This is a genomic window from Pseudomonas sp. NPDC079086 (assembly GCF_044542155.1).
Taxonomy (GTDB): domain Bacteria; phylum Pseudomonadota; class Gammaproteobacteria; order Pseudomonadales; family Pseudomonadaceae; genus Aquipseudomonas.
Map to the genome: position 1 here is coordinate 120,492 of NZ_JBITTY010000003.1, position 55,864 is coordinate 176,355.

Annotated in this window: 52 protein-coding genes and 4 tRNA genes (2 of these 56 only partly in view); 28 read left to right on the forward strand and 28 right to left on the reverse strand. The window is 60.3% G+C overall.

All coding sequences use genetic code 11. The annotated features are described in order from the left end of the window. Positions 1–467: the 5' portion of a bile acid:sodium symporter family protein gene (locus tag ACIGEK_RS15275; RefSeq protein ID WP_397494145.1), read on the reverse strand. The gene continues 418 nt to the left of window position 1, outside the view; only the first 467 of its 885 coding nucleotides appear in the window; its start codon is at positions 465–467; its stop codon lies beyond the left edge, outside the window. Positions 468–613: 146 nt separating this feature from the next. After that, on the reverse strand, positions 614–1,375 hold the full coding sequence (locus ACIGEK_RS15280; RefSeq protein WP_304868682.1) for an SDR family oxidoreductase: 762 nt from the start codon (positions 1,373–1,375) through the stop codon (positions 614–616). Between the two features lie 225 nt (positions 1,376–1,600). On the opposite strand from ACIGEK_RS15280, the gene ACIGEK_RS15285 reads away from it, so the two are divergent. Continuing rightward, positions 1,601–2,608: an NADP-dependent oxidoreductase gene (locus ACIGEK_RS15285; RefSeq protein ID WP_397494146.1), complete on the forward strand. Its 1,008-nt coding sequence runs from the start codon at positions 1,601–1,603 to the stop codon at positions 2,606–2,608. Positions 2,609–2,750: 142 nt separating this feature from the next. On the opposite strand, the gene ACIGEK_RS15290 is transcribed toward ACIGEK_RS15285, so the two are convergent. From ACIGEK_RS15290 to ACIGEK_RS15310, 5 genes are all read right to left on the reverse strand, one after another. Continuing rightward, positions 2,751–5,816 (reverse strand): efflux RND transporter permease subunit, encoded by a 3,066-nt coding sequence (locus tag ACIGEK_RS15290; RefSeq protein ID WP_397494148.1) that lies wholly within the window; start codon positions 5,814–5,816, stop codon positions 2,751–2,753. After that, positions 5,813–6,844: an efflux RND transporter periplasmic adaptor subunit gene (locus ACIGEK_RS15295; RefSeq protein ID WP_397494149.1), complete on the reverse strand. Its 1,032-nt coding sequence runs from the start codon at positions 6,842–6,844 to the stop codon at positions 5,813–5,815. The genes ACIGEK_RS15290 and ACIGEK_RS15295 overlap by 4 nt, the downstream gene beginning before the upstream one ends. 96 nt (positions 6,845–6,940) lie before the next feature. Further along, positions 6,941–7,720, reverse strand: coding sequence for an ABC transporter permease (locus ACIGEK_RS15300; RefSeq protein ID WP_397494628.1), 780 nt, complete (start codon positions 7,718–7,720; stop codon positions 6,941–6,943). An 11-nt stretch (positions 7,721–7,731) separates the two neighbouring features. Beyond that, complete coding sequence (locus ACIGEK_RS15305) at positions 7,732–8,664, reverse strand: ABC transporter ATP-binding protein (RefSeq protein ID WP_397494150.1); 933 nt, start codon at positions 8,662–8,664, stop codon at positions 7,732–7,734. A 208-nt stretch (positions 8,665–8,872) separates the two neighbouring features. Then, complete coding sequence (locus tag ACIGEK_RS15310; RefSeq protein WP_397494152.1) at positions 8,873–9,532, reverse strand: transglutaminase family protein; 660 nt, start codon at positions 9,530–9,532, stop codon at positions 8,873–8,875. Positions 9,533–9,696: 164 nt separating this feature from the next. Between ACIGEK_RS15310 and ACIGEK_RS15315 the strand changes: the two genes are divergently transcribed. Together ACIGEK_RS15315 and ACIGEK_RS15320 are read left to right on the forward strand one after the other, a co-directional pair. Continuing rightward, the gene (locus ACIGEK_RS15315) at positions 9,697–12,144 is read left to right on the forward strand and encodes an acyl-CoA dehydrogenase (RefSeq protein ID WP_397494153.1); all 2,448 of its coding nucleotides are present in this window, start codon (positions 9,697–9,699) and stop codon (positions 12,142–12,144) included. 66 nt (positions 12,145–12,210) lie between these two features. Next, a complete protein-coding gene (locus ACIGEK_RS15320; protein ID WP_397494154.1) occupies positions 12,211–12,621 on the forward strand; it encodes a PA2817 family protein in 411 nt (136 codons plus the stop codon). A 109-nt stretch (positions 12,622–12,730) separates the two neighbouring features. On the opposite strand, the gene ACIGEK_RS15325 is transcribed toward ACIGEK_RS15320, so the two are convergent. The 4 genes from ACIGEK_RS15325 to ACIGEK_RS15340 all read right to left on the reverse strand — a co-directional run bounded on the left by ACIGEK_RS15325 (position 12,731) and on the right by ACIGEK_RS15340 (position 13,139). Further along, positions 12,731–12,806: transfer RNA gene (locus ACIGEK_RS15325), tRNA-Gly, on the reverse strand. Between the two features lie 21 nt (positions 12,807–12,827). After that, positions 12,828–12,903, reverse strand: a tRNA-Glu gene (locus tag ACIGEK_RS15330). A 43-nt stretch (positions 12,904–12,946) separates the two neighbouring features. Next, a tRNA-Gly gene (locus ACIGEK_RS15335) sits at positions 12,947–13,022 on the reverse strand. Positions 13,023–13,063: 41 nt separating this feature from the next. After that, a tRNA-Glu gene (locus ACIGEK_RS15340) sits at positions 13,064–13,139 on the reverse strand. Between the two features lie 223 nt (positions 13,140–13,362). Between ACIGEK_RS15340 and ACIGEK_RS15345 the strand changes: the two genes are divergently transcribed. Both ACIGEK_RS15345 and ACIGEK_RS15350 read left to right on the forward strand, forming a co-directional pair. Next, a complete protein-coding gene (locus tag ACIGEK_RS15345; RefSeq protein WP_397494156.1) occupies positions 13,363–14,130 on the forward strand; it encodes a hypothetical protein in 768 nt (255 codons plus the stop codon). Between the two features lie 51 nt (positions 14,131–14,181). Next, positions 14,182–14,847 carry a glutathione S-transferase family protein gene (locus tag ACIGEK_RS15350; RefSeq protein ID WP_397494157.1) on the forward strand — a complete coding sequence of 222 codons (666 nt, stop codon included), beginning with the start codon at positions 14,182–14,184 and terminating at the stop codon, positions 14,845–14,847. A gap of 59 nt (positions 14,848–14,906) precedes the next feature. Here the strand turns inward: ACIGEK_RS15350 and ACIGEK_RS15355 are convergent, their stop codons facing one another. Next, positions 14,907–15,389 carry a GAF domain-containing protein gene (locus ACIGEK_RS15355; protein WP_397494158.1) on the reverse strand — a complete coding sequence of 161 codons (483 nt, stop codon included), beginning with the start codon at positions 15,387–15,389 and terminating at the stop codon, positions 14,907–14,909. Further along, entirely contained in the window at positions 15,382–16,275 is an 894-nt protein-coding gene (locus ACIGEK_RS15360) for an ATP-binding protein (protein ID WP_397494160.1), read from the reverse strand. The genes ACIGEK_RS15355 and ACIGEK_RS15360 overlap by 8 nt, the downstream gene beginning before the upstream one ends. A gap of 99 nt (positions 16,276–16,374) precedes the next feature. Here ACIGEK_RS15360 and ACIGEK_RS15365 point away from each other — a divergent pair, with 99 nt between their 5' ends. After that, positions 16,375–18,687 carry a response regulator gene (locus tag ACIGEK_RS15365; protein WP_397494162.1) on the forward strand — a complete coding sequence of 771 codons (2,313 nt, stop codon included), beginning with the start codon at positions 16,375–16,377 and terminating at the stop codon, positions 18,685–18,687. Here ACIGEK_RS15365 and ACIGEK_RS15370 read toward each other — a convergent pair. The 3 genes from ACIGEK_RS15370 to msrB all read right to left on the reverse strand — a co-directional run bounded on the left by ACIGEK_RS15370 (position 18,663) and on the right by msrB (position 20,127). Continuing rightward, positions 18,663–19,136, reverse strand: a complete 474-nt coding sequence (locus tag ACIGEK_RS15370) for a MarR family winged helix-turn-helix transcriptional regulator (protein WP_397494163.1) — start codon at positions 19,134–19,136, stop codon at positions 18,663–18,665. The two genes, ACIGEK_RS15365 and ACIGEK_RS15370, sit on opposite strands and share 25 nt — an antisense overlap. After that, positions 19,133–19,618: a glutathione peroxidase gene (locus ACIGEK_RS15375; RefSeq protein WP_304868709.1), complete on the reverse strand. Its 486-nt coding sequence runs from the start codon at positions 19,616–19,618 to the stop codon at positions 19,133–19,135. The genes ACIGEK_RS15370 and ACIGEK_RS15375 overlap by 4 nt, the downstream gene beginning before the upstream one ends. Positions 19,619–19,731: 113 nt before the next feature. Beyond that, on the reverse strand, positions 19,732–20,127 hold the full coding sequence (gene msrB, locus ACIGEK_RS15380; RefSeq protein ID WP_170048966.1) for a peptide-methionine (R)-S-oxide reductase MsrB: 396 nt from the start codon (positions 20,125–20,127) through the stop codon (positions 19,732–19,734). Between the two features lie 326 nt (positions 20,128–20,453). Here msrB and ACIGEK_RS15385 point away from each other — a divergent pair, with 326 nt between their 5' ends. From ACIGEK_RS15385 to htpX, 4 genes are all read left to right on the forward strand, one after another. Then, the gene (locus tag ACIGEK_RS15385; RefSeq protein ID WP_397494165.1) at positions 20,454–21,665 is read left to right on the forward strand and encodes a pyridoxal phosphate-dependent aminotransferase; all 1,212 of its coding nucleotides are present in this window, start codon (positions 20,454–20,456) and stop codon (positions 21,663–21,665) included. Between the two features lie 11 nt (positions 21,666–21,676). Beyond that, positions 21,677–22,420 carry an SDR family NAD(P)-dependent oxidoreductase gene (locus ACIGEK_RS15390; protein ID WP_397494166.1) on the forward strand — a complete coding sequence of 248 codons (744 nt, stop codon included), beginning with the start codon at positions 21,677–21,679 and terminating at the stop codon, positions 22,418–22,420. Beyond that, the gene (locus ACIGEK_RS15395; protein ID WP_397494167.1) at positions 22,420–22,872 is read left to right on the forward strand and encodes a hypothetical protein; all 453 of its coding nucleotides are present in this window, start codon (positions 22,420–22,422) and stop codon (positions 22,870–22,872) included. The genes ACIGEK_RS15390 and ACIGEK_RS15395 overlap by 1 nt, the downstream gene beginning before the upstream one ends. 144 nt (positions 22,873–23,016) lie before the next feature. Next, positions 23,017–23,889, forward strand: coding sequence for a protease HtpX (gene htpX, locus ACIGEK_RS15400; RefSeq protein ID WP_397494168.1), 873 nt, complete (start codon positions 23,017–23,019; stop codon positions 23,887–23,889). A gap of 53 nt (positions 23,890–23,942) precedes the next feature. On the opposite strand, the gene ACIGEK_RS15405 is transcribed toward htpX, so the two are convergent. After that, a complete protein-coding gene (locus ACIGEK_RS15405; protein ID WP_397494170.1) occupies positions 23,943–24,599 on the reverse strand; it encodes a thiopurine S-methyltransferase in 657 nt (218 codons plus the stop codon). A 171-nt stretch (positions 24,600–24,770) separates the two neighbouring features. Between ACIGEK_RS15405 and ACIGEK_RS15410 the strand changes: the two genes are divergently transcribed. Continuing rightward, positions 24,771–25,541, forward strand: coding sequence for a DODA-type extradiol aromatic ring-opening family dioxygenase (locus ACIGEK_RS15410; protein WP_397494171.1), 771 nt, complete (start codon positions 24,771–24,773; stop codon positions 25,539–25,541). Between the two features lie 71 nt (positions 25,542–25,612). On the opposite strand, the gene ACIGEK_RS15415 is transcribed toward ACIGEK_RS15410, so the two are convergent. Further along, the gene (locus tag ACIGEK_RS15415) at positions 25,613–27,328 is read right to left on the reverse strand and encodes a DEAD/DEAH box helicase (protein ID WP_397494172.1); all 1,716 of its coding nucleotides are present in this window, start codon (positions 27,326–27,328) and stop codon (positions 25,613–25,615) included. A 331-nt stretch (positions 27,329–27,659) separates the two neighbouring features. On the opposite strand from ACIGEK_RS15415, the gene ACIGEK_RS15420 reads away from it, so the two are divergent. Beyond that, a complete protein-coding gene (locus ACIGEK_RS15420; protein WP_397494173.1) occupies positions 27,660–28,451 on the forward strand; it encodes a crotonase/enoyl-CoA hydratase family protein in 792 nt (263 codons plus the stop codon). A gap of 22 nt (positions 28,452–28,473) precedes the next feature. On the opposite strand, the gene ACIGEK_RS15425 is transcribed toward ACIGEK_RS15420, so the two are convergent. Continuing rightward, positions 28,474–29,247: a spermidine synthase gene (locus ACIGEK_RS15425; RefSeq protein WP_397494174.1), complete on the reverse strand. Its 774-nt coding sequence runs from the start codon at positions 29,245–29,247 to the stop codon at positions 28,474–28,476. A gap of 163 nt (positions 29,248–29,410) precedes the next feature. Here ACIGEK_RS15425 and ACIGEK_RS15430 point away from each other — a divergent pair, with 163 nt between their 5' ends. The 6 genes from ACIGEK_RS15430 to ACIGEK_RS15455 all read left to right on the forward strand — a co-directional run bounded on the left by ACIGEK_RS15430 (position 29,411) and on the right by ACIGEK_RS15455 (position 36,448). After that, the gene (locus tag ACIGEK_RS15430; RefSeq protein WP_397494175.1) at positions 29,411–30,751 is read left to right on the forward strand and encodes a flavin-containing monooxygenase; all 1,341 of its coding nucleotides are present in this window, start codon (positions 29,411–29,413) and stop codon (positions 30,749–30,751) included. Further along, on the forward strand, positions 30,751–31,686 hold the full coding sequence (locus ACIGEK_RS15435) for a bile acid:sodium symporter family protein (RefSeq protein WP_397494176.1): 936 nt from the start codon (positions 30,751–30,753) through the stop codon (positions 31,684–31,686). Before ACIGEK_RS15430 ends, ACIGEK_RS15435 begins: the two co-directional genes overlap by 1 nt. Next, a complete protein-coding gene (locus tag ACIGEK_RS15440; RefSeq protein WP_397494178.1) occupies positions 31,686–32,468 on the forward strand; it encodes an SDR family NAD(P)-dependent oxidoreductase in 783 nt (260 codons plus the stop codon). The genes ACIGEK_RS15435 and ACIGEK_RS15440 overlap by 1 nt, the downstream gene beginning before the upstream one ends. Next, positions 32,468–33,208, forward strand: a complete 741-nt coding sequence (locus ACIGEK_RS15445) for a sulfite exporter TauE/SafE family protein (protein WP_397494179.1) — start codon at positions 32,468–32,470, stop codon at positions 33,206–33,208. Before ACIGEK_RS15440 ends, ACIGEK_RS15445 begins: the two co-directional genes overlap by 1 nt. Next, the gene (locus tag ACIGEK_RS15450) at positions 33,205–34,995 is read left to right on the forward strand and encodes an amidohydrolase family protein (protein ID WP_397494180.1); all 1,791 of its coding nucleotides are present in this window, start codon (positions 33,205–33,207) and stop codon (positions 34,993–34,995) included. Before ACIGEK_RS15445 ends, ACIGEK_RS15450 begins: the two co-directional genes overlap by 4 nt. 106 nt (positions 34,996–35,101) lie before the next feature. Further along, complete coding sequence (locus ACIGEK_RS15455; protein WP_397494181.1) at positions 35,102–36,448, forward strand: class II 3-deoxy-7-phosphoheptulonate synthase; 1,347 nt, start codon at positions 35,102–35,104, stop codon at positions 36,446–36,448. An 84-nt stretch (positions 36,449–36,532) separates the two neighbouring features. On the opposite strand, the gene ACIGEK_RS15460 is transcribed toward ACIGEK_RS15455, so the two are convergent. Further along, entirely contained in the window at positions 36,533–37,444 is a 912-nt protein-coding gene (locus ACIGEK_RS15460) for a response regulator (RefSeq protein WP_397494182.1), read from the reverse strand. Between the two features lies 1 nt (position 37,445). Beyond that, positions 37,446–38,750 carry an ATP-binding protein gene (locus tag ACIGEK_RS15465; RefSeq protein WP_397494183.1) on the reverse strand — a complete coding sequence of 435 codons (1,305 nt, stop codon included), beginning with the start codon at positions 38,748–38,750 and terminating at the stop codon, positions 37,446–37,448. A gap of 181 nt (positions 38,751–38,931) precedes the next feature. Between ACIGEK_RS15465 and ACIGEK_RS15470 the strand changes: the two genes are divergently transcribed. Continuing rightward, positions 38,932–39,099: a DUF2897 family protein gene (locus ACIGEK_RS15470; RefSeq protein WP_397494184.1), complete on the forward strand. Its 168-nt coding sequence runs from the start codon at positions 38,932–38,934 to the stop codon at positions 39,097–39,099. A 22-nt stretch (positions 39,100–39,121) separates the two neighbouring features. After that, positions 39,122–39,880, forward strand: coding sequence for a lysostaphin resistance A-like protein (locus tag ACIGEK_RS15475; protein WP_397494185.1), 759 nt, complete (start codon positions 39,122–39,124; stop codon positions 39,878–39,880). Here ACIGEK_RS15475 and ACIGEK_RS15480 read toward each other — a convergent pair. The 3 genes from ACIGEK_RS15480 to ACIGEK_RS15490 form a co-directional block, all read right to left on the reverse strand. Next, a complete protein-coding gene (locus ACIGEK_RS15480) occupies positions 39,831–40,652 on the reverse strand; it encodes a substrate-binding periplasmic protein (protein WP_397494186.1) in 822 nt (273 codons plus the stop codon). The genes ACIGEK_RS15475 and ACIGEK_RS15480 overlap by 50 nt on opposite strands. A gap of 71 nt (positions 40,653–40,723) precedes the next feature. Next, a complete protein-coding gene (locus tag ACIGEK_RS15485; RefSeq protein WP_397494629.1) occupies positions 40,724–41,473 on the reverse strand; it encodes a substrate-binding periplasmic protein in 750 nt (249 codons plus the stop codon). 146 nt (positions 41,474–41,619) lie between these two features. After that, on the reverse strand, positions 41,620–42,243 hold the full coding sequence (locus ACIGEK_RS15490) for a TetR/AcrR family transcriptional regulator (RefSeq protein ID WP_304868746.1): 624 nt from the start codon (positions 42,241–42,243) through the stop codon (positions 41,620–41,622). 243 nt (positions 42,244–42,486) lie between these two features. Between ACIGEK_RS15490 and ACIGEK_RS15495 the strand changes: the two genes are divergently transcribed. The 7 genes from ACIGEK_RS15495 to ACIGEK_RS15525 all read left to right on the forward strand — a co-directional run bounded on the left by ACIGEK_RS15495 (position 42,487) and on the right by ACIGEK_RS15525 (position 51,820). Further along, complete coding sequence (locus ACIGEK_RS15495) at positions 42,487–44,286, forward strand: acyclic terpene utilization AtuA family protein (protein ID WP_397494187.1); 1,800 nt, start codon at positions 42,487–42,489, stop codon at positions 44,284–44,286. 2 nt (positions 44,287–44,288) lie between these two features. Next, on the forward strand, positions 44,289–45,158 hold the full coding sequence (locus ACIGEK_RS15500; RefSeq protein WP_397494188.1) for an SDR family oxidoreductase: 870 nt from the start codon (positions 44,289–44,291) through the stop codon (positions 45,156–45,158). Between the two features lie 4 nt (positions 45,159–45,162). Next, positions 45,163–46,779, forward strand: coding sequence for a geranyl-CoA carboxylase subunit beta (gene atuC, locus ACIGEK_RS15505; RefSeq protein WP_397494189.1), 1,617 nt, complete (start codon positions 45,163–45,165; stop codon positions 46,777–46,779). A gap of 18 nt (positions 46,780–46,797) precedes the next feature. Continuing rightward, a complete protein-coding gene (gene atuD, locus ACIGEK_RS15510; RefSeq protein ID WP_397494190.1) occupies positions 46,798–47,958 on the forward strand; it encodes a citronellyl-CoA dehydrogenase in 1,161 nt (386 codons plus the stop codon). Between the two features lie 120 nt (positions 47,959–48,078). After that, positions 48,079–48,879 carry an enoyl-CoA hydratase/isomerase family protein gene (locus ACIGEK_RS15515; protein WP_397494192.1) on the forward strand — a complete coding sequence of 267 codons (801 nt, stop codon included), beginning with the start codon at positions 48,079–48,081 and terminating at the stop codon, positions 48,877–48,879. A 55-nt stretch (positions 48,880–48,934) separates the two neighbouring features. After that, positions 48,935–50,923: an acetyl/propionyl/methylcrotonyl-CoA carboxylase subunit alpha gene (locus ACIGEK_RS15520; protein WP_397494193.1), complete on the forward strand. Its 1,989-nt coding sequence runs from the start codon at positions 48,935–48,937 to the stop codon at positions 50,921–50,923. Positions 50,924–51,001: 78 nt separating this feature from the next. Beyond that, positions 51,002–51,820 (forward strand): SDR family oxidoreductase, encoded by an 819-nt coding sequence (locus ACIGEK_RS15525; RefSeq protein ID WP_397494194.1) that lies wholly within the window; start codon positions 51,002–51,004, stop codon positions 51,818–51,820. Between the two features lie 50 nt (positions 51,821–51,870). Here the strand turns inward: ACIGEK_RS15525 and ACIGEK_RS15530 are convergent, their stop codons facing one another. Then, complete coding sequence (locus tag ACIGEK_RS15530; RefSeq protein WP_397494195.1) at positions 51,871–52,254, reverse strand: VOC family protein; 384 nt, start codon at positions 52,252–52,254, stop codon at positions 51,871–51,873. Between the two features lie 193 nt (positions 52,255–52,447). On the opposite strand from ACIGEK_RS15530, the gene ACIGEK_RS15535 reads away from it, so the two are divergent. Further along, on the forward strand, positions 52,448–54,274 hold the full coding sequence (locus tag ACIGEK_RS15535) for a long-chain-acyl-CoA synthetase (protein WP_397494196.1): 1,827 nt from the start codon (positions 52,448–52,450) through the stop codon (positions 54,272–54,274). Between the two features lie 34 nt (positions 54,275–54,308). On the opposite strand, the gene ACIGEK_RS15540 is transcribed toward ACIGEK_RS15535, so the two are convergent. The 3 genes from ACIGEK_RS15540 to ACIGEK_RS15550 all read right to left on the reverse strand — a co-directional run. Beyond that, complete coding sequence (locus tag ACIGEK_RS15540) at positions 54,309–54,566, reverse strand: hypothetical protein (protein ID WP_397494197.1); 258 nt, start codon at positions 54,564–54,566, stop codon at positions 54,309–54,311. A gap of 391 nt (positions 54,567–54,957) precedes the next feature. After that, positions 54,958–55,731 (reverse strand): hypothetical protein, encoded by a 774-nt coding sequence (locus ACIGEK_RS15545; RefSeq protein WP_397494198.1) that lies wholly within the window; start codon positions 55,729–55,731, stop codon positions 54,958–54,960. Further along, positions 55,728–55,864, reverse strand: the final stretch of a protein-coding gene (locus ACIGEK_RS15550; protein ID WP_397494199.1) for an RNA polymerase sigma factor. Its footprint extends 445 nt past the window's final position; only the last 137 of its 582 coding nucleotides appear in the window; its start codon lies beyond the right edge, outside the window; it ends in the stop codon at positions 55,728–55,730. Before ACIGEK_RS15550 ends, ACIGEK_RS15545 begins: the two co-directional genes overlap by 4 nt.

The following is a 55,864-nucleotide window of genomic DNA, read 5'->3' on the forward strand; positions in this document are numbered from 1 at the left end:
ATCCAGATACCAATGGCCACCGGGCCGAGCACGATGACAAACACCTGCACGACCTTGGTGAACTGCAACGGTAGGGCCTGATCGCCCTCCATAAAGTAGGCCAGCGACAGGTTGACGATCAGCGGCATGGTCAACACCGCGATCACCGAGTTAACTGCCGTCAGGGTGATATTCAGCGCCACGTCACCATGGGCCAGATGGCTGTAGAGATTGGCTGTGGTGCCGCCGGGCGAGGCGGCCAAGAGCATCAGACCAACCGCCAGCGCCGGAGCCAGACCAAAGGCCTTGGCCAGAAAGAAGCACACCACGGGCAGCAGCAACAATTGGCAGCTCAAGCCGATCAGTACCGGTTTGGGAAACTTCACCACCCGAGCAAAATCCGCCAGGGTCAGCGACAAGCCCAGGCCGAGCATGATGATGCCCAGGGCAATGGGCAGAAACAGAGTCAATAACGGGTCAGCTGTCACGGCTTGCTTACTCCTCAGTCAAAGCGCTCGTCGATCTTGAACAGCGGCGTAGAACACTGCAGTGACTTTAGTGGCCAATCGTGTGAAAGAAATGGCGAGGTATAAAAAAAGCGCCCAGATGGGCGCCTTTTTATTGCTGAATGAAATTAGATCGCCGTAGCGCCGCCATCCACCGCCAGCGCCTGGCCGGTGGTGAAGGCCGCGTTATCGCAGCACAGGTAAAGTACTGCGGTGGCAATTTCCTCGACCTTGCCAATGCGCCCGACCGGGTGCATGGCGGCAGCGAATTCGCCCTTCTTCGGGTCAGCTTCATAGGCACGGCGGAACATATCGGTGTCGATCACCGCTGGGCAAACTGCGTTGACCCGAACTTTCTTCTTCGCATATTCGACCGCTGCCGATTTGGTCAGGCCGATCACCGCATGCTTGGAGGCGGCATAGATGCTCATCTTCGGCGCAGCGCCCAGGCCGGCTACCGACGCGGTGTTGACGATCGCGCCACCACCCTGCGCCAGCAACAGCGGGATCTGGTGCTTCATGCACAGCCACACACCTTTGACGTTAACGCCCATGATGGCGTCGAACTCGCTTTCGCTGCCCTCGGCCAGCTTGCCTTTCTCGATCTCGATGCCGGCGTTGTTGAAGGCATAGTCCAGGCGCCCGTATGCGCCCAGCGTACGTTCCATCAGCACCTTGACCTCGGCGTCACGGGTCACGTCGCAGCGCACAAACAGCGCATCGCCGCCGGCCTCACGGATCAGCGCGACTGTCGCCTCGCCGCCCGCCACATCAACGTCGGACACCACTACCTGCAGGCCTTCGTTGGCGAATGCCAGTGCCGTGGCACGACCAATACCAGCAGCACCACCGGTGACCAGGGCAACCCGGCCGGAAAAGCTAAAGCTCATCTGCGTGTCCTCGCAAGGATTTAGAAACTGTATCGAGTCTAATCAGCTCCCAGCTCGCAAGGCAGCACTATCAAACTGCTGGTGATGGCTTCATCCAAATTAGTGATTAACACCCCTGCACGCCTATCACTCGAATGGATTAACAACCATTCGAGTGATAGGCAAATCTTGCCCATCGCACCGCTAAGGGCTATCAACAGTCTTTCCGCTCAGTGAGTACCTGCCATGACTGCACCACTCAATCGCCAGTTCCTGCTTGCCCAACGCCCGGTCGGCCTGCCCAGCCGTGAGACTTTCAGCTATGTCGAAACCAGTATCGGCGAACCCGGCCCTGGGCAGATCCTGGTGAAAAACGCCTACCTGTCACTGGACCCAGCCATGCGTGGCTGGATGAACGATGCCAAGTCCTATATCCCACCAGTCGGCATTGGTGAGGTGATGCGCGCATTAGGCGTGGGTGAAGTGGTGGCCTCGCAGCACCCGGACTTTGCCGTGGGTGACCATGTAAACGGTGCCCTCGGTGTGCAGGATTATTTCCTGGGTGAGCCCAAGGGCTTCTACAAGGTTGACCCCAAGCGCGCGCCACTGCCGCTGTTCCTGTCCGCCCTGGGCATGACCGGCATGACCGCCTACTTCGCCCTGCTTGATGTTGGCGCGCCGCAAGCCGGTGAAACCGTGGTGATTTCCGGTGCAGCCGGCGCAGTCGGCAGCATTGCCGGGCAGATCGCCAAGCTCAAAGGCTGCCGCGTAGTCGGCATCGCTGGCGGCGCAGACAAGTGCAAATTCCTGGTCGACGAACTCGGTTTTGACGGCGCCATCGATTACAAGAATGAAGATGTAGTCACCGGCCTCAAGCGCGAGTGCCCAAAAGGCGTGAACGTGTATTTCGACAACGTCGGCGGCGATATTCTCGATGCCGTACTCACTCGCCTGGCCTTCAAGGCGCGAGTGATCATTTGCGGGGCGATTAGCCAGTACAACAACAAGCAGGCTGTCAAAGGCCCGGCCAACTACCTCAACCTGCTAGTCAACAGCGCGCGCATGGAAGGCATGGTGGTGATGACCTACGCCCCACGCTTCGCCGAAGCGGCTGCGGAGATGGGCGGCTGGATGGCCAGCGGCAAGCTGAAATCCAAGGAAGATATCGTCAGCGGCCTGCAGACCTTCCCGGAGACTTTGCTCAAGCTGTTCAGCGGCGAGAACTTCGGCAAGCTGGTGCTGAAGGTCGACTAAGCGCCAGATTCCGTTTTGGGTACGAGGGGCTTTAGCCGCGACTCTATCGCAGCTAAAGCCCCTCCCACAGGCTCAGTTTGTAGCCCGGATGCAATCCGGGGAGATTTATTGCCTGCCACACCGTTCCCGGATTACATCCGGACTATGCCGCCACGTCCTCGATATGCGGCTTTATTGGCCGCCAGCGGCGCAGCAGCATATACAGGGTCGGGATCACAAACAGGGTGAAGAAGGTGCCGACCAGCAGGCCGCCGACAATCACCATGCCGATCTGCTGACGGCTTTCTGCACCCGCGCCCGTGGCAACCGCCAATGGCAGTGAACCCAGTACCATTGCCCCGGTAGTCATCAGGATAGGGCGTAGACGTTGTACTGACGCCTCAATCACCGCACCGCGTAGTTCATGCCCCTGACGCAACAGCACGTTGGCGAATTCGACGATCAGGATGCCGTGCTTGGTAATCAGACCGATCAGCGTCACCAGGCCGATCTGCGAGTAGATGTTCAAGGTGCCGCCGAACAAGATCAGCGCCAACAAAGCCCCTGCCATCGACAACGGCACGCTGAAGAGAATGATCAACGGGTCGGTAAAGCTCTCAAACTGCGCCGCCAGCACCAGGAAGATAAACGCCAATGCAAGCGCGAAGATCAGTGCAATACCGGCGCTGGACTCCTTGAAGTCCCGCGAGGTGCCGGTGTAGTCGTATTGGGTCTCGGCTGGAAACACCGTGCGCGCGGTGCGCTCCAGATGCGTTAGGGCTTCGCCGAGGGTGTAGCCGCTACCGACGTTGGCGCTCACCGTCACTGCACGCAACTGGTTGAAGTGATTGAGCTCGCGCGGCGCCACGGTTTCACGCACCTCGATCAGGTTGGACAGCTGCACCATGCCGTCATCGCGGCCGCGCACATAGACGCGGTCGAGATCCTGCGGGTTGCTGCGGTCCACACCCTGCAACTGCACCAGCACGTCGTACTGCTCGCCGTTCTGCTTGAAGCGCGTCACCTGGCGGCTGCCGAACAGGCTTTCAAGGCTGCGGCCAATGGTGGCCACATCAGTGCCCACTGCCACGGCCTGCTCGCGGTTGACCGATACTTTGAGCTGCGGCGCGTTGAGTTTCAGATCGCTGTCCAGGCTTTCCAGCCCCGGATAATCACGCAACGCACTGAGCAGCTCATCGACATAGCCCTGCAGCTCGCTGTACTCCATCGACGAGCGAATCACGAAATTCACCGGTTGATTACGCGCGCTCTGCCCCAGTGGCGGCCGATTGACCGGGAATGCCCGAAAACCGGCGATATTCTGCAGCTTGGGCAGCAGCTCGTTGCGAATCTCGAACTGACTGCGCGAACGGTCGGCCCAATCTTCCAGCTTCATAAAGGAAATGCCCTGAGCCACAGTCGGAAAACCGGCGATGACCATATAGCGGTTGGTCTCAGGGATGCTGGCGTAAGCCGCTTCGATCTCACGGGCATAACGCCCGGTGTAGTTGATGGTGGCGCCATCCGGGCCGTTGAATACGCCGATGATGGTGCCGGTGTCCTCGGTCGGTGCCAGCTCGGACTTCAACCCAGAGAACAGCAGCAGACAGGCCACTACGGTCAATAGCAGCACGCCGACCACCAGCACCCAGGCGCTCAGCGCCTTGGCCAGCAGGTGTTTGTAGCGGTAGGTCAGGCCGTTGAGGAAGTCTTCGATCAGGTTGTACAAGCGGTTATGCCGCTCGCCAGCCTGATGCGGCTTGAGCAACAACGCGCACATCATCGGCGTCAGCGTCAGGGCGACAAACCCCGACACCAGCACCGCCCCGGCCAGGGTCCAGGCGAACTCGGTAAACAGCTTGCCCGTGGTGCCCTGCATAAAGCCGATAGGCGCAAACACCGCTGCCAGAGTCATGGTCATGGCGATCACCGCAAAGGCAATCTCGCGGCTACCCTTGAGCGCCGCCTGCAGCGGCTGCATGCCCTCCTCGATATGCCGATGGATGTTCTCCAGCATGACGATGGCATCGTCCACCACCAGGCCGATGGCCAGCACCATCGCCAGCAGCGTCAGGGTGTTGATGGTGAAGCCCATCAGCGACATCAGGGCAAACGCGCCGATCAGCGACACCGGAATGGTCACCAGCGGAATGATGGTGGCACGCAGCGAGCGCAGGAAGATAAAGATGATCAGGATGACCAGCCCCACCGCTTCCCAGATGGTGATAAACACGTTGTCGATCGACTCGCGGATAAACAGCGAATTGTCGTTGGCCACCGCCATTTCCATGCCTTCTGGCAGTAACGCTCGTACATCTGGCAAAGCCTCGGCGAGGCCGTCGGAGATATCCAGCGGATTGGCCGTAGCCTGCTTGATCATGCCCATCGACACCGCCGGCTGGCCCTTGTAACGAACGATGCTGCGCTCGTCCTGCGCACCGATTTCGGCATAGCCGACATCCGTTAGCCGAAGCAAATAGCCGCGTGAGTCATCCAGAATCAACTGATTGAACTGCTCCGGGGTGTTCATGTCGGTTTCCGAGAGCACGGTAAACTCGCGCTGCTGCGACTCGATGCGCCCAGCCGGAATTTCCACGTTCTGCCGGCGCAGGGCGTCTTCCACGTCCTGCACGGTGAGGTTGTGCGCGGCAAGTTTCTCGGGATCAAGCCAGATACGCATGGCGAAGGTGCGCGCGCCACGAATCTGCACTTCGGAGACGCCGGGAATGGTTTGCAGGCGATCCTTGATCACCCGCTCCAGCACGTCGGTGATCTCCATGGCGCTATAGCGTTCGCTGTAGAACGCGATCCAGATCACCGGCTGGGCATCGGCCTCGACCTTCTGCACGATGGGCTCGGCGATTTCATCCGGCAGTAAACCGCGCACGCGGCCCAGGCGGTCGCGAACATCGTTGGCGGCTTCATCGGAGTTGCTGCCAAGGCGAAACTGCGCAGTGATCTGGGTGTTTTCCGAGCGGCTAATGGAGCTGACAAAATCCAGCCCGTCGATGCCGGACAGCACATCCTCAATCGGCTGAGCAACCTGGGACTCCATGATCTCCGGGCTGGCGCCAGGATAGGTGACGTTGACCGTGACAATCGGCACGTCGATATTCGGGTATTCGCGCACGGCCAAGCGGTCATAGGCCATCAACCCGAGCAACAGCACAATCAGCGAGAGTACGGTGGCGAACACTGGCCGGCGGATGCAGATATCCGACAGGGTCATACCGCGGGCTCCACCACCTTGGTGCGCACCGGCGCACCGGCACGGACCTTCTGCCAGCCGGCACTGATCAAGGTCTCATCGTCTTGCAGGCCTTCAACCACTTCAACTTTGCCGTCCAAGCGCTTGCCCAGCTTGACCTCGCGCAACTCGACCTTACCCTCAACCACCAGGTTGACCAGTCGCTTGTCGCCCACCGGCATGACGGCTTCCTCTGGAATCAGCAGGGCATTCGGCCGCTCGGCGAGAATCACCGAAACCCGCACGAACTGCCCAGGACTCAGGCGACCCTCACTGTTGCTGATGTGCGCTCGAATCGCCTGGCTGCGCCCGGCTTCATCCAGACGCGGGTTGATGGCGAAAATCTCGCCGGTAAAGCGCTCGCCCGGATAGGCATCCAGGCTGATTTCAATAACCTGCTTGAGGCGGATCTGGCTGACGGCTTTCTGCGGAATACGAAAATCCACTTTGAGCGGATCGAGCACCTCCAGGTTGACGATGTCCTGACCTTCGCTGAGGTAATCACCAGGGCTGACTGCTCGCAGGCCCAACACCCCGTCGTAGGGGGCGAGGATGCGCGTTTTGTCCAGGCGCGCCTGCGACAGCGCCAGGCTGGCACGCGAGGCTTGCTGCTCAGCGTTAGCCTCATCCAGAGCCTGCGCATTGCTCGCGCCGCGCTTGAACAGCATTTGTGCGCGCTGAAAGTTCTTTTCTGCCAGATTGAGGTTGGCCTGCGCCTGGGCCAATTCGGCGCTGGCAATCGAATCATCCAGGCTTACCAATAGCGCACCGGCTTCGACGCGCTGGCCTTCACGAAAATGCAGTTGCGCCACCCGCCCAGCGATTTCCGGACGGATCATCACCGACTCGTCGGGACGCAGCGAACCAAAGGTCACCAGCTCATCGCGCACCAGGCTGCGCTCGGGCTTGACCACCTCGACCAGCGGCCCTTCATTGGCCTGCGCCGACACGCTGAAAATCGAACACAACAGCACAACTGTACCGAGCAGAGCGGGTGGCCGGGCAAACATATACAACCCCTAATTCTTTGTAGAGGCTGAGTCTAACGGCCGAGCCGGGCAGATCAGCCGTTAAAACTGTTTCCCCATATTAGGGCCTACACCCCGCTACTGGCGCATACCCCGGCCGCTAACCAGCAGACGGATACACACGCCGTAGAGCACAGCGGTGGCCACCAACATAAAACTGATCGCCACACCGATACGAATATCCGACACCCCGAGAATGCCGTAACGGAAGGCGTTGACCATATGCAGCACCGGGTTGGCCAGCGATACCGTCTGCCAGAACGGCGGCAGCAGGCTGATCGAGTAGAACACCCCGCCCAGGTAGGTCAGCGGCGTCAGCACAAAAGTCGGAATGATCGAAATATCATCAAAATTGCGCGCGAACACCGCGTTGATAAAGCCGCCCAGGGAGAAGATGGTCGCGGTCAGCAACACCACCAGCACTGTTACGCCGAGGTGATGCACCTGCAACTTGGTGAAGAACAGCGACAACAACGTGACGATAAAACCTACCGCCAGGCCGCGCAGCACACCGCCCACCACATAGCCGGTGAGGATGATATGCGGCGACACCGGCGAGACCATCAGCTCCTCGATGGAGCGCTGGAACTTGCTGCCGAAGAAGCTCGACACCACGTTGCCGTAGGAGTTGGTGATCACCGACATCATGATCAGCCCCGGCACGATGTATTCCATGTAGGTGAAGCCGCCCATGTCGCCGATCTGCCGACCGATCAGGTTACCGAAGATCACGAAGTACAAAACCATGGTGATTGCTGGCGGCAGCAAGGTCTGCGGCCAGATGCGGGTGAAACGGCGAATCTCGCGGTAAACGATGGTGCGCAGGGCCACCATATTGGCGGCCAGCTCTGAGTTCAGATAAGTCGTGCTCATGCCGCGCCTCCTGCCAGGTTCTTCTCTACCAGAGACACGAACAACTCCTCCAGGCGATTGGTTTTATTGCGCAGGCTGAGCACCTCAATATTCTGCAGGGCCAGCTGACGGAACAACTCGGTTATGCCCTGGCTCTTGTCCACCTGCACCTCGAGGGTGTGGTGATCCAGCAACTGCGCCGCGTAGCCAACCAGCTGCGGCGGCACCAACAACGACTCCTTCAGATCGAGCAGGAAGGTCTCTACATGCAGGGTCTTGAGCAGGTCCTTCATGCTGGTGTTCTGGACAATTCGCCCGTGGTCAATGATGCCGATATTGCGGCACAGCTGCTCGGCCTCTTCCAGGTAATGCGTGGTCAGAATGATGGTGATGCCCTGCTGGTTCAGCTCGGTGAGAAAGCTCCACATCGAGCGACGCAGTTCGATATCAACACCTGCGGTTGGCTCATCGAGAATCAACAGGCGTGGTTGATGTACCAGCGCACGGGCAATCATCAAACGGCGCTTCATGCCGCCGGATAGCTCACGCGACGGCACGTCGTGCTTGCCCCATAAGCCCAACTGATTGAGGTATTGCTCAGCACGCTCCTTGGCAATTTTCGCGGGGATGCCGTAATAGCCGGCCTGGGTCACGACGATGTCGAAGGCCTTCTCGAACTGGTTGAAGTTGAATTCCTGCGGCACCACACCCAGGCAGCGCTTGAGGGCCGAGGGTTGTTTGTCCAGGTCATGGCCGAACACATTCACTGTGCCGCTGCTTTTGGTTACGAGAGTCGAAAGAATGCCGATAGTGGTGGATTTGCCGGCACCGTTGGGGCCGAGCAAGGCATAAAAGTCGCCTTCGGCTACATCCAGATCAATGCCGTGAAGTGCCTGGAAACCGTTGCCGTAAGTCTTGGTCAACTGGCGAATGGACAAAGCAGTACTCATAAAAATGCGCACACCTGATCAGATAAAAAGAAATTCGAGAGAGGCTGCGCCGTGCAGCGCGATGTGGCCCAAGTCTAGCGCCTGGAACATCGCCACCACAGTATCTTTGCGCAAAACTACCGCCCCAAGGCTGGGCAGCAGCCTACCAGCGCTAGGCGCAGATTAAACCCGGCAGTTTCCGATGGTGCTTATCAGCCCTGTCGATACATCAGCCGGGTGCGGCCTCTGCGGCAAAGTCACCAGTAATCGACAGCGCATCCTCGGCGAATAGATGCGGGTAGCAGGCCGCCAGATGGCTGAAGAACAGCTGCTCCGGTACATCGGCAAACTGGCCGTGGTCATGCAGGTATTCCATATAACGCTCGCCCTGCTGGTTGAACGGATGAAACACGCTGTCGTTCAGGCCGTCGAACTCCAGCGGTGCCACTTTGAATACCCGGCACAAGGCCAGGTTGAAAGCCGGCGTGGCCTTGATCCAATGCCCATCCAGATACAACTCGGTGTAGCCATGCATGGCAAACACCTCGCTACGGAGCATTGCCAACAGGCGCGGTGTTGCCAGGTGGTTACGTACATCGGCCAGGCCGATCCGTGCGGGGATGCCGCAATGGCGGGCGCAGGCGGCGAGCAAGGTGGCCTTGGGCACGCAGTAACTCTCGCCCGCCTGCACTGCGTGACTGGCTTTCAAGGTGTCGGCGTTGCGGCTGAACACATAAGGGTTGTAGCGAATTTCATCACGCACTGCGTAATACAGACTGATGGCCTGCTCGCGCGGGTCACGACTGGCCCCACGGAACTTTTCTGCGAACTCCACCAGCGCTGGGTGGTCACTATCGATGAAGCGGCCGGGCTCGAGGTATTCACGCATCAGGATTTCTCATGATTGAAAGCCAATGATTGAGGAACCAGTCTAGCGACGCGAGTCCGGCCAATGTCACGACGATTCGGCCAAGCTCACCGCTCTTGTCGCCATACACGGCGACTATGCTCATGATGGTGCGTCAAACACATTGTCATCACGGAGGATTCTGCATGCTCGCTCTCTGGTTACTCGCCCTGCTGCTTGGCACGGCCTTTCTCGCTCACCGCCGCACCGCGCCCCTGCTCGCATTAGGCATAGTTGCCGGTTTTCTGGTTTTCATGGGTGTGCTCAGCCATGCACCGGCCTGGCTGATGGGCCTGTTCTGGTTGCTACTGCTGGCTGTGGCCTTACCTCTGCTGCTGCCGCAACAACGCCGCAGCCTGTTCACTGCGCCGCTGTTTGCCTGGTTCAAACGCGTGCTGCCGCCGATGTCGGCTACCGAACGCGACGCCATTGAAGCCGGCACGGTGTGGTGGGATGGCGAGCTGTTCAGCGGCCGCCCGGATTGGGACACCCTGCTCGCCTACCCCAAGGCCCAGCTCACCGAGGAAGAGCAAGCGTTTATCGACGGCCCGACCGAAGCGCTCTGCGCCATGGTCAGCGACTGGCAGATTGGCCAGCAGATGGACCTACCCGCTGAAGCCTGGGCGCATATCAAGAGCCATGGCTTCTTCGCCCTGATCATCCCCAAACAATATGGTGGCAAGGGCTTTTCCGCCTACGCCCACTCCCAGGTGGCGATGAAGCTGGCGACCCGCTCCGGCGACCTGGCCTCCACCGTGATGGTGCCCAACTCCCTCGGCCCGGCCGAGTTGCTGCTGCACTACGGCACCGAAGCGCAGCGTGACCACTACCTGCCGCGGTTGGCGCGCGGTGAAGACATCCCCTGCTTCGCCCTCACCGGCCCACTGGCAGGCTCCGACGCCGGCGCCATGCCGGATACCGGGATCATCTGCAAAGGCCAGTGGCAAGGTGAGGAAGTCATCGGTCTGCGTCTGAACTGGGAAAAGCGCTACATCACCCTCGGCCCGGTCGCGACCTTGCTCGGCCTGGCTTTCAAGGCCTACGACCCCGAGCACCTGCTGGGCGAAGAGGAAGACCTCGGTATCAGCCTGGCCCTGGTACCCACTGAAACGCCCGGGGTTGAAATCGGTCGCCGTCACCTTCCGCTCGGCGCCGCCTTTATGAATGGGCCTAACTCCGGCAAGGATGTGTTCATCCCGCTGGAGTACCTGATTGGCGGCCAGGAGATGCTCGGCAAGGGCTGGATGATGCTGATGAACTGCCTGTCTGTGGGCCGCTCCATCTCCCTGCCGGCAGTCGGCACGGGCGCGGCCAAGTTCACCAGCCTGACCACTGGCCAGTACAGCCAGGTACGCGAGCAGTTCAACGTGCCGCTGTCCGCCTTCGAAGGCATTCAGCAAGCCCTGGCACGTATCGGCGGCAATGCTTGGCTGATGGACAGCGCACGCATCCTCACCGCCAATGCGGTGGATTTGGGCGAGAAGCCTTCGGTGCTCTCGGCCATCCTCAAATACCACCTAACCGAACGTGGCCGCGAGTGCATCAGCCACGCCATGGACGTACATGGCGGCAAGGGTATCGTCATGGGCCCGAACAACTACCTAGCCCGCTCCTGGCAAGGTGCACCGATCTTTATCACCGTGGAGGGGGCCAATATCCTTTCGCGTAACCTGATGATCTTTGGTCAGGGCGCGATTCGCTGCCACCCCTACGTGCTCAAGGAAATGGCTCTGGCCAACCACGCCGACCAGGATCAGGCGCTGCATGAGTTCGACGAACTGCTGCTGCAACATATCGGCTTTGCCGTCAGCAACGCCGCCAGCAGCCTGCTGCTCAGCCTGGGTTTTGGCGTCTTCAGCCAGGTGCCCGGCGACCGCATCAGCCGTCCTTACTTCCGCGCCCTCAATCGCCTGGCAGCGTCCTTCGCCCTGCTCGCCGACACCAGCATGATGCTGCTCGGCGGCGAACTGAAACGCCGCGAACGCCTGTCGGCGCGCCTCGGTGATGTGCTCAGCCACCTGTACTTGGCTTCGGCGGCGCTCAAGCGCTACCACGATCTAGGCTACCCGGAACATTCGCAGCCCATGCTGCGCTGGGCCATGGAAGAAAGCCTGTGCAAAGCCGAACAGGCGCTGGAAGAGCTGCTCAGCAACTTCCCCAGCAAACTGCTCGGTTGCGCCCTGCGTTTGCTGGTATTGCCGCTGGGTCGTCGTCACAAGGGACCAAGCGATGAACTGGATGCCGAAGTGGCTGGCATTATCGGCCGTAACAGCGGTGACCCGGCGCTGGAGGAACTGCTTGAAGGCTGCTATCGCCCACAAGCCGAACAGGATTCGGTGGGGGCTCTGCAATATGCGATGAATCTTCTGCAAGGCGTACAAGGGCTGCAGAAGAAACTGCACAAGGCCGTCAAAGCCGGCCAGGTACAGGAACGGCCTGGACAAAGCCTGATCGATACTGCGCTGGCTGCCGGCGTACTCAGTGCCGATGAAGCGCATAGCCTGCAACAAGCCGAAGCCGCGCGCCGGGTGGTGATCGATGTCGATGACTTCGCCAAGGAGGAACTGACCTTGGCCTCCGGCAAGGTCCGTTAAACCGACAGGACAGCGGGCGACGCGAGCCTTATACTTGCGCGCCCGTTTTACCTACAGGATTGCCCCATGGCCAACACCCACATCGACCATCACCTAGCCCTGCTGCAGCACCTGCGCACCATCCTGGTCGCCCTGGGCGAAGCCGAGCAGATTCTCGATGACAGCCACGCCATGTACCTGGAGCGCTACGATGAATTGCTCAACGACCTGCCCAGCGATCCAGAAGCCAGCCTTTACTTGGGCCAGGATCTGATCAGCCAAATCTTCCAGCGCTACCCGCAAATCGCCCACCTGGTACCACGCGACCTGCTGTGGTTCTTCGGCGGTGACTGCCTGCATTTCATGCCCGACGAAGAAATCGAGATGTACCAGACCCTCGAAGAGCGTCGCTTCTACGCCGAAGAGAACGACGAACCCTTCGACTGGAACCAGGAAAAACAGCTGCTAGCGATGCCTGCCCAGGGCGGTACGCACTAAGCCGCAACCAGAAACAAAAAGCCCGCACGGCATAACCGGCGGGCTTTTTACATGCATCAAAAACAACAGAAACAAAAACGCCGCTCAATGAGCGGCGTTTTTGTTTATTTGGAGCGGGAAACGAGACTCGAACTCGCGACCCCGACCTTGGCAAGGTCGTGCTCTACCAACTGAGCTATTCCCGCAATACAACTTGGTACTAAAAATGGCGTCCCCTAGGGGACTCGAACCCCTGTTACCGCCGTGAAAGGGCGGTGTCCTAGGCCACTAGACGAAGGGGACCTTGGAACTTGTCGGTTACCTGCCTAAGCAGACCACCTAAATCTGGAGCGGGAAACGAGACTCGAACTCGCGACCCCGACCTTGGCAAGGTCGTGCTCTACCAACTGAGCTATTCCCGCTTTATAACAACTTGGTTCAAAGCAGCCGCTTCTTAAAGAAGTGGCGTCCCCTAGGGGACTCGAACCCCTGTTACCGCCGTGAAAGGGCGGTGTCCTAGGCCACTAGACGAAGGGGACACATCCCGGAACTACAACTTCTATCCGGCTTCTACACGTTTTGCCGTGAGGCATTGCGCTACGAAGTGGCGCGCATTCTATGGAGCCTTGTAAGGCCCGTCAACCTCTGTGTAAAAAATTTTATAAATCAAAGACTTCAGCTCCGAATGTGAGGCAGCCCTATCAGCCTCCTGGCTAAGGCACTACACTCGGACGAAAAACCGGTGTTCGAGAGGCTGCACCCATGTCCCCACTCGTGATTACCATATTGATTATTTCTGGCATCGTCGCTTTGATCGCCATTGCCTACATCAATCATATGGTCGAGAACAACAAACTGGAGAAAGCGCGCATCAAGGCCGATCTCAATGATCGCCTGCGCCGCTGCACGGACCTCGCCGAAGCTCTCCCCGGCCAACTGATGAGCCCCGCGCTGAAGTTGATGCTTTGCCGCCTGCAGTTGCACTTCAGTGAACGCATGCTGCCTTTGGATAAGGGCAATAACGCCCTCAAGGCGCGCGTTGAAGAGCTGCGCAAGCTGATCGCCCAAGGCGAGTCAATTGCCGTCAACAACCCACCGCAGCCCATTCTCAATGAGGCCAAGGCAAAGGAAGTGCGCTTCCAGCTGGAAAACCTTCACGGCCAGCTGACCCGCTGCGCCAAAGACGGAATTATCCCGGCCAACGAGGCCAAGCACTGGCTCAAAGAAGTACGCCATATGCTGACCCAGGTGCATATCGAGTTTTTCGGCAACCTCGGCCAGCAGGCACTGCAGCAAAATCAACCAGGCCAGGCACGCCTTGCGTTCGAGCGCGGCGTGCAATACCTGCGCAAACAACCCGACCCGGCCCCTTATCAGAACACTCTGAAGAAATTCGAAGCGCAATTGGCACGCGCCAATGCCATGGTTCTGGAAAACAACAAGCCCGCCACTGACCAGACCAGTGAACTGGATGCCGGCCTGGAATCTCTCGGCGACGACGAGTGGAAGAAGAAGAACATCTACGACTAACCCTTCCAGCGCGCTGCTTGTGCGCTACCACCCTGCCCTCGAGTGCCGCGCATGAGCCTGACCGTTTACGGTGCCCCGCTGTCACCCTTCGTCCGTAAAGTTCGCCTGTTTCTGGCTGAAATGAACCTGGACTATCAGCTGGAAATCATTCTGCCGTTCGGCCAGCAACCTTCCTGGTTTCGAGAACTGAGCCCACTGGGGCGTATTCCTGCGCTGAAGGATGGTGACTTCACCCTCGCTGACTCCAGCGTGATCTGCCAATACCTGGACGACAAGCACCCGGAACACTCGACCCTGCTAGGGCAGAACGCAGAGCAGCGCGCACAGGTACGCTGGCTGGAGAAATATGCCGACTATGAATTGGCACCGCTGTGCACTTTCGGCGTGTTTCGCAACCGTGCGCTGAAACCCAGCATGGGCCAGAGCTGCGACGAAGCCGCAGTACAGAAAATCCTGCACGAGAAACTACCCGTGCACTTTGATTATCTGGAAAAGACCCTTGGCACGGTCGAGTACCTAGTCGGTGAAAGCTTGACGCTGGCTGACCTTGCGCTGACCTGCCAGCTGATCAATATGCAACATGGCGCTGAGCAACTGGACGCTCAGCGTTGGCCCTACCTGAGTGCGCACTATGGGCGAATCACCGCGCGGGACTCGGTGCAGGGCGTATTTCCGGGCGAGCTGAAAATGCTCGCTAAGATGGCTGCCAAAGCCTGAATCAGTGGCCCCAGACAGCAAAGAGCCCGGTTAATCCGGGCTCTTTTACATCTGAAGCCTCAACAGTCGGTGAGTTCGACAAACACCTCGCCCAACGCCTCGATACCGGCCTGATCCGCTGCGCTAAAACGTGCCAGCGCCGGACTGTCGAGATCGAGCACGCCAAACAAACGTCCATTTTTGAACAACGGCACCACCAGCTCGCTATTGGACGCGCTATCGCAGGCGATATGCCCGGCAAAGGCATGCACATCGTCAACGCGCTGGGTCTTGCCTGTGGCCGCTGCTGCGCCGTATACACCGCGACCAAAGGGAATGCGCACACAGGCCACTTTGCCCTGAAAAGGCCCCAGCACCAGTTCCTCGCCACGCGTCAGGTAGAACCCCGCCCAGTTCAGGTCATGCAGTTCCTGAAACAGAAACGCCGAAAACTGCGCCGCATTGGCAATAAAATTCCGCTCGCCCGCCAGCAGTGCCTGCAGCTGCGCCACCAACAGCGGGTAACCGTCGAGCCCCTGCCCGCTTTGTTGTAGATCAATCATCAGTCTTACTCAGTAGTTGCAGGCCCACCCAATCACGGGCGAATTGATAGGCGCAGCGGCCATTACGGTTGCCACGGCCCAAGGCCCAACGTATGGCGGCCTTTTCCAGCTCGTCGTGCCATTGCCAAGTCAAGCCGGCCTGCGCGGCATGCACCGCAACCCAGTGACGGACCACGTCAAGGAAGTGTTCCTGACTAAAGGGATAGAACGACAGCCATAAGCCGAAGCGATCTGACAGGGCGATTTTGTCTTCCACGGCCTCGTTGGGGTGCAACTCGCCATCGACCCGCTGCCAGTTTTCATTGTCGCTCTGTTTTTCCGGCAGCAGATGGCGGCGGTTGGAGGTTGCATACAGCAACACATTGTCCGGCGCGCGCTCCAGAGAGCCATCCAGCACGGTTTTCAGCATGCGGTAGTCACCCTCGCCAGCTTCGAACGAGAGGTCATCGCAGAACAACACGAAGCGCTGCGGCAACTCGCTCAGCTGCTCAACGATGCGCGGCAGATCGGCCAGATGATCACGCTCAATCTCGATCAAACGCAGCCCCGCCGCCGCATGCTCGGCCAATAACGCCCGCACCAACGACGATTTACCCGTGCCACGCGCGCCCCAGAGCAACGCATGGTTGGCTGGCAGGCCCTGGATAAACTGCTGGGTATTACGCGCCAACTGGGCACGCTGGCGATCCACCCCGATCAGATCATCCAGGTTCACATCCAGATTGACCTTAAGCGGCGCCAGAAAGCCGCTGCGACCATCACGCTGCCAACGTGCCGCCAGGCTCTGCTGCCAGTCGATCACCGGGCGCTGGGCCGGCAACAATGGCTCCAGGCGCGCCAATACAGCCTCGGCGCGCAACAAAAAATCACTTAAACGCGAATCCACAACACACTCCAGAGTTTTCAAGCCGTTCTGCCACTGCCGTCCGGCAAAACAGATGGGCTATGCTTGGCAGGCGACTCAACATGAGAACAACCGGCCCATATGGATATAGCGCTAACCCAACGCCTGTCATTCAAACAGGCCGGCTTGACCGTATTGGTAGCCTTTATCCTCGGCACGGCGCTCAGCTTGGTACAAGTGGGCATCGATTATGCCAGCGAAGATGCCTCCATCAACCGCGAGATTAACGCGCTGATGGAAATCAGCCACAACCCGGCTGCACGCATCGCCTACAACATCGACGCTGAACTGGCCCAGGAATTGGTGCTGGGCCTGCTGCGTTCCCCCGCGGTGATCAGCGCGCAGATCATCGACAACAACCAGCTGACCCTGGCCAGGGTCAGTCGCCCCGCAATGGAAAGCCGCTACCGAGTGCTCAGCGACTTCATGTTCGGCGAACGCCGGCACTTCGAAACCGCGCTGTTCGTCAGCCATTCCCCCAGCGAAGCCCTCGGCAAGCTGAGCCTGGAAGTCGATACCTATGCCTTTGGTAGCCATTTCCTCAATCGCTCGCTACTGACCCTGCTCACCGGCTTCGCCCGCAGCCTGCTGCTGTCGCTGATTCTGTTGGTACTGTTCTATTTCATGCTGACCAAGCCACTCACCGGCTTTATCCGCGCCCTCAGCGAACGTGACCTGCGCAGCCCCAACAACGCCAAGCTGCCCTACCCGTCCAACCATGAGCGCGACGAGATCGGTGTGCTGGTTGATGTCACCAATCGCCAGCTGAGCAGCATCGCCAGCGAAATCGAGCAGCGCCAGCAGGCCGAAGCCCGCCTGACCCGCTACCTGGCAGAGTTGGAAGACATGGTTTCGGCGCGCACCGAACAACTGGAAGCCGCCAACAGCCGCCTGCTCGACTCTAACCGCGAGCTGGAGCAAGCCAAACGTACGGCACTGGACATGGCTCAGGCGCGCTCAGCTTTTTTGGCCAATATGAGCCATGAGATTCGCACCCCGCTCAACGGTCTGTTGGGCATGCTCGCGCTGTCGCTGGACGGGCCGCTTAATAACGAACAGCGCCAACAGCTGTCGATTGCCCACGACTCCGGCAAGGTGCTGGTCGAGTTGCTCAACGATATTCTCGACCTGTCGAAATTCGAGGCTGGGCAGCTGGAGCTGGAACAGATCCCCTTCGATCTGGCGAGCATGGTCGAAGACACCGCCAATCTGCTGTCACAGAACGCTGCACCCGGTGTTGAACTGACCTGCCTGATCGACCCACTGCTGTCCAACCAACTACTCGGCGACCCAACGCGGGTCAGGCAGATCGTCAGCAACCTGCTGTCAAACGCCTTGAAATTCACCCGTTTTGGCCGCGTCGATATCAGCGTCAGTGCCCAGGCTAGCGGCGTCAGGATTATTGTCCGCGACACCGGTATCGGCATTGCCGAAGACGCTCAGACGCGGATATTCCATCCGTTTGCCCAGGCTGGGGTTGGTATCACTCGGCAATTTGGCGGTACCGGCCTGGGCCTGGCCCTGACACGCCGTCTCTGTGAGGCCATGCACGGCCAGCTCAGCCTGGAGACACGGGAAGGCTTCGGCAGCACCTTTTGCGTCGATCTACCACTACCCGGCCAGACCAACGCTAAGCAACTTCCCCTGTTACACGGGCGCATTATCGGGCTCAGCCCTGCCAGTTCCGGGCTGAGCGAACAACTGGCAAGCCTGCTGCCAAGTTGGGGCCTGCAGTATCAGCACCTGGACGCCGATGCCGCGCTGGGCACACTTGATGCCGACCTGCTGATAAGCGATTGCCCGCAGCGCTTGAATGAGCTGCGCACACTATCCAGCCTACCGATTCTGCTGGTCAGCGCCTACGGCAACTTTCTTAGTAGCGAGCAGGTGGAAAAACTCTCACCTATTGAACAACTGGCCCGGCCCCTATCACGCCAGGTGCTGCTGCAGGCCTTGCGCCGCATCCTCGGCCAGGATGAAGCGCATACGACCGAGCAACACAGCGAGCCGCAACGCAACCGCCAGGCGCGCGTCCTGCTGGTAGAGGACAACCCGGTCAACCAACTGGTAGCCAAAGGTATGCTGGGCAAGCTTGGCTGCGAAGTACTGCTGGCCAATCACGGTGGCGAAGCCCTGACCCTGCTGGAAACCCAGGCGGTCGATCTAATCCTGATGGACTGCAATATGCCGGTCATGGATGGCTATGAAACCACCCGACGGATTCGCCAGAAAGCCGAATTCGCCGAGCTGCCGATCATCGCCCTGACGGCCAACGCGCTGTCCGATGAGCGCGAGCGCTGCCGCGCTGCGGGAATGGATGACTACCTGGCCAAACCCTTCCGCAAGGATGAGCTAGCGGCGCTGCTCGATCAGTGGTTAAGCGCCATAAACTGATCAAGCAGCACACCTACCTGGCTGCGCAACGCGGCAACCTGGTCGAGATCAACCCCGCGCTCGCACAGCAGCTGGCTTTTCAGCGGCAGCACCTGCTCACGCAACGCACCGCCGGCCGGGGTCAGCGCCAGGTGTACCTCACGCTCATCACTGGCCGAGCGCTTGCGCTGCAACAAGCCTTGCAACTCCAGACGCTTGAGCAGCGGCGTCAGCGTGCCGGAATCCAGCAACAGGCGCTCGCCCAAGGCCTTGACCGTCGGCAACGCCGGCGGTTGCTGCTGCCACTCCCACAGCACCAGCATGGCCAGGTACTGCGGGTAGGTCAGACCGAGCTGATCGAGCATCGGCTTGTAGGCGCGGATCACTGCCCGTGAAGCGGCGTAGAGCTTGAAACACAGCTGGTTGTCCAGTTGCAGCCCATCATCTGCGTGCAGACTGGTCTGGCTCATTTCAGCAGCGCTTCAATCTCGGCAGTCAGGTCTTCAGGCTTGGTGGTCGGGGCGAAACGCTTGATCACCGCGCCATCGGCACTCAGCAGAAACTTGGTGAAATTCCACTTGATACCCTGGCTGCCGAGCAGGCCTGGCGCGCTCTTCTTCAGGTTGACGAACAGCGGATGGGCATCACTGCCATTTACATCGACCTTTTTGAACAGCGGGAAGCTCACACCGAAGTTCAGCTCGCAGAACTCGCTGATCGCACCCTCATCACCCGGTTCCTGCTTACCGAACTGGTTGCAGGGGAAGCCCAGCACCACCAGACCTTGGTCCTTGTATTGCTGCCAGACATTTTCCAGGCCCTTGTACTGTGGGGTAAAGCCGCATTTGCTGGCGGTGTTGACCACCAGCACGGCCTTGCCGCCGAAGTCGGCCAGGGTCTTTTGCTCGCCCTTGATGGTGGTAACCGGAATATCGAAGAGTGCGTTGCTCATGTTGGTCATCCTGATGAGTGGGAATGAACGCAAGATAGCGAGCAATTAAATTGCATGCAATTTAATTTAAGCAATATAAGGCCCGCTGATAGCGGCGGGCCTGTGCAACGGCATTAAGCCTTCGGCACCAGCTTGAGCGAAGCCGAGTTGATGCAATAACGCAGCCCCGTCGGCGCTGGCCCGTCGGGGAACACATGCCCCAGGTGAGCATCGCACTTGGCGCATTTGACTTCGATACGGTGCATGCCGTGATTGAAGTCATCCAGGCTGGCTATGGCCTCGCTGCTGACCGGCTGAAAATAACTCGGCCAACCGCTGCCGGAGTCGTACTTGGCATCCGAGTCGAACAACTCTGCCTGGCAGCAGGCGCAGTGGTAAATACCCGGCACCTTACTGTCGTGATACTGGCCGGTAAAGGCACGCTCGGTGCCGCCCAGGCGGCAGACGTGAAACTGTTCCTCGGAAAGCTCTTCGCGCCAGGCTTCCAGGGGTTTTTCCAGCTTGTCCATGGTCAGAATCCTCAATAAAAACGCCAAAAGCGATATTCAATATCACGTGACAACGACCCAAAGGGAGCCACGACGGCGCACAGGGTGGCGGCCATGGATGGCACGCCACAAAAACGCCGGGAGCGTTTTTGCGCGCAAGCCCCGAAGGGGTGAGGCACATGGATGTGCTGAGCACAAAAAAGCCCGACCAGTACCTTTGCCAAGGTCGGGCTGCCACGTATCATTCGACCCCAGTCTGTCACCGGCGTTACAACCTGCCAAGGCTAGCAAGATCAGGTCTTTTTGCAGGGTAATTCAGCGGCGTTCCACCATTCGGGATCACTTACATGCAGTTCAGCAAATCGAACAAGCTCGCCAACGTCTGTTACGACATCCGCGGGCCGGTGCTCAAGCACGCCAAACGCCTGGAAGAGGAAGGCCATCGCATCCTCAAGCTGAACATCGGCAACCCGGCACCGTTCGGCTTCGAAGCACCTGAGGAAATTTTGCAGGACGTGATCCGCAACCTGCCCACCGCGCAGGGCTACAGCGACTCCAAGGGCCTGTTCAGCGCGCGCAAGGCGGTGATGCAGTACTACCAGCAGAAGCAGGTGGAAGGCGTCGGCATCGAGGACATCTACCTCGGCAACGGGGTGTCCGAGCTGATCGTGATGGCTATGCAGGCGCTGCTGAACAATGGCGATGAAGTACTGATCCCAGCGCCGGATTACCCGCTGTGGACTGCCTCCGTAGCACTGGCTGGCGGCAAACCGGTGCATTACCTGTGCGATGAGCAGGCCGGCTGGTTCCCTGATATCGCTGACATGCGAGCCAAGATCACCCCGAATACCAAGGCCCTGGTGCTGATCAACCCGAACAACCCCACCGGCGCGGTGTACTCCAAAGAAGTGCTGCTGGATATCGTCGAACTAGCGCGCCAGCACAACCTGGTGCTGTTCTCCGACGAGATCTACGACAAGATTCTCTACGACGATGCCCAGCATATCTGCACCGCCTCGCTGGCACCGGACGTGCTGTGCCTGACCTTCAACGGCCTGTCGAAATCCTACCGCGTGGCCGGTTTCCGCTCTGGCTGGGTCGCGATTTCCGGGCCCAAGCACCGCGCGCAGAGCTATATCGAAGGCATCGATATCCTCGCCAATATGCGCCTGTGTGCCAACGTACCGAGCCAGCATGCGATCCAGACTGCACTCGGCGGCTATCAGAGCATCAATGACCTGGTGCTACCGCAAGGCCGTCTGCTGGAGCAGCGCAACCGTACCTGGGAGTTGCTCAACGACATTCCTGGAGTCAGCTGCGTCAAGCCGATGGGCGCACTGTATGCCTTCCCGAAGATCGACCCGAAAGTCTGCCCGATCCATAACGACGAAAAATTTGTGCTGGACCTGCTGCTCTCGGAAAAACTGCTGATCGTTCAGGGCACCGCGTTCAACTGGCCGTGGCCGGATCACTTCCGCGTGGTCACCCTGCCGCGCGTGGATGAGCTGGAAATGGCCATCGGCCGCATCGGCAGCTTCCTCAAGACTTACCAACAGTAATCGGAGCACGCATGAGCCAGGGCAAACGCTACCTGCTGACCGGAGCCAGTTCTGGCATCGGTGCCGCCCTGGCCCGCGAGTTGGCGGCCAAGGGTTACGACCTGGCACTGACCGCACGCCGTGAAGACAGCCTGCACCTGCTAGCAGCCGAGCTTCAGGCACGCTTCAACCGCAAGGTGGTGGTGCTACCGCTGGATGTGACCGACTACGACGCTTGCCAGGACGCCGTTGGCCTGGCCGCCAATGCCCTCGGCGGGCTGGACGGGATTATCGCCAACGCTGGTATCGCTCTGACTGGAAAAGCCGGCGGCGGCCACTTCAAGCGCGCCCGACTGACCGTGGAAACCAATCTGATCGGCGCAATAGCCTGCCTGGATGCCGCCTGTGCGCTGTTTCGCCAGCAGGGCCATGGTCATCTGGTCGCCGTCGCTTCAGTCGCCGGCAAGCGCGGCCTGCCACACACCGCCGCCTATTCGGCGAGCAAGGCCGGCCTGATCAGCTACATGGAAGCCACTCGCGCTGAACTGTTGGGCAAGAACATCGACACCACCCTGCTGCTGCCGGGCTTTATTGATACGCCACTGAACAGCGACATGCCCAGCCGGCCTTTCCTGATTGACGTGGAGCGTGGCGCGGCGCTGATCGCCAAACACATCGACAAGCGCCATGTCAGCGCCTACGTGCCTGGCTGGCCCTGGGCGCTGCTGGGGCGCGTGCTGCCTTACCTTCCAACCTCAATGATTGGCAAATTCTGATGGACCTGCAGATCGACGACTTCTACAAGGATGCCGCTGCCGGCATGCTGACCCTGTACCAGGCGTTCCCGAGTAAATCAGCGTTGTATGTCGAAGACCTGATCGGCCGCGAAGAGCCCGACGAGTTCGGCTTGCCCACGCCACGCCATCAAAGCTGCCTCGGCGCCCTGCTGTGGCTGGCCGAGGAAGGCTATATCCGCTTCGACTCCACCATCGGCTACGACGCCCTGGATCAAGCCGTACTTAGCGAAAAAGGCTTTCTGCGCCTGACTCGCGGTGTGCCCCACGCCCTGCGCGAGGGCGATGCCTTGCCGCCCAGCGTGCGCCGCGTACATGCGACCCTGGCCTTTCAGCTGCGCGAAGCACTGGGCCAGCGCCATGGCGAACGCGTCGCCCGCCTCACCCGCCTGCTGTTCGAATCCAGCCTGAACAGCGCAAACGACATAGTTTGAAATAGTCGCCAGGTTGAAGTGCCTGGGGGTGCGCCCTTATATAGCCGTCATAACCAATAGCGGCCGTTGAAAACCAGGCGAAGCAGCCAACACAGGGTTTTCAGCGGCCTGATAGATCTTTCCCGTGAGGAGTCTCAATACACCATGATGCGCATTATGCTGTTCCTGGCCACCAACATAGCGGTGTTGATCATCGCCAGCATCACCCTGAAGTTGCTTGGGGTGGACCGCTTTACCGGTCAGAACTATGGCAGCCTGCTGGTTTTCTGCGCCGTGTTCGGTTTCGCCGGTTCGCTTATTTCGCTGCTGCTGTCCAAGTGGATGGCGAAGATGAGCACCAAAACTGAAATCATCACCCAGCCGCGCACCCGTCACGAACAGTGGCTGCTGCAGACTGTGGAAGAACTGTCCCGCGAAGCCGGGATCAAGATGCCGGAAGTGGGTATTTTTCCGGCCTACGAATCCAATGCTTTCGCCACCGGCTGGAACAAGAACGACGCCCTGGTCGCAGTCAGCCAAGGTCTGCTGGAGCGCTTCTCGCCTGACGAAGTAAAAGCTGTACTGGCCCACGAAATCGGTCACGTGGCCAACGGCGACATGGTTACCCTGGCGCTGATTCAAGGCGTGGTGAACACCTTCGTGATGTTCTTCGCGCGGATCTTCGGCAACTTCGTCGACAAGGTGATCCTCAAGAACGAAGACGGCCCAGGCATTGGCTACTTCGTCGCGACCATCTTCGCTGAACTGGTACTGGGTATTCTGGCCAGCATCATCGTCATGTGGTTCTCGCGCAAGCGCGAATTCAAGGCCGACGAAGCCGGTGCCCGCCTGGCCGGCACTGGCGCGATGATTGCCGCCCTGCAGCGACTACGTGCTGAGCAGGAAGTACCGGTAAACATGCCCAACAGCATGATGGCCTTCGGCATCAACGGCGGCCTGAAAAACGGCTTGGCCGGCCTGCTGATGACTCACCCGCCACTGGAAGTCCGTATCGAAGCCCTGCGTCAGCGTGGCTAAGTTCAGCAGCAATTAAAAAGGCGGCCCTCGGGCCGCCTTTTTCTTTTCAGGTTTCAGGCCTTACACAGGCGATAGACCCGCTCATCCAGGCGCTCAAGGCCGCGCTTGAGAAACTTCCAGTTGTCACCCAGCACATCACCGCACGCCAGCTCCTCGAGCTGCCAATCGGGCGTAAACAGCCGCTGCACCTCATCATCCGCAACGGCGAAGGGAGGGCCGTCCATCTGCGCCTGGTCATAGTCCAGGGTCACCAGCAAACCCTGGCAGCCGCTGGGTAGAACCTGCGTCAGGTGCGCCACATAATGAGCACGCATCTCTGGCGGCAATGCAATCAGTGCGGCGCGGTCATAAAGCGCGGTACAGCCGGCAAGCTGCTGCGCCGTCAGGGCAAAGAAATCACCGCAGTAGATTTCCACAGCGCCGGCCCGATAAACCCTGAAAGCCCCCACTTCGCTGACCACTGGCTGCAGCTCATGCTCGGCGAAGAAATCTTCCACCGCACGCTGTGCCAGTTCAACACCAACTACCTGATAGCCCTGCCCCGCCAACCAGGCCAAATCCAGGCTCTTGCCGCACAGCGGCACCAGCACACTCGAACCTTCCAGCAAACCCAGCGCCGACCAGTGCTGCTGCAGGTAAGGATTGACCTCAGGCAGATGAAAGCCGATTTCACTGCGCGCCCAACGCGCCTGCCAGAATTCTGCGTGCATAAATGCTCCTGTAATTAGTCAGCTGAGGATCCTGCCGCAAGGTAGCCCATAAGGCCAAGGGATCCCGTTTGCACAAATCCATCTATTAAAGCGATGAAAACACTCCGACTTTTGCGCTTTTATGCACAGATTGGCTGATGGAAGATGCAAGTCATCCATCAGGAGTCTGCCATGTCACTGCCTAGCCTGTTTATCTCTCACGGCTCACCCATGCTGGCCTTGCAACCCGGCGCCAGCGGTCCCGCCCTCGCCCGACTGGCCAGCCAACTGCCCAGGCCGCGTGCAATTGTAGTGGTTTCGGCGCACTGGGAAAGCCGCGAGCTGCGCGTTGGCAGTGCGACCAAGCCAGATACCTGGCATGACTTTCGTGGCTTTCCAGCCGAACTCTACCGGGTGCAATATCCAGCGCCCGGCGAGCCGCAGCTGGCAGGCGAAATCATGCACCTACTGGTGCAGGCCGGCCTGACCGCGCAGCTCGACGTCGAACGGCCGCGGGATCACGGCGCCTGGGTGCCGCTGACATTGATGTACCCGCAAGCCGATATTCCCGTGGTACAGGTCTCGCTGCCCAGCCAGCATGGTCCAGCTCTCCAACGCCAGGTCGGCCAGGCCCTGGCCGGCCTTCGCACACAGGGCGTGCTGCTAATCGGCTCCGGCAGCATCACCCATAACCTCGGTGAGCTGGACTGGCATGCAGGGCCGGATGTCATCGAGCCTTGGGCTCAGGCATTTCGCGACTGGATCGTGGGGAAACTGACTGAACAGGATTATGCCACGCTGCAGGACTACCGCCGGCAAGCACCCTTTGCCGCGCGCAACCACCCGAGCGACGAACACCTACTGCCGCTGTTCTTCGCTCAAGGAGCAGGCGGACAATTCAAGGTCGAGCACAGTGGCTTCACCCTGGGCGCACTAGGGATGGACATCTACAGTTTTACTTGAGCTATACACCCAACAAACAACCGGAATAAAAAAGCCCCGCACTAGGCGGGGCTTTTTTATTAAGCGAAGAATTAATCTTCGCGATAACGACGCAGCTTCAGTGGCTTGCCACCGACGCGGGTGTCTTTCAACTTACCCAACAGACGCTCAAGACCTTCTTCCGGCAGCTCGACCAGGCTGAAGCTTTCGCGCACCTGAATGCGGCCGATGTCTTCACGAGCCAGACCACCTTCATTGAGGATGGCGCCCAGCAGGTTCTTCGCGGCGATACCGTCGCGAGCGCCCAGAGCGGTACGGCAACGGGCACGGCCTTCGGCCAATGGCACAGGAGCGCGACGCTCGCGGCTGCCTTCGCGATCAGGACGCTCAGGACGGTCACCGCGCTCGCTACGTTCACGCGGGCCACTGCTGTTTGGCACCAGCGGCTGGTCACGCTGAACTTCAGCCAGGGTCAGGGCTTGGCCGTTGGTAGCTTTGCGCAGCAGGGCAGCGGCTAGAGCACGTGGGCTGCAACCGATGTCAGCGGTCAGACGATCGAGCAAATCACCATGGCTGGCTTCGGCATCAGCTACCAGTGGCGCCAAGCTGTTGGTCAACTTCTTGATGCGTGCGTCCAGTACTTGCTGAGCGTCCGGCAGCTTCACTTCACCCACTTTCTGCCCGGTTACACGCTCGATCACTTGCAGCATGCGACGCTCACGTGGAGTCACCAGCAGCAGGGCGCGACCGGTACGACCGGCACGACCAGTACGACCAATACGGTGTACGTAGGACTCCGGATCGTACGGCATGTCCACGTTCATCACGTGGGTGATGCGCGGTACGTCGAGGCCGCGAGCGGCAACGTCGGTGGCGATGACGATGTCCAGACGGCCATCTTTCAGCGAGTCAATAACGCGCTCACGCTGGTTCTGCGCGATGTCGCCGTTCAGTGCAGCAGCCTTGTAGCCCTTGGCTTCCAGCGCGGCGGCCAGGTCCAGGGTGGCTTGCTTGGTACGCACGAAACCGATCAGTGCGTCGAATTCTTCGACTTCCAGCAGACGCAGGACGGCAGCGTGCTTCTGATCGGCGTGAACCATCAGATGCACCTGCTCGATGGCAGTTACGGTCTGGGTTTTGGTTTCGATCTTGACGTGCTTAGGATCACGCAGGTGTTTTTCGGCGATGGCGCGGATCGAGTGCGGCAGAGTGGCAGAGAACAGCACGCTCTGACGGCTTTCCGGCATGGCTTTGAAGATAACCTCGAGGTCATCCATAAAGCCCAGCTTGAGCATCTCATCGGCTTCGTCGAGCACCAGGTGCTGAATGGTCGACAGGACTTTCTCATCGCGACGCAAGTGGTCAACCAGGCGACCCGGGGTGGCCACAACAATCTGTGCACCATTGCGGATAGCCTTGAGCTGTGGGCCCATAGGCGCACCGCCATATACGGCGATGACATTTACGCCCGGCATTTGCTTGGCGTAGGTTTCAAAAGCGGTAGCAACCTGCAACGCCAGCTCACGGGTCGGAGCCAGGATCAGCGCTTGTGGCTGGCGCTTGGCCGGGTCGATACGGCTGAGAATTGGCAGGGCGAAGGCAGCGGTTTTACCGGTACCGGTCTGCGCCTGGCCGATCATGTCGTGGCCGGCGAGAATTACTGGAATCGCTTGAATCTGAATAGCCGAAGGCTCTTCATAGCCAGTGGCAATTACAGCAGCGAGAACATTGGGGTGTAGATCGAGAGCGGCGAAGCCGCCGATTTCCTGGGTCATGGGTCTGCCTCTAGTGCATCCGCAAAGACCCATATTCCAAAGCTGCGCATGCCGTGTAAGACCCGAGAGTCACCCTGGCAGCCATGTCGGCGGGGATTTGCGAAAACGTGTATTAAATGAATCGTCAAGGATAGTCCGCAAAAGGGACTAACTGCCAAAGTAAACCTTCGGGCGAGTTGTACTACCTGAACGTGGCCAAGAATTGACCGGCGCGCACTATACCGGAAAACCTGGCCAAATGTACTGGTTTTTCCTCAAATAGAGCATATAGCGCGCCAGATGGTCATCCTCTGATAGCCTGCAGCTGCCATGCTGTAACGGCTTCAGCCCCAGTTCACTAACCTGCGCACAAGGACTCCCCGCCATGACCCAAAGCACCAGCGGCCGCGTCAGCCGTGAAAAACGCGGCCAGATCATGTTGATCGGCCTGGACCGAGCGAGCAAACGCAACGCCTTCGACATGCCCATGCTCGATGACATGTGCCTGGCCTACGGTGAGTTCGAGCGCGATAGCGAGGCGCGGGTGGCGCTGGTATTTGCCCATGGCGAACACTTCACCGCCGGACTGGACCTGGCCAATGTGGCGGCGCAGTTTGCCGCCGGCTGGAAGATTCCTGAAGGCGGCTGCGACCCCTGGGGTGTATTTGGTGGGCCACGCGTCAGCAAACCAGTGATCGTGGCTGCGCAAGGCTACTGCTACACCATCGGCATCGAGTTGATGCTGGCATCGGACATTAACCTGTGCGCGAGCAACACCCGCTTTGCACAAATGGAAGTGCAGCGCGGCATCTTCCCGTTCGGCGGCGCGACCCTGCGTATGCATCAGACCGCCGGCTGGGGCAACGCCATGCGCTGGCTACTCACCGGTGATGAGTTTGATGCTCACGAAGCCTATCGCCTGGGCTTTATCCAGCAGGTGGTGGCCAGTGAGGAGTTGCTGCCCAAGGCACTGTGGCTTGCCGAACGCATTGCCGCGCAGGCGCCGCTGGGCGTGCAAGCCACGCTGGCCTCAGCCCGCCAGGCCGTGGTCGAAGGCCCGGCTGCCGCCGCCGCTAGCCTGCACCCGACTGTTACCCGACTGATGGCCAGCGAAGATGCCCAGGAGGGCGTGAAAGCCATGCTGGAACGCCGTCCGGGTGATTTTAAAGGGCGCTGAGCCTGGTTATCCGGCGGCCTGATCAGGTCGCCGGACGCACTGCTTTAATCAACGATTCCAGCGAATAACCGAACTGCGGCGCTAACAGCTCATTACGGCGGCGCAGTTCGGCAAAGTCGATTTCCTGCTCCAGATCCGCCGGCACCAGCAGTACCACGTTGCCCTCCTTCACCGGGCACTCCCAGTAATGCCGATGGTAGAGCCCGCGCAGCAGCGGCGCACCAAGCGGCTTACCGTCGTTGCCAGCCCACTGATTGATGATCAACCAACCGCCGGGGTTGAGCTGCTTCTGGCAGTTTTCCAGAAAGCGCCAGGCCAGGTGCCCGGTCGCAGGACCGTGGTCGGTGTACAGGTCGACAAACAGCAGGTCGGTCTTTTCCGCGCTTTCCAGCAGCTCCAGGGCATCGCCGATGCGAATGGTCAGACGGGGGTCATCGACCAGGCCCATATGTTCCATGGCCAAGCGCGGTACATCGGCGCGCAGCTCGATCACCTCGACATCTTCCAGCGGCAGGAACTTCAGGCAAGCCTGGGTCAGGTTGCCAGCACCCAGGCCGAGAAATAGCGCGCTCTCCGGGTGTTCATGGCACAACGCGCCAAGCAGCATGGCGCGGGTGTAGTCGTACTCCAGCCAGCTGGGGTCCGGCATATAGACGCAGCTCTGCTCAATCGCCTCACCGAACTCGAGAAAGCGATAAGCGCCCATTTCAACGACCTGGATCACCCCGAAGGCATCGTGCACTTCGGCGATCAACAGCGGGTCCGGCATCTGACCGACCGGGGGTAAACCTGGCATCCACCACTCTCCACCGTGACATCCCCGACCATGTCGGCCAGAGGAAAGGCGCTAATTGTCATTGAGGCACCCTCCCCTGGTCACGCGATAATTTGCCGCAGTCGGGGGCGCCGAGTTCATCGCTCGAAGGCTACAACAATAAAAACGATTATCGAGGTTTGCCATGTACGCCATTATCGGTGCCGGCCCCATGGGGCTGTGTACAGCACGTCAACTGCACAAGCACGGTATCGACTTTGTCGGTTTCGAACTGCACGCGGATGTAGGCGGCCTGTGGGACATCGATAATCCGCACAGCACTATGTACGACTCGGCGCACCTGATTTCCTCCAAGGGCACCACCCAGTTCACTGAATTCCCCATGCGCGACGATGTGGCGCCTTACCCGCATCACAGTGAAATGCGCCGCTACTTCCGCGACTACGCCAGATATTTCGGGTTGTATGCGCACTACCAGTTCAATACCCGTGTGGTCGAGATCCAGCGCCTGGACAAAGGCTGGAAGCTGATCAGCGAGTACGACGGCGTGCAGCGTGAATGGCTGTTTGACGGCGTACTGATGGCCAATGGCACGCTGCACACACCCAACCAGCCAGCACTACCCGGCGAGTTTACTGGCGAGCGAATGCACTCCAGCGACTACCGCTCGGCTGCGGTATTCGAGGGTAAGCGCGTGCTAGTGATCGGCTGCGGCAACTCCGCCTGCGATATCGCGGTGGATGCCGTACACCGCGCCGCATCGGTAGACCTGTCGGTACGTCGTGGCTACTACTTTCTGCCCAAGTTCACTTTGGGTCGCCCTACCGACACCCTCGGCAAGGCTGTCAAGCTGCCGCGCCCGCTCAAGCAGTTGCTCGATGGCCTGCTGGTGCGTGCACTGGTCGGTAAGCCCTCGCAATACGGCTTGCCCGATCCGGATTACAAGCTCTATGAGTCGCACCCGGTGATGAACTCTCTGGTGCTGCACTACCTCGGTCACGGCGATATCAAGGCGCGCCGCGACATCGCCAAAGTCGAAGGCCTGCAGGTGACATTCACCGATGGTGAACAAGCTGAGTACGACCTGATTCTGCAAGGCACCGGCTACAAACTCGACTACCCCTTTATTGATCGCGCGCACCTCAACTGGCCAAGCAATGCCGGTGCGCCGCAGCTGTACCTGAACGTGTTCCACCCCGAATACGACGACCTGTTTATGCTGGGCATGGTCGAAGCCTCGGGCCTCGGCTGGCAGGGCCGCGACGAGCAGGCCGAGCTGGTGGCGCTGTATATCAAGAGCATGCAAGCCGGCAGCCAGGCGGCCAGGGACTTCCAGACACTCAAGCGTGAACGGGCGAGCGTGCGCCTGGATGGTGGCTACAAGTACCTGCAATTGGAACGCATGGCCTACTACGTGCACAAGGACAGCTATCGTCAGAGCATCGCGCAGCACAGCAACAGCTTGCGCGCCGCCCTGGCTGCGCTGCCCAGTGCCGCCAACCGCCCTGCGGAAGGAAGCCTGTAATGGAAACGGTGAATATCCATTTCGACCCCAGCAGCCTGGTGCTGATCAACATCATTCTCGCTGTGATGATGTTCGGCGTATCGCTGGATCTGCGCCTGGATGATTTCAAACGCATCGCCCGCGAGCCTAAGGCGCCGCTAATTGGCCTGCTCGCGCAGTTTGTTCTGCTGCCGGCGCTGACCTGCCTGGCCTGCTGGGCGCTGCGCATCGAACCGATGCTGGCCCTGGGCATGATGCTGGTAGCGGCCTGCCCAGGCGGCAGCTTCTCCAACATCATGACCTGGATGGCGCGTGGCAACGTCGCGGTATCGGTCAGCATGACTGCGGTATCGAGCCTGGCCGCCAGCGTGCTGACGCCACTGAACTTTGGCTTCTACGCCTGGCTTAACCCGCTGACCCGGCCACTGCTGACGCAGATCGCCATGGACCCGGTCAGCCTCCTGCTGCTGGTATTGCTGGTACTGGGCCTGCCCCTGATTGTCGGCACGTGGGTCGGTCGACGTTTTCCTGGCCTGTCATTGAAGGTGGAAAAACCGCTGCGCATCTTTGCCCTGCTGGTGATGCTGGCCTTTGTCACCCTGGCCTTTAGCCGCAACCTCGACCAGTTCATCGCGCACTTCCACCTGTTCTTCTGGCTGGTAGTGGCGCACAACGCCCTGGCGTTGTCGGTGGGCTACTGGTGCGCACGGCTGTCCGGCCTGCCGGCCGCTGACCGCCGGGCCATTACCCTGGAAGTCGGCATCCAGAACTCGGCTCTGGGCCTGGTGATCATCTTCACCTTCTTCCCACAGGCCAGCGGCATGCTGCTGATTGCCGCGTTCTGGGGCTGCTGGCATCTGGTCAGCGGCTTAACCCTGGCCTTTATCTGGTCGCGTCGCGCGCCCATCGCCGCCTCACCCGCACCTGTGGCACTGGCTAACGCTGGAGAAAAATAATGCTCACCGTATTGATCACCGGAGCCGCCAGCGGCCTCGGCTGGCAGCTTGCGCGCGCCTATCACGGCCAAGGTTGCAATCTGCTGCTCACCGATATCAACGCAGGCGGCCTGAGCGCAAGGGTCAATGAGCTCGGCGCAGAGCGGGTAATCGGGCTGGCTGGCGACATCACCGATCCGCTCCTGCACCAGCAGTTGCTGCAAGCCTGTGTTGAGCGCTTCGGTGGCCTCGATGTGCTGATCAACAACGCTGGTATTACCCACCGCTCGCCGGCCATGCAGACTGACCCGGCGGTGCTGCGCAAGGTCATGGCTGTCGATTACCAAGCCCCCGTAGAGCTGACGCTGAGTGCCCTGCCGCTGCTGCGCCAAAGCCGTGGGCAGATCATCGCCATCGGTTCCATGGCCGGCTGGATGCCAGTGCTGGGTCGCGCCGGTTATTGCGCCGCGAAAAGCGCCCTCGGTCAGTTCTTTGAAGTGCTGCGTGCCGAGGCCACGCGCGATGGCATCCGCATGCTGCTGGTTTACCCAAGCTTTCTCGACACGCCCATCGACCAGAACGCCCTCGGTGGTAATGGTCTGCCGGCGCAACACGGCCGCTCGACCATCGGCAACGTGCGTGGCGCCGACTGGATGGCCGCGCAGATCATCCAGGCACAACGGCAAGGTCGTCAGCGCCTGTTCCCGGATCGCGGCAGTTGGCTAGCCAGCCTGCTCTGGCGCATCGCGCCGGGGTTTTACTACAACAAAATGAGCGCACGTTTCGCCGCGGAGATGGACTGATGGAATTGGCCTGGCTGGCGCTGGCGGGTTTTATCCTGCTGGCCTACACCCTGGAGGCGATCACCGGCTTCGGCAGCATCGTCATCGCCCTGTCGCTGGGCGCCTTGCTGCTACCAATCGACCAGTTGCTACCCGTGCTGGTGCCGCTGAATATCTGCATGACCGGCTACCTGGCCTGGCGGCACCGGCAGATGATCGACAGCCGCCTGTTACTGGGCATGATCCTGCCCGGCATGCTGCTCGGCACGGTTATCGGCTATGCCCTGCTGCCCTTCCTCGACGCCGCATTGGCCAAGCGCCTGTTTGGCGCTCTGGTGCTGTGGTTTGCCGCCCGCGAGTTGTGGCGTCTGCGTCATGCTGCCGCGCAACCCGTCCGCCCACTGTGGCTCAGCCGCCTGCTCAGCCTGTGCGCCGGAATCAGTCATGGCCTGTTTGCCTCAGGCGGGCCGTTGCTGGTGTTCGCCCTGGCCGGCACCCAGCTGGACAAGGCACGCCTGCGCGCCACCCTGGTCACGGTCTGGTTCACCCTCAACAGCCTGCTGACCATCGCCTTCCTGCTTGATGGCCGCCTGCTTTCCGCGCTGCCGCAAGTGGCGTGTTACGCCCCACTGCTGCTGGTAGGCGTATGGCTCGGCGAGCGCCTGCATCAACGCTTCAACGAACAACACTTTCGCATCGCCATTTACCTGTTGCTGCTGGTTACCGGCTGCCTGCTGCTAGCGCCCTGGAGTCTGCTATGAGCTACGACGTCATCATCAAGAACGGCCTGTATTTCGACGGCAGCGACCAACCCGGACAATTGCGCCATGTCGGCATCAAGGATGGACGCATTGATGTGCTCAGCCTCAGTGCACTGGATGAAAACGGCTGCCCTGAGGTGCTGGACGCCAGCGGTAAATGGGTGAGCCCAGGCTTTCTGGAAATTCACTCACACTACGACGCCGAAGTAATCGCCGCGCCCGCGTTGAAGGAGTCGGTGCGCCACGGCGTCACCAGCGTGACCATCGGTTCTTGCTCGATCAGCATGGTGCTGGCCGATGCCGAGGACTGCTCCGACCTGTTCACCCGCGTTGAGGCAGTGCCGCGTGAGTACGTGCTGCCGATCCTGCAGGAGAAGAAGACCTGGCGCGACGCCGCCGGCTATCGCGCCTTCTACGATCAGCAGCCATTGGGGCCGAACGTCAGCTCCTTCCTCGGTCACTCCGAACTGCGCGTAGCGGTGATGGGGCTGGAACGCGCCACCTCGAAGGTCACCCCGACCGAGGAAGAACTGCAACGCATGGAGCAATTGCTGGAAGAAGCACTGGACGCTGGCTGCATCGGTCTCTCGGTGATGACCACGCGTCTGGACAAGATGGACGGCGACCGCGCCTGGTCCAGCCCACTGCCATCGACCTTCGCCAGTTGGAAGGAATTCTCACGCCTGTTCGCCATCCTCCGTCGTCGCGGCGCGGTGATGCAGGGTGCACCGAATGCGGTGACCAAGGTCAACGTGTTCGCCTTCCTTTATCAGGCCCACGGCTGGTTTCGTAAGCCGCTGAAGTGCTCGATGCTCACCGCGCTGGACCTCAAGTCGCAGCCGTTGCTGCACCGATTTACCCGCCTTTCCGGCTGGCTGGCGAACACCGTGCTGCGTGGCCACTTCCGCTGGCAGACCCTGCCGGCGCCGTTCACCCTGCGCCTGGAAGGGCTCAATGTGAACGCCTTCGAAGAGTTCGGCGCCGGCGAGATTCTGCGCAATATCAAAGACCCGGACGAGCTCTATGCCAAGGTGCTGGAGCCGGAGTTCCGTGCCCTGTTCAAAAAGCAGGTCAAAGCCGTGCTGACCAAAGGTTTGTGGCACCGCGATTTCTCCGACTGCTGGGTAACCGAATGCCCGGACGCCAGCCTGGTCGGCAAGAACTTCAAACAGCTCGGCGCCGCCCGTGGCCTGGACCCGGTAGACGCCTATTTCGAGCTGGCCTGCCAGTACCGCGAGGCGCTGAAGTGGACCACCTGCTACGGCAACCAGCGCGAGCCGGTGATGCACGCCTTGCTAGCCAGCCCCTGGACCCAGCCAGGCTTCGCCGACTCTGGCGCGCACCTGCGTTCCATTGCCCAGTACAACTTCCCGCTGCGCTTCCTCAAATACGTACGCGACGCCGAACTGGCCGGCACACCGTTTATGGACACCGGTCGGGCCATCCACCGCCTGACTGGCGAGCTGGCGGGCTTTATCGGTGTCGACGCCGGCACTATCCGCGTTGGCGACCGCGCTGACCTGGTGATCGTCAACCCGACCGGGCTGACCGATGAACTGGACGCCATCCATGAAGCGCCAATGGAAGTGCTCGGCCTGGAGCGCGTGGTCAAACGCAACGATGCGGCGGTGGATGCAACGCTGATCAACGGCCGTATCGCCTACCGCCGTGGCAGCGAGTTCGCCGAGGGGTTGGGCAAACAGCAAGGCTTCGGCAGCTTTCTGCCGGGACGTGACGTAGCGCCACGCACGCTAGGCGCCAGCGGTTTCAAGCCCGCTACGGCCTGAACTGCACGTCACCATGCAGCGGCTCTATCGCGCCTATCGGCTTGCCGGCCATGGCTTATCGGTTACCATGCCCGTCCGCCTAAATTGACTTAAGCCGAGAGCCGCAATGTCGCAACCCTGGAGCCCTGAAAGCTGGAGAGCCAAGCCAATCCAGCAACAACCGCAATACCCGAATGCCGCGCACCTGCTGGCCGTTGAGCAAAAGCTCGCCAGTTATCCGCCGTTGGTATTTGCCGGTGAGGCCCGCGAACTGCGCCGCCAGTTTGCTGAGGTGACCCAGGGCCGCGCGTTTTTGCTACAGGGCGGCGATTGCGCCGAGAGCTTTGCCGAGTTCTCCACCCTGAAAATCCGCGACACCTTCAAAGTGCTGCTGCAAATGGCCATCGTCATGACCTTCGCCGCCGGTTGCCCGGTGGTCAAAGTCGGGCGCATGGCCGGTCAGTTCGCCAAACCGCGCTCGGCCAATGATGAAACCATCGACGGCGTAACCTTGCCCGCCTACCGCGGCGACATCGTCAACGGCATCGGTTTCGACTCTGCCAGCCGCGTGCCGGACCCGGAGCGTCTGCTGCAGGCCTACCACCAGTCCACGGCCTCGCTTAACCTGCTGCGCGCCTTTGCTCAGGGTGGCTTTGCCGACCTGCATCAAGTACACCAGTGGAACCTCGACTTTATCGCCAACTCGGACCTTGGCGAGAAGTACAGCCAACTGGCTGGGCGCATCGACGAAACCCTGGCCTTTATGCGCGCCTGCGGCATGGACGGCGCCACGCAAGTACGCGAAACCAGCTTCTTTACCGCTCACGAAGCGCTATTGCTGAATTACGAGCAAGCCTTTGTGCGCAAGGACAGCCTCACCGGCGGCTGGTACGACTGCTCGGCGCATATGCTCTGGATCGGCGACCGCACCCGTCAGTTAGACGGCGCGCATGTCGAATTCCTGCGTGGCGTCGGCAACCCGATTGGGGTGAAAGTCGGCCCGAGCATGGACAGCGAGGACCTGATCCGCCTGATCGACATTCTCAACCCGGATAACGATCCCGGCCGCCTCAACCTGATCGTGCGCATGGGCGCCGACAAGGTCGAAGCCGGCCTGCCGCGCCTGATCCAGACCGTGCAGCGTGAAGGCCGCCAAGTGCTGTGGAGCAGCGACCCGATGCACGGCAACACCATCAAGGCCAGCAGCGGCTACAAGACCCGCGACTTTGCGCAGATCCTGGCTGAAGTGAAGCAGTTCTTCGCCGTACACCAGGCCGAAGGCAGCTACGCCGGCGGTATTCATATCGAGATGACCGGGCAGAATGTTACCGAATGCATCGGCGGCGCGCGGCCGATCACCGAAGACGGCCTATCGGATCGCTACCACACCCACTGTGACCCACGGATGAACGCCGACCAGTCACTGGAGCTGGCGTTCCTGATTGCTGAAACCCTTAAGCAGGTTCGTCGCTAACGGCCGCTTTCGCGGGCATGGCCCATTCCTACGCCGCTGACGGCTGTAGGAGCGGGCCATGCCCGCGATCAATCACAGATCCATTCAGGCAATCAGGCGTTCACGCAAACGCCCGAGCATGCCCAGCAAACTGCCGACCTTCTCCCGATCACGCTCCTCACGCGGCTGCTGCGCCAGACGGGTAACCACCTGCGCCGGCTGCGCGCGCCACAGTTGCGCCTGTTCGGCGGCGGCCTGCAGGCCCTTGTCGAACAACCCGCGACGAATCGGCTTGGGCAGGTAGCGGAAAATCTGCGCCTCGTTGATCAGCTTGAGCAGCGCCTGGGTATCGCAGAACGGCGTAACCACCAGGCTTAGCAAGCGCGGATGAGCCTGAGCCAGACTTTTCAGCAGTGGCGCGGTGTCTTCGCCTGCCACTTGCAGGTCACTGACCAACAGATCAATCGGCTGGCTGTTCAGCAGCGCCACTGCCTCGCTCAGCGATGCCGCGCGCAGCAAGCGATGGCCGCCGGCCACGCAGAACTCGGCCACCACGCCCAGGGTCGGCGCATCCTCATCCAGCATCAGCACATTGAGCGCCGCCTGCGGTATGGCTGCCGATACTTTCGGTGCCTGCAACTGGCGCGCGGCAATCTGCGCCGCCTGACGCAGGGTGAAAGCCATTTCCTGCTGATCCCAGGGTTTGGTCAGGTAGCGGAAGATACCGCCGCTGTTAAGCGCCTCCACCGCAGCATCCAGGTCGCTGTAGCCGGTGAGCAGAATACGCAGGGTATCGGGGGCGATCTGCCGCGCCTGCGCCAGCAATTCGGCGCCGCTCATCTGTGGCATACGCTGGTCACTGACGATGATCTGCACACTCTCGCTTTTCAGGCGTTGCAAAGCGCGGCACGGATCGCTCTCGGTCAGCACCTCGTACTCGCGGCGAAACTGCAGGGCCAGGCTGCGCAGAATGCGCTCTTCGTCGTCGACAAACAGAATACGAATCGGCTCGCTCATATCAGGCACTCCGTTGTAGTTGCAGCGCCTGCGGGCGCGGCAGGCGGATCAAAAAGCGCGTACCGCGGCCAGGCTCGGACGCCGCACGAATCTGCCCGCCGTGGTCCTGGATGATCTTGTAACTGATCGACAGCCCTAAGCCGGTGCCCTGGCCCACCGGTTTGGTGGTAAAGAACGGATCGAAGATGCGCGCCAGCACCTCAGGCGGCATGCCGCGCCCGGAGTCCTGCAGGGAAACAAATACGGCGCTGTCATCAGCCCAGGTTTTCACCAGGATCTGACCGAAGCCATCAATGGCCTGCGCGGCGTTATTGAGCAGGTTGAGTAGCACCTGGTTGATCTGCGACGGCGCGCAGGGAATGCGCGGCAACTCGCCGAGCTGCAGGATGGTTTCGGCTTTGTCCTTGATGCCGTTGCGGGCAATCACCAGCGCACTGCGAATGCACTCGTTGAGATCAACCTCCTCGCTCATAGCGCGGTCCAGGCGGGCGAAATCCTTGAGTCCGACCACCAGTTCGGCAATCTGCTCCAGGCCATAAAGGGTATCGCTGAACAGCTGGGTAAAGTCCTCCACCAGCAGTTCCGGTGCAGCCTTGGTGCGGGCCTCGGCGGCGGCCTCCAGGGCCATGGCCAAACGCGCCTCATCACAACTCGGATCGTTCAGGCAGTCGCCCAGTGTGCCCTGCGCTTCGGCCAGTTCGAACAACGGCGCACTGAGTTCACGCAGCAGTTGCACGTTGTTCTTCACATAGCCAAGCGGGGTGTTCAGTTCATGGGCGACGCCGGCGACCATCTGCCCGAGCGAGGCCATCTTTTCTGACTGCACCAGCTGGGTTTGTGATTCCTTGAGCTCCACCAAGGCTTTGCGCAGCACCAGGTTGCGCTGGGCGATGCGTACCTCCATGGCTTTGAGCAAATCGAGCACGGTACCCAAACCGCAGTACAGGCCCTGGGCGTCGACCAGAATAAAATCTTCGGTGATCGGGTATTGCAGCTGGCCGGTGATCTGCTTGGCCGCATCCTCCAGACTGGTTTCCAGGCTGACCACCAGCGGCGCCGGGTTCATCACCTCCTGCACCGCATGGCGGCCGCGCAGATCGCGACCGAATCGCTGCATAAAGATGTCCTGCAAGGTGGTACGACTGACCAGGCCCTGTGGCCTGCCAGCGTTATCGACAATCGGCAGCGAGAGAAAGGCCTTGTGCTCCGGCGTCAGCAGGCGATCTGCCACATCGGCGATGCTCATGTCCGCAGCCAACGGCGTAACCGGCTTGAGCAAACGCGTGAGCGCGCTGGCAGTGGTCATGGGCAGACTCCCTGTGCGTTGGAAAGCCGCCATTCAACCAGCGCCAAGTTGCTGCCGTGTGACAGTCGTCACACTTGATCCTCGAGCTAGAGCGCTGCGTTACCCCACAGGAATGCTGCTGGCGTTTAATTGCCGGCCGCCGCGCGCTATGGTGACAGCTCAACTCTGCAAGGATGGTGTTATGACCTGGTATATCTGGCTGCTGATGCTTCTGGTGCTGGGCTCCATTGTGGGTGGCCTGATGGTGCTGCTGCGTACGGCCAAACCGCTGCCGCTAAGCGAGGAACAGCTGGCGAAAATTCACCAGCGCGAGCTTGAGCAAGAAGCCAAGGACGCGCGCGAGCCTTAATCGCTTACAACAAGGATGTGCTATGCCATTGCATCTGCGCCTGCTGCTGCCAGCCCTGTGTCTGGCAAGCGGGTTTGCCCTGGGCTATATCCAACTGCCTGGGCTGGCCGCCGGGGCCGCGCTCGGCGTATTACTGCTGTATGCCGACAAATACCTGCACCGTACGTTGTGGACGGCCCTTAGCCTGCTGACCTGCATCGCCTTTGCTGCACACCTGGTTCCGGGCTTTAGCGCCACCCCGCTGTGGCCGCCACGCCAACTCAGTGCCGATGCCGCGCCTTACGCCCTGCGCCTGTCCTGGGACAAGCTGCTGGTCGGCGTCACGCTGCTGGCCTGGTGGCTGGGGCAGAAAACGCCAAGCAAAGCACTCTCAACGGGCGTATGGCTAACGGCGGCAGCCACTCTGCTGGGTGTACCGTTGCTGGCATTAGCGCTGGGTTTGGTTGGCTGGCAACCGAAGTGGCCAACGCAGCTGTGGCTGTGGCTGGCGGTCAATTTGGGGGTTGCTGTACTGGCAGAGGAGCTGCTGTTTCGCGGTTTGCTGCAAAGCCGTCTGGTCGGCTGGCTTGGGGCCGGTGCGGGGATTGGCCTGACGGCGCTGCTATTTGCCGCTGTGCATCTACCATTCAGTCCGTTATTCGCTGTGGTCGCCGCAATCGCGGGCCTTGGCTATGGACTGATTTTTCACCTCAGCGGGCGGCTCAGCCTGGCAATCGCCCTGCATGGTGCAGTCAATTTGCTGCACCTGTTGCTATTGAGCTATCCATTACGCGTGGGATGACAGCGACCTGGTGGCGACTGAAAATCTTCTCCAGCCGCCCGTTATCTCGCAGCACGTCATAGATTGCCATAAACTGCTCAGGTGTGATCGGCGCTTGCGGGCGCAACAGCACGTGGTGGCGATAGCGCTGATCGACGCGTTTTGAGATCAGCAGCTGGCCGGCGTATTGTCGGTTGCGCTCAAGGAAGTCACTAATGTAGGAGCGTGTCACCAAGGCGATTTCCGCCCGCTGATGCAGCACCATCAGCAGATTGCTTTCGTGGGAATGGGTCAAAGTGGCGTTGAAGGTTTTGCTCAGGTAATTCGGCTCGGAGTTGAACTTGGCAAAGGCATAGTGATACCCGTGGTAAAGCGCCAGACGCTTGCCTTCGAGCGAGTCGAAATACCTCTGATCACGACCCGCTTCAGCACGGGCGACAAACACTTCGGAGTCTTCCAGCCCCATATCCAGGGCTACATGCGGAACGTCCTGCCAGCCCCAACCGGGATTCTCGAAAATCGCCAGGTCGATACGCTGCTGTTCGAAGTCACGAAAACGGCGCTTTACCGAAGTTGGCACCATCACAAAACGGTAATCCGTCTGGGCCTGATTCAGCGCCGCGACCAGTTCATCGAGCAGACCTGTGGCCTGGCTCTGTTCAGCTTTGAACACGTACGGTGGGAAATACACAGCAGCGACGCGCACTTCCTGCGCAGCCATAAGCGGCCCGGCCAGCAACAACGCTAACGCCATGCCGGAAAATCTGTTTACTCCACGTCTGAAGAGTCCCATTTGACGCCAACTTCCCTATTCTTCGAATATCTGCAGCCTAACCCAGGCAAATCTGACCGAACAGAGCATTTTCAGTCATTTATCAGCACCGATGCGTCACTCAGGTGATACCGCCCAAGCAGCTTGTCCAGCTGTTTATCGCTATTGAGTTGTTTAAGCAGCTTAGCAAAGGCGTGCGGCTGCATTACCGACTCCGGGCGGAACAGCGCTTGGTGCTGATAAACCTGATCAACCCGCTGGGACACTAGCAAGGCGCTACTCTGCTCCGGGTAGCGCTGCTGGTAGGCGCGCAGGTATGAGCGAGTGACCACTGCAACGTCGGCCCGGCCGCGCAGCAGCATGATCAGGTTGCTGTCGTGGGAGTAGGTCAGCACCGCGTTGAATGTATCGGTGAGAAACTGCTTGTCCGAATTGAAGCCGGAAAAACCATAGTGATAGCCGCTGTACAGGGCCATGCGCTTGCCCTTGAGGTCATCAAAATAGCGCTGGTCACGCCCAGGTTGCAGGCGAGCGACATAGACTTCGGCATCTTCAATATGCATATCCAGCGCGGTATGCGCGGTTTCTTGCCAGCCCCAGGCCGGGGATTCAAACAGGATCAGATCGAAGCGGCCGCTTTGCAGATCGCGATAGCGGCGCATGGTCGAGGTTGCAACCAAGGTAAAGCGGTAGTCGCTTTGCAATTGATTGAGCGCCTGCAACAACTCCGGTAGCAGGCCACTAGGGTGCTCACTTTCGGGTTTAATCACATAGGGCGGGAAATGATAGGCCCCCACTCGCACCTCTTCCGCAGCCTGCGCAACACACACCGCAGAAAGCATCAAGCCGAGCAGTAAACCTCGTAACAGCGTGGCCAAACGGCAAACCTCAGAACAAAACGCAGCGACTTCTTCCGTAACCTGCAACGCTCGCAATCCGTTGGCGCCAAAATACTATCAATGTGCCACTTTAGCGTAGCTGAATTTCCTCAAGCGTCCTTGATCACCAGTGACAGCGCCTCTTCGGCCAACTGATCGAGGGTCATTGGCCCTTCCGGGCGAAACCAGGTAGTCGTCCAGCTCAGCGCGCCAGTCAGCAGGCGACGCAGAATAAAGGGATCGGCCTTGAAGTAGCCGGCGGCCTTGGCTTCGCCCAATACATCCAGCCAGAGCTGCTCGTAGTTGTCGCGCAATTCCAGAATAAAGGCCTGACCCTGCTCCGATAGCGAGCGCCATTCATACACCAGTACCGCCATCGCCTCACCGGTGCCGCCCATGATCGACTGCAGCTCACAGCGAATCAGCGCCAGCACCCGCTCACGCTGGTCGCGCGCCTCGGCCAGCGAGGCCTGCATCAGTGCAGTGTTGTAGCGAATGGTCTCCTCCATCACCGAACGCAGGATCTCATCCTTACTTTTGAAGTGATGAAAGATGCTGCCGGACTGAATGCCCACAGCGCTGGCCAGATCGCGCACCGTGGTGCGCTCGTAGCCCTTGCTGCGAAACAGGTGCGCCGCAGTCTGCAGCAGCTTGCCACGCGCACTGTCCGGATCGGTGATCTGCCCACTGGCCACCAGATCACGCATCACCGCCTGAGCTTGTTGATCATCCACGCTAATTACTCTCCAACTCTTTTTATGCCTCGGGCCAACCCACCCAAGCCTGCAATCGCACGCTTATTCTCAGCAGGTTTACCCAAGTGCTTGTCGTTATTGGTGAAATTTATGCTGCGCCGGCCACCCAAGCAAGCGCTTGGCCATACTTTGGGTGAGAAAGATCGAATCAAGGGCTTTTCAACCAAGCGCTTGCTTGGTAGCCTTCAGGCCACCTTATTCATGTGTTGCGGACCTATTCCAATGACTAAAACCGTACGCATCGGCTGCGCGTCAGCCTTTTGGGGCGACACCAGCACCGCCGCCGCCCAGCTGGTAAAAGGCTCCGAGCTGGATTACCTGGTATTCGACTACCTGGCCGAAGTCACCATGTCGATCATGGCTGGCGCGCGCATGAAGAAGCCCGACGCCGGCTACGCCACCGATTTTGTCGAAACCCTCGCGCCGCTGCTGTCCGAGATCGCGCAGAAAAACATCCGCGTGATCAGCAACGCCGGCGGGGTCAATCCCAGTGCCTGCGCCGCTGCACTGGGAGCTGCCTGCGAACAGGCTGGCGTGCAATTGAAGATTGCCGTGCTGCATGGCGACAACCTGCAACCCAAACTCGGCGAACTGGCCAAGGCCGGCACGGTGGAAATGTTTACCGGCGCTGCGCTGCCGCCCTTCTGTGTATCGGTCAACGCCTACCTCGGCGCGCCGGGCATCGTCGAGGCGTTGAAGCTGGGTGCGGATATCGTCATCACCGGCCGCGTAGTCGACAGCGCTGTGGTCAGCGCCGCCCTGGTGCATGAATTCGCCTGGCGCTGGAGCGACTACGACCAGCTGGCTCAGGCCGCGCTGGCCGGGCATATCATCGAATGCGGCGCGCAGTGCACCGGCGGTAACTTCACCGACTGGGAAAGCGTGCCGGATTACGAACATATCGGCTTCCCGGTGGTGGAAGTGGCGGCCGACGGCAGCTTTGTCGTGACCAAGCCGGAAGGTTCCGGCGGCTTGGTCACGCCGTTTACCGTGGGCGAGCAAATGCTTTATGAAATCGGCGATCCACGGGCCTACTACCTACCCGATGTGCTCTGCGATTTCACCCAGGTGCAACTCAGCCAGGTTGGCGAAAACCAGGTTGAACTGAAAGGCGCACGCGGCCTGCCGCCCACCGACCAATACAAGGTCAGCGCCACCTATCCGGATGGCTTTCGTTGCACCGCCAGTTGCCTGATGGCCGGCATCGACGCAGTGAAGAAAGCCCAGCGCGTCAGCCAGGCCATCATCAACAAAACCGAGGAGCTGTTCGCCGAGCGCGGTTGGGGACCGTACAAGGAAGTCAGCATCGAACTACTGGGCTCCGAGGCGACCTACGGCCCACGCGGCCAGCGTACCGACACCCGCGAAATCGTGATCAAGATCGCCGTGCGCCACGCCAAGAAAGAAGCGCTGATCCTGTTCTCTCGCGAGATCGCCCAGGCCGCCACCGGCATGGCTCCGGGCCTGACCGGCATCGTCGGTGGCCGCCCTACAGTTTACCCGGTCATCCGTCTGTTCAGCTTCCTGGCCGACAAATCCGCCTGCCAGCTGCAGGTCGAAATCGACGGCGAACGCACCTCTGTCGACCTGCCGCAAATCGCGGCGCTGGATAGCGCGCAGATCGCCGCCGACATCGCCGCCCCACAGCCAAACACTCAGGCCGAGGTTCGCGTGCCGCTGATCAAGCTGGCCGTGGCGCGCTCCGGCGACAAGGGTAACCACAGCAATATTGGGGTAATGGCCAGAAAGCCCGAGTACTTGGCCTGGATCGCTGCTGCGCTAACAGAAGACGCCGTGGCCGAATGGGTGCAGCACGCACTCGAGCCGCAAACTGGCAAGGTCAGCCGCTGGTATCTGCCCGGCAGCCATAGCCTGAACTTCCTGCTGGAAAACGCCCTAGGTGGCGGCGGCGTCGCCTCCTTGCGCATCGACCCGCAAGGCAAGGCCTTTGCCCAACAGCTGCTGGAATTCCCGATACCGGTGCCCAAGGCGCTGGCCGCTAGCCTCGAACAAGGACAATAACAATGAGCTACGACTCGGTGTTTAAACCCGGCCTCTTTAGCGGCCAGACAATCATGGTCACAGGCGGCGGCAGCGGCATCGGCCGTTGCACCGCCCATGAACTGGCGAACCTGGGTGCACACGTGGTGCTGGTTGGACGCAAGTTGGAGAAACTTGAAACCACCTGCGGCGAAATTATCGAAGACGGCGGCAGCGCCAGCTTTCAGGTCTGCGATATCCGTGATGAGGACGCAGTCAAGGCCATGGTCAAAACCGTGGTCGCCGAGCGTGGGCAGATCCATCACCTGGTCAACAACGCCGGTGGCCAGTTCCCCGCGCCACTGATCGGCATCAACCAGAAAGGCTTCGAGACCGTGGTGCGCACCAACCTGGTCGGCGGCTTTCTGATCGCCAAGGAAGTGTTCATGCAGAGCATGAGCAAACACGGTGGCAGCATCGTCAACATGCTCGCCGATATGTGGGGCGGCATGCCTGGGATGGGCCACTCAGGTGCTGCGCGCGCCGGCATGGAGAACTTCACCAAGACCGCCGCCTACGAATGGGGCCATGCCGGCGTACGGGTCAACGCCGTGGCGCCGGGATGGATCGCTTCCAGCGGCATGGACACCTACCCCGAATCGATGAAAACCATGATCCGCAACCTCAAGGACCATGTACCGCTGCAACGCATCGGTAGCGAATCCGAGGTGGCCGCCGCCATCGTTTTCCTGCTCACGCCGGGTGCCAATTTCATCAGCGGCAACACCATCCGCATCGACGGCGCAGCCAGCCAGGGAACGCGTGCCTGGACGCTGGGCAAGGCGAAAAACAGCGAAACCTATAACGGCTTTCATCGGGCCTACGTGCCTGACGTGCTCAAGGGCGAGGAGTAACGCCATGCCGGTTATCCAATCCGAGATCGACGTGCATGGCGAGGATTTCGCCAGAAACCGCGAGGCCATGCTTGCCGCTGTGGCCAGCTTTCGCGACATCGAACAGAACTGCCTGAACAAGGCCGCCGCTGCCAAAGAAAAATTCGACAAGCGTGGTCAACTGCTGCCTCGCGAGCGCCTCAATTTGCTGCTCGATCCCGGCGCTCCTTTTCTCGAACTGTCGTCACTGGCCGGCTACAAACTGCACGATGACAAAGACGGCACCCAGGCCGGCGGCGGGATCATTTCCGGCATCGGCTATATCGCCGGCGTGCGTTGCCTGGTCACCGCCAGCAACAGCGCGATCAAGGGCGGCACCATCTCCCCAACCGGGCTGAAAAAGACCCTGCGCCTGCAGCAGATCGCCGTCGAGAACAAACTACCGGTGGTGACCCTGGCCGAAAGCGGCGGCGCCAACCTCAACTACGCCGCCGATATTTTCGTGGAAGGCGCTCGCGGCTTTGCCAATCAGGCACGTATGTCGGCCATGGGCCTGCCGCAAATCACCGTGGTACACGGTTCGTCTACGGCTGGCGGGGCTTACCAGCCGGGGCTGTCGGATTACGTGGTAGTGGTGCGCGGCAAGGCCAAGATGTTCCTCGCCGGCCCGCCGCTGCTGAAAGCTGCTACCGGTGAAATCGCCACTGACGAGCAACTCGGTGGCGCCGAAATGCACGCCCAGGTCGCCGGTACCGCCGAGTACCTGGCTGAGAACGATGCCGACGCTGTGCGCACCGCCCGTGAAATTCTCGCCATGCTGCCGTGGAACGCGCAACTACCAGCGCGCCCAGCCAAGAGCTACCGCGAGCCGCTGTACCCGGTTGAAGAACTACTCGGTCTGGTGCCGGCCGATGCCAAGAAGCCCTACGACGTACGCGAAATCATCGCCCGCATCGCCGACGGCTCAAACTTTCTCGACTTCAAAAACGAGTTCGATAACCAGACCGTCTGCGGCCATTTGCAGATCGAAGGCCAGCCCTGCGGCTTTATCGGCAACAACGGCCCGATCACCCCGCAAGGCGCAGCCAAGGCCGCGCAATTTATCCAACTGTGCGAGCAGAGCAACACGCCGATTCTGTTCTTCCACAACACCACCGGCTTTATGGTCGGCACCGAGTCGGAACAACAGGGCGTGATCAAACACGGCTCGAAAATGATCCAGGCGGTGGCCAATTGCAGCGTGCCAAAACTCACCATCGTGGTCGGTGGTTCCTACGGCGCCGGCAACTACGCCATGTGCGGCCGTGGTCTGGACCCACGCTTTATCTTCGCCTGGCCCAATAGCAAAACCGCGGTCATGGGCGGCGCCCAGGCCGGCAAGGTGCTGCGTATCGTCACCGAAGATAAACACGCCAAAGAAGGCAAAGAAGCCGACCCGAAGATGCTCGATATGCTGGAAACCGTCACCGCGCAAAAACTCGACAGCCAGTCCACCGCACTGTACGGCACTGCCAGCCTGTGGGACGACGGCCTGATCGACCCACGCGATACCCGCAAACTGCTCGGCTACCTGCTGGATATCTGTGCAGAAGCCGCTGTGCGCCCGCTTAAATCCAACTCGTTCGGCGTAGCCCGCCTGTAATCATTCGGAGAATAAGAAATGATCTTTACCCAAGAACACGAAGAGCTACGCCGCACGGTTCGTAATTTTGTCGATAAGGAAATCAACCCGCACGTCGAACAGTGGGAAAAAGACGGTCGCTTCCCGATTCACGAGATTTTCAAGAAAGCCGGCGACCTCGGTTTGCTGGGTATCTCCAAACCGGAGAAATTCGGCGGTATGGGCCTGGATTACAGCTACTCGATCGTCGCGGCCGAAGAGTTCGGCACCATCATCTGCGGCGGCATCCCGATGTCCATCGGCGTGCAAACCGATATGTGCACCCCGGCCCTGGCGCGCTTCGGCTCTGATGAGCTGCGCGAAGAGTTCCTCAAGCCAGCAATCAGCGGCGAGATGGTCGGCTGTATCGGCGTCTCCGAAGTCGGTGCCGGCTCCGATGTAGCCGGGCTGAAAACCACCGCCAAGAAAGACGGTGACGACTACGTGATCAACGGCAGCAAGATGTGGATCACCAACTCGCCATCCGCAGACTTTATCTGCCTGCTGGCCAATACCTCGGATGACAAGCCGCACGTCAACAAGTCGCTGATCATGGTGCCGATGAACACCCCAGGTATCACCCTCAGCACACACCTGGACAAACTCGGCATGCGCAGCTCGGAGACCGCTCAGGTGTTCTTCGACAACGTACGCGTGCCGCAGCGCAACCGCATCGGCCATGAAGGCGCTGGCTTCATGATGCAAATGCTGCAATTCCAGGAAGAGCGCCTGTTTGGCGCGGCCAACATGATCAAGGGCCTGGAGCACTGCATTAACGCCACCATCGACTACTGCAAAGAGCGCAAAACCTTCGGCAATGCGCTGATCGACAACCAGGTCATCCACTTCCGCATGGCCGAGTTGCAGACCGAAGTCGAGTGCCTGCGCGCCCTGGTTTATCAAGCCACCGAGCAGTATGTGCGCGGCCGCGACGTTACCAACCTGGCTTCCATGGCCAAGCTCAAAGCAGGCCGCCTGGGCCGTGAAGTGACCGATAGCTGCCTGCAGTACTGGGGCGGTATGGGCTACATGTGGGAAAACCCGGTGGCCCGCGCTTACCGCGACGTACGCCTGGTATCGATTGGCGGCGGTGCCGACGAAATCATGCTGGGCATTATCTGCAAGCTGATGGGCATTCTGCCGGGTAAAAAGAAGGGCTAAGAGCAGACACACGTCGGGTGGACGTCGCTTTTTACGTCCACCGTGGCACCGCTCGGTGGGTCGATGAAGCGTGACCCACCCTACGGCCGCCCTCTTTGCCAATACATCAAGGAACCTGCCATGGCCGACCTACCAAACTGCGAAACCCTGCTGCTAAGCCTTGAGGGCGGTGTACTGCACCTCACCCTTAACCGTCCGGACAGCCGCAATGCCATGAGCCTGACCATGGTCAGCGAATTACGCGCGGTGCTGGAAAGCCTGCAACACGACTTGAGCGTGCGCGCCATCGTGCTACGTGGCGCCGGCGGACACTTCTGCGCGGGGGGCGATATCAAGGACATGGCCGGCGCCAGATCTGCCGGTGGCGATGCCTACCGCAACCTTAACCGCGCCTTCGGTAGCCTGCTGGAAGAAGCGCAGAACACGCCACAGGTGCTGATTGCCGTACTCGAAGGCGCGGTGCTGGGCGGTGGCTTTGGTTTGGCCTGCGTTTCGGACATTGCCATCAGCCATCAGGATGCCAAGTTCGGCTTGCCGGAAACCACCCTGGGTATTCTGCCAGCGCAGATCGCGCCCTTCGTGGTTAAGCGCATCGGCCTGACCCAGACGCGTCGCCTGGCCCTGACCGCCGCGCGTTTCAATGGCAGTGAGGCTGAGCGCCTGGGCCTGGTGCACTTTAGTGAAGCCAGCAGTGAAGCCATCGAAGCACGCCTGCAACAGGTGCTGAGCCAGGTCCGTAGCTGTGCGCCGCAAGCCAACGCACAGACCAAAGCCCTGTTGCTTGCCGCGGAAAGAGAAGCCCTCGGACCGTTGCTGGACCGTGCTGCCGAGCAGTTCGCCGCGGCGGTAACCGGCACCGAAGGTGTCGAAGGAACCATGGCCTTTATGCAAAAACGCGCGCCGAAGTGGGCTGCTGAATAAGCGCCCTCGATAAACGACCTGATCGCCAGATTTACGCCCCAGCAGGAGCACACAGATGCCCGCCTTTAACAAGATTCTGATCGCCAACCGTGGGGAAATTGCCTGCCGGGTGATGCGCACCGCCCAGGACCTCGGCTACCGCACCGTGGCCGTGTATTCCGAGGCCGATGCCGACGCACGTCATGTGCAGCAAGCCGATGAGGCCGTGTGCATCGGCCCAGCGCAGGTTAATCAGTCGTACCTGGTGATCGACAACATCATCAAAGCGGCTCAGCAAACCGGGGCCGATGCGATACACCCCGGCTACGGTTTTCTCTCCGAGAACGCCGATTTCGCCCGTGCCTGCGAAGCCGCCGGCATCGTGTTTATCGGCCCCACCGTGGAAGCCATCCACCTGATGGGCAGCAAGCGCCTGTCGAAAATCGCCATGCTCGAAGCCGGCGTACCGTGCATTCCCGGCTATGAAGGGGCAGCCCAGGATGAGCAAACCCTGATCCGCGAAGCCGGCCGTATTGGCTACCCGCTGATGATCAAAGCCAGTGCCGGCGGCGGTGGCCGAGGCATGCGCCTGGTCCACCAAGCCAGTGAACTGGCCGAGCAAATCCGCACCGCCCGCTCGGAGGCGCAGAACGCCTTCGGCTCTGGCGAGCTGATTCTCGAACGCGCAGTGATCCAGCCGCGCCATGTGGAAATCCAGGTATTTGGCGATAGCCAGGGCAGCATCGTTTACCTCGGCGAGCGCGACTGCTCGGTACAACGTCGCCATCAGAAAGTGGTCGAGGAAGCGCCCTGCCCAGTAATGACGCCAGAACTGCGCCAAGCCATGGGCGAAGCGGCGGTCAAAGCGGCGGCTTCGGTCAACTACGTCGGTGCCGGCACCGTGGAGTTTCTGCTGGATCAGAGCGGCGAATTCTTCTTTCTGGAAATGAACACCCGCCTGCAGGTCGAGCATCCGGTCACCGAACTGATCACCGGACAAGACCTGGTCGCCTGGCAGATTCGCGTTGCCGAAGGCCAGCCGCTGCCGCTCCAACAGGATGAAATCCGCCTAAGCGGTCACGCCATGGAAGTACGCTTGTACGCCGAAGACGCCACGCAGAACTTCCTGCCACAAACCGGCACGGCACTGCGCTGGGAACCGGCGCTGCGTGACGGCATCCGTATCGACCATGGCCTGCTTGAAGGCCAAACCATCAGCCCGTTCTATGACCCGATGCTGGCCAAGGTCATCGCCTATGGCGCGACCCGCGCAGAAGCGCGGCGCAAGCTGGTGCGCGCGGTTGAAGATTGTGTGCTGCTGGGCGTGAATGGCAACCAGCGATTTCTCGCCAACCTGCTCAGCCACCCCGAGTTTGCTGCTGGCAACGCTACTACCGCGTTTATCGCCGAGCATTTCGCCAGCGACCCGAGCCTGAGCCCACAGCCGCCCACAGCCAGCGAACTGGCGGCCGCTGCTGCCCTGCTGTTCCAGCAATCGGCCAATGCCCGTGCGCACCAGGGCGGCCTGGCTGGCTGGCGCAATGCCGGCAGCGCGCCGTGGCGCTTTGTGCTTAAGCACGGCGAGCAGAGCTTCAACGTGGCATTGGAAGTGATTTCCGACGGCCCACAACCCAGCCTGCTAGCCACGTTTGGCGAGCAGCAGGTCAACCTCACACTGCTGGCCAGCGACGGCCGCTGGGCCACCTTGGAGCTAGACGGCATTCGCCAGCGCCTGGCTTATCACCTGGATGGCGACAACCTCTGGCTGTATGGCCATAACGGCAACCTGCAACTGACCGACATTACCCACCTGCCGGTCAGCAGCGCTGCCGGTGCTGGCTCGGGTAGCGTCAAGGCGCCGATGGACGGCGCCATAGTCGAGGTTCTGGTCGAGGAAGGCAGCAGCGTCACTAAGGGCCAACTGCTGGTAGTACTGGAAGCGATGAAGATGGAGCACCCGCTCAAGGCCAGCATCGACGGCGTGGTACGCCGGATTGGCGTGAGCCGCGGCGATCAGGTGAAAAATCGTCAGCTATTAGTGGAAATCGAAACCTCAGGCGCATAACCCTTTATCGTTCCCACGCTCCGCGTGGGAACGATAAAGGCGACCAAACGAATAACAAAAAAATCACGGAGCACGCCTATGTCACTGCAAGGTAAAACCCTGTTTATCACCGGCGCCAGCCGCGGCATCGGCCGCGAGATCGCCCTGCGCGCGGCACGTGACGGCGCCAATATCGTGATCGCGGCAAAAAGCGCACAAGCCCATGCCAAGCTGCCGGGCACTATCCACTCGGTGGCGGCCGAGGTCGAAGCCGCTGGCGGTAAAGCCTTGGCCTTACAGCTGGATGTGCGTGACGAAGACGCCGTGAAGGCGGCCATGGCAAAGGCCTTTGAGCACTTCGGCAGTATCGATGCGCTGATCAACAACGCCGGCGCGATCAAGCTGATGGGGGTGGAACACCTGCCACCCAAGCGCTTTGACCTGATGTTCCAGATCAATACCCGCGCGGTAATGGCCTGCAGCCAGGCCGCGCTACCCTATTTGAAGCAGAGCAAAGGCCACATTCTCAGCCTGTCGCCACCGATCAACCTCGACCCTAAGTGGTTCGCCAACTACGGCCCCTACACCACCACCAAGTACGGCATGAGCATGCTGACCTTGGGCATGCATGAGGAATTCAAGAAGTACGGTATCAGCGTTAACTCGCTGTGGCCGAAAACAGTAATCGCTACAGCTGCTATCGAGTTCGAAGCCGGCGGCCCGGCGGTGATGAAAGCTGCGCGCCTGCCAGCGATCATGGCGGACGCGGCTTACACAATCCTCGCAAGCACGGAGCGCAGCATCAGCGGGCGCTTATTGATCGACGAGGAAATCCTCCGTGAGCAAGGCCAAAGCGACTTCGAGCAATACCGTTACGACCCGGCCGGCAAGCTGATGACTGACCTGTTTGTCGACTGAGAAGAAGGCCGAAGCCACCCACTCCCGCTTCGCAGGGTGGCTTAAGCAGATTAGGCGTCTTGCATGAGCCGCCAGGGTGGATTCAAGCGATTTTCGCCCGCGTGGTACAGGCACAACGGATTGCCGTCCGGGTCGTGCAGATAGGCCTCGCGCCAGAGCCAGGGCTGGTCAGTCGGCAGCATGCTGAACGCAACCCCCTGGGCCCGCAGACGGGCGACGGTCTGATCCAGCTCGGTGCATTCGAAATAGATCAGGGTCTGGCTGGCTGGAACGTGCTTCACCTTGCTAAGGGAGAACGTAGCCTGACCAGCCGGGCAGCAGAAGCGTGCATAGTCCGGCAGGCTCTCGACAATCAGTTGCAGCCCTAGGCCTTGATAGAAGCGAATTGCACGCGGTACATCGGTGACCGCAACGGTGACTTGATTAAGGTTCATCGTCCCTCCTGGTTCAGCGCGCCATCGCGCCAGCGTATCGAACTAATGCCACAGCCCCAGGCCAGCTGACAATACGCAGGCGCGCTATTTGCCGATCTGCCCTGTCAAGCTTGCGCCAGAGCCATGGCAGGGATATAGACCGGCGACTAGAGTTGGGCTTCGCCCCCGCATAACGACCATAAGCGCGAGAGCCATGAGCCAGACCGATCTGATTTCCCCGCTGCGTTTCCTTGCCCGCCTGCCGCAGCATCTTCCGCGCGTACCACGCATGTTGCGCGGCCTGTATTACGCCGGCATCCGCAATCGCGAGAAGAACCTATCACTGGCCTGGGCGCTGGAGCGTACGGCGCAGCAGCATCCCGATCGCCCAGCGCTGCTGGATGAATCGCGCAGCCTCAGTTATGCGCAGTTCAATGCCTGGGCCAATCGCCTGGCCTGGGCCTTCAAGGCTGAAGGTGTGCGCCATGGCAGCGTGGTGGCAGTAATGCTGGAGAATCGCCTGGAGTTGCTGGCGAGCCTCGCTGCGCTCAGCAAACTCGGCGCGGTCGCTGCGCTGGTCAACACCACGCAGCGCGGCAAGGTGCTGGCCCACAGCCTAAATCTGGTCAAACCTGGTTTTATGCTGATCGGTGATGAGTTGCTGACGGCCTTCGCTGAGGTCGTAGAGCAACTCGATAACCCGCAAACGCCGCGTTACTGGGTAGCCGATCAGGACTGCTTGAACCATGTCGGACAAGCGCCGGACGGCTGGACCAACCTGATGCAATTGGCGCGCAGCCAGGCCAGTGATAATCCGCCGGACAGTGCCAAGGTGCAAATGAAGGATCCCTGCTTCCTGATCTACACCTCCGGCACCACCGGCCTGCCTAAGGCCTCGATCATGAGCCACGGCAAGTGGATCAAGGCCTACGGCGGCTTCGGCCACTCCGGGCTGACCCTGAGCAATCAAGATGTGCTCTACCTGACCCTGCCCTGTTATCACAACAATGCCGTAACCGTGTGCTGGAGCGCCGCCCTGGCCGGTGGCGCGGCCATCGCCCTGCGCCGCAAGTTCTCCGCCAGCGCCTTCTGGCCGGATGTGCAGCGCTATCAGGCCACCTGTTTCGGCTATATCGGCGAGCTGTGCCGCTATCTGCTTAACCAGCCAGAGGCTCCGGCAGAAAAGAACAACAGCCTGCGCTGCATGATCGGTAACGGCCTGCGCCCCTCGATTTGGACCGAGTTCAAGGCACGCTTTGGGGTCGAGCAGATCACCGAGTTCTATGCCTCCAGTGAAGGCAATATCGGCTTTACCAACGTGTTCAACTTCGACAACACCGTGGGCTTCTCCCCCGCCACCTATGCCATCGTGCGCTACGACCTGGAGAATGACTGTGCGATCCGTACCGCCAAAGGCTTTCTGCAGAAGGCCGACAAGGGTGAGCCAGGCCTTCTGATCAGCGAAATCAGCGCCAAGTGGCCGTTTGACGGCTATACCGACCCGGCCAAGAGCGAAGCGGCGATCCTGCGCAATGTGTTCAAGAAAGGCGATGCCTGGTTTAACACCGGCGATCTGATGCGCGATATCGGCTGCAAGCACGCGCAATTTGTCGATCGTCTGGGCGATACCTTCCGCTGGAAAGGCGAAAACGTATCGACCACCGAGGTGGAGAACGTCCTGGGGGCCTTCCCCGGTGTCGAGGATGCGGTGGTCTATGGCGTGGAAATCCCCGGCACCAACGGCCGCTGCGGCATGGCTGCGCTGCGCCTGAGTGAAGGCCAGCAGCTGGACAGCGCTGCCATTGCCGCGCACCTGGATGCCGAATTGCCGGTGTACGCCGCGCCGCTGTTTATCCGCCTGCTCGGCGAAGTCGAAACCACCGGCACCTTCAAGTATAAGAAGACCGACCTCAAGCAGGCCGCCTACAACCCCGCTACGGTGCAGGAGCCACTGTGGGTGCGCCTGCCTGGGGAAACGCGCTTTACCCCGCTGGATCACAGCCTGTTCGCCGCCATCGGCGAGCAGGCCTACCGCTTTTGATTACCGGCAGTAGACAGGTTATCAACGCGGCCTGCTACTGCTTGAACTCGAACTGCAGCTGCGCACCCTCGACCGATTGCCAGTAGTCATCATCGCGCTCGTTGGTGATCAGCTTGCCATTAAGTTGAAAGGGCCCCTCTGCCTTATCCTTGTCGCCAAACATCGGCGGCAATATCGGGATCGACAGGTCGCTAAGCGGTGCAACCGGCTGCAGCGGATCGAACACATTGGTATGCAGACTCAGATCCAGCGGCGCTTTCGGCTCGGCAGGCTCTGGCTCGCGGGCAGCCACAGCAGGTTTCGACTTACCTTGAGTTATTGCCGCAGGTTTGGGCTCAGAAGTGCTGGGCTGCGAAGGCGTTTTAACAACGGGCGCTAGCTCGGCCTTAGCTGCCTTGCTGGGAACCGCGGCTGGCGCCGGTTGCGCTTTGACGGTTTCAGCTTTGGCTTTCACAGGAGGGTTGGGGCTTTGCTCGCAGGCCGCCACTGACAATAGAGCCAACAGCAGCGCGAGTCTTCGAATAGACAACATGGGCAAGTACAAAGGCAGTGACATAAGCCGCTATGCTGGCCCCTGCCCTGCACGCTGGCAAGCGCACAATCGGTACACCAGGTAACAACGCGCCGAGGTTCAGCCGACGGCCACCGGTATCGATGGCCGCCAACGACTGACCTATACAGCCTTATTCAGGCGACTGCAGTTGCTGCAGCTGTGCGTCGATATCCAGCTCCGGATGCTCGCGCATCAGTTGCAGCAGCAAAGCATCGGCTTCATCCGTCCAGCCATCACGGCGCAATTTGAGCAACCGTTGCAACTCGCTGTGCAATTGCTGCTCAGCCTGGCTAGCTGCATCTTCTGCCGCTTTCTCGGGGGCTGATACAGCAGGTGCACGAGCTGCTTGCGGCAGTTGCTCATGCAACGCATCAGCCGAGGACTCTTCACGTAAAAGCTGATTGGATGGACCGGCAGAAAGCTTCTTCTCAGCCTTGGCGGCATCGGCGCTGTAGCCCTGAGTCAGCGGCGCTGGCTGCACCGAACGCGAGCGTTCTGCCTCATCAACAACCGCAGCGGATTCCGCAAGTGGTGCGGACATCGGCGCGGACTGGGGTGCCATCCTTGCTGCAGGCGCCATGGGTGCACCGCTGGGCACGGCATCAAAGGCATCCGGAGCCTGCTCGAAGGTGCGCCAGGTCAGGCTCACGCCAATGCCCAGGCAAGCGACCCCTGCCAACGCCACCGACCAGCGTTGCCGGCCACCAGCGCCAAATAGCCAGCTGTGCAGGCGCGCACTCAGGCCAGGTTTGGCTTCGGTTGTGGCCGCGCTGCGCACTGCTGCGCTGGCCGCCGCGAGAATTTGCGCATCAAGTTGCGCACTGGGCTCGCCGCCGCTGTGCTGGCGGAAATGCTCAAGCATCTGCCGCTCCTGCTCATCGGGCATGTGTTGGTCATGGTTCATACGGACAACTCCTCGGCGGCCGGGTCAGCCAGCAGCCGACGTAACTTCTGCATGGCATAACGCAAGCGACTCTTAACCGTCTCGGCAGGGATCTGGGTCAGCTCGGCGATCTCGGTCAGTTCCAGATCACCGT

Coding starts and splice junctions, on each gene's coding strand:
- ACIGEK_RS15280 (WP_304868682.1), bottom strand. CDS start 1,375: ATGAGCTTTAGCTTTTCCGGCCGGGTTGCCCTGGTCACCGGTGGTGCT.
- ACIGEK_RS15285 (WP_397494146.1), top strand. CDS start 1,601: ATGACTGCACCACTCAATCGCCAGTTCCTGCTTGCCCAACGCCCGGTC.
- ACIGEK_RS15290 (WP_397494148.1), bottom strand. CDS start 5,816: ATGACCCTGTCGGATATCTGCATCCGCCGGCCAGTGTTCGCCACCGTA.
- ACIGEK_RS15295 (WP_397494149.1), bottom strand. CDS start 6,844: ATGTTTGCCCGGCCACCCGCTCTGCTCGGTACAGTTGTGCTGTTGTGT.
- ACIGEK_RS15305 (WP_397494150.1), bottom strand. CDS start 8,664: ATGAGTACTGCTTTGTCCATTCGCCAGTTGACCAAGACTTACGGCAAC.
- ACIGEK_RS15310 (WP_397494152.1), bottom strand. CDS start 9,532: ATGCGTGAATACCTCGAGCCCGGCCGCTTCATCGATAGTGACCACCCA.
- ACIGEK_RS15315 (WP_397494153.1), top strand. CDS start 9,697: ATGCTCGCTCTCTGGTTACTCGCCCTGCTGCTTGGCACGGCCTTTCTC.
- ACIGEK_RS15320 (WP_397494154.1), top strand. CDS start 12,211: ATGGCCAACACCCACATCGACCATCACCTAGCCCTGCTGCAGCACCTG.
- ACIGEK_RS15345 (WP_397494156.1), top strand. CDS start 13,363: ATGTCCCCACTCGTGATTACCATATTGATTATTTCTGGCATCGTCGCT.
- ACIGEK_RS15350 (WP_397494157.1), top strand. CDS start 14,182: ATGAGCCTGACCGTTTACGGTGCCCCGCTGTCACCCTTCGTCCGTAAA.
- ACIGEK_RS15355 (WP_397494158.1), bottom strand. CDS start 15,389: ATGATTGATCTACAACAAAGCGGGCAGGGGCTCGACGGTTACCCGCTG.
- ACIGEK_RS15365 (WP_397494162.1), top strand. CDS start 16,375: ATGGATATAGCGCTAACCCAACGCCTGTCATTCAAACAGGCCGGCTTG.
- ACIGEK_RS15370 (WP_397494163.1), bottom strand. CDS start 19,136: ATGAGCCAGACCAGTCTGCACGCAGATGATGGGCTGCAACTGGACAAC.
- ACIGEK_RS15375 (WP_304868709.1), bottom strand. CDS start 19,618: ATGAGCAACGCACTCTTCGATATTCCGGTTACCACCATCAAGGGCGAG.
- msrB (WP_170048966.1), bottom strand. CDS start 20,127: ATGGACAAGCTGGAAAAACCCCTGGAAGCCTGGCGCGAAGAGCTTTCC.
- ACIGEK_RS15385 (WP_397494165.1), top strand. CDS start 20,454: ATGCAGTTCAGCAAATCGAACAAGCTCGCCAACGTCTGTTACGACATC.
- ACIGEK_RS15390 (WP_397494166.1), top strand. CDS start 21,677: ATGAGCCAGGGCAAACGCTACCTGCTGACCGGAGCCAGTTCTGGCATC.
- ACIGEK_RS15395 (WP_397494167.1), top strand. CDS start 22,420: ATGGACCTGCAGATCGACGACTTCTACAAGGATGCCGCTGCCGGCATG.
- htpX (WP_397494168.1), top strand. CDS start 23,017: ATGATGCGCATTATGCTGTTCCTGGCCACCAACATAGCGGTGTTGATC.
- ACIGEK_RS15405 (WP_397494170.1), bottom strand. CDS start 24,599: ATGCACGCAGAATTCTGGCAGGCGCGTTGGGCGCGCAGTGAAATCGGC.
- ACIGEK_RS15410 (WP_397494171.1), top strand. CDS start 24,771: ATGTCACTGCCTAGCCTGTTTATCTCTCACGGCTCACCCATGCTGGCC.
- ACIGEK_RS15415 (WP_397494172.1), bottom strand. CDS start 27,328: ATGGGTCTTTGCGGATGCACTAGAGGCAGACCCATGACCCAGGAAATC.
- ACIGEK_RS15420 (WP_397494173.1), top strand. CDS start 27,660: ATGACCCAAAGCACCAGCGGCCGCGTCAGCCGTGAAAAACGCGGCCAG.
- ACIGEK_RS15425 (WP_397494174.1), bottom strand. CDS start 29,247: ATGCCAGGTTTACCCCCGGTCGGTCAGATGCCGGACCCGCTGTTGATC.
- ACIGEK_RS15430 (WP_397494175.1), top strand. CDS start 29,411: ATGTACGCCATTATCGGTGCCGGCCCCATGGGGCTGTGTACAGCACGT.
- ACIGEK_RS15435 (WP_397494176.1), top strand. CDS start 30,751: ATGGAAACGGTGAATATCCATTTCGACCCCAGCAGCCTGGTGCTGATC.
- ACIGEK_RS15440 (WP_397494178.1), top strand. CDS start 31,686: ATGCTCACCGTATTGATCACCGGAGCCGCCAGCGGCCTCGGCTGGCAG.
- ACIGEK_RS15445 (WP_397494179.1), top strand. CDS start 32,468: ATGGAATTGGCCTGGCTGGCGCTGGCGGGTTTTATCCTGCTGGCCTAC.
- ACIGEK_RS15450 (WP_397494180.1), top strand. CDS start 33,205: ATGAGCTACGACGTCATCATCAAGAACGGCCTGTATTTCGACGGCAGC.
- ACIGEK_RS15455 (WP_397494181.1), top strand. CDS start 35,102: ATGTCGCAACCCTGGAGCCCTGAAAGCTGGAGAGCCAAGCCAATCCAG.
- ACIGEK_RS15460 (WP_397494182.1), bottom strand. CDS start 37,444: ATGAGCGAGCCGATTCGTATTCTGTTTGTCGACGACGAAGAGCGCATT.
- ACIGEK_RS15465 (WP_397494183.1), bottom strand. CDS start 38,750: ATGACCACTGCCAGCGCGCTCACGCGTTTGCTCAAGCCGGTTACGCCG.
- ACIGEK_RS15470 (WP_397494184.1), top strand. CDS start 38,932: ATGACCTGGTATATCTGGCTGCTGATGCTTCTGGTGCTGGGCTCCATT.
- ACIGEK_RS15475 (WP_397494185.1), top strand. CDS start 39,122: ATGCCATTGCATCTGCGCCTGCTGCTGCCAGCCCTGTGTCTGGCAAGC.
- ACIGEK_RS15480 (WP_397494186.1), bottom strand. CDS start 40,652: ATGGGACTCTTCAGACGTGGAGTAAACAGATTTTCCGGCATGGCGTTA.
- ACIGEK_RS15485 (WP_397494629.1), bottom strand. CDS start 41,473: ATGCTTTCTGCGGTGTGTGTTGCGCAGGCTGCGGAAGAGGTGCGAGTG.
- ACIGEK_RS15495 (WP_397494187.1), top strand. CDS start 42,487: ATGACTAAAACCGTACGCATCGGCTGCGCGTCAGCCTTTTGGGGCGAC.
- ACIGEK_RS15500 (WP_397494188.1), top strand. CDS start 44,289: ATGAGCTACGACTCGGTGTTTAAACCCGGCCTCTTTAGCGGCCAGACA.
- atuC (WP_397494189.1), top strand. CDS start 45,163: ATGCCGGTTATCCAATCCGAGATCGACGTGCATGGCGAGGATTTCGCC.
- atuD (WP_397494190.1), top strand. CDS start 46,798: ATGATCTTTACCCAAGAACACGAAGAGCTACGCCGCACGGTTCGTAAT.
- ACIGEK_RS15515 (WP_397494192.1), top strand. CDS start 48,079: ATGGCCGACCTACCAAACTGCGAAACCCTGCTGCTAAGCCTTGAGGGC.
- ACIGEK_RS15520 (WP_397494193.1), top strand. CDS start 48,935: ATGCCCGCCTTTAACAAGATTCTGATCGCCAACCGTGGGGAAATTGCC.
- ACIGEK_RS15525 (WP_397494194.1), top strand. CDS start 51,002: ATGTCACTGCAAGGTAAAACCCTGTTTATCACCGGCGCCAGCCGCGGC.
- ACIGEK_RS15530 (WP_397494195.1), bottom strand. CDS start 52,254: ATGAACCTTAATCAAGTCACCGTTGCGGTCACCGATGTACCGCGTGCA.
- ACIGEK_RS15535 (WP_397494196.1), top strand. CDS start 52,448: ATGAGCCAGACCGATCTGATTTCCCCGCTGCGTTTCCTTGCCCGCCTG.
- ACIGEK_RS15545 (WP_397494198.1), bottom strand. CDS start 55,731: ATGAACCATGACCAACACATGCCCGATGAGCAGGAGCGGCAGATGCTT.